Genomic DNA, 57,671 nt, shown 5'->3' with positions numbered 1-57,671 from the left:
ACGTGCCCCATATGCAGCTTGCCGCTGGGATAGGGGAACATCGACAGGCAATAGAACTTCTCGCGGTCGTCGCGGGCCACGCGAAAAGCGTCGGCTTCGTCCCAGCGGTGCTGGACGTCGGCCTCGATGTCGGCGAAACGGTAGCTGCGATCCATCGGTCCTACGTGAGTCAGTTGCAGAGCAGCGCAAGTGTAATGTCTTGGCCGGCACCTGTCCGCCCCACCCAGCCTTGCCCGCCTGTTTTTCAGACTCTTTCGCGCAACGCGCGGCGTCTTTCCGCCGGCCGTCGGCGACGTGACGCCTGCCAGCGCAGACCGGCGCTGGCCAGCAGGGCGAGCAGCACGACGCCCGCACTCGCCCACCACAACGGGCGGTTGCCATGGACCACATAGGGCGTGGCGCCCGCGCGCGGCGCAAGCTCGCCGATCAAACGGGCGCCCTGATCGACCGGCGCCGCGTGTAGCACCCGACCGTCGAAGCCGATGATCGCGCTGATGCCGGTGTTGGCGGCACGCACCAGCGGCCGGCCCGTCTCCAGGGCCCGCATGCGGGCGATTTCCAGATGCTGCGCGAGTGCCGTGGTCCCGGCGAACCGGCCGTCGTTGGTCGCATTGACCAGCAGCCCGGCCCCCGGCAGTTCACGGCGGATATCGCGCCCGAACACGTCCTCGAAGGAGATCGAGACCCCGAGCGCGATGCCGTGGACCCGAATCGGCGGCTGGTCGGGCGCCCCGGCAACCGTGCGCCCGCCCGGCCCCGCCACCCACCGGGCAAGCCACGAAGGGCCCGGCATCGTTTCCGCGAATGGCACCCGGCGACGCTTGTCGTAGCGTCCCTGACCGATGCCGAGCGCCAGCAAGCTGTTGTACCGACGCCCGCCATGATCCGCGGGCCAGAACAGCCCCGCCAGCACCATCTGGCCGCGTTTTGTCGCGCCCGCGTTCAACCGCGACAGATAGCCGTCAATTCGCGCCGCCGAGGCCGGGATCGCCACCTCCGGCCAGACCACCAGGTCCGCGTTCGTGCGCCGTGTCATGGCGCGATAGCGGCGTAGCGCCGGCCCGAGCGTGGCCGGGCGCCATCGGCCGGCCTGGGCGATGTTGCCCTGGATCACCGCCACGCGCAGTGTCTTGTGCAGCGGCCGGGTCCAGTGGGCCGGCGACGGCACGGACCACACCACCAGCGGCAGGATCGCGATCAGCACGAGCGCCACCAGGCGCGCGAACAGTGTGCCGGTATACAACAGCCAGAGCACACCGGCGGCGATCATCAAGGCAGCGCTCAGCCCGTGCACGCCGACCATCGGCGCGAGACCGTTGAGCGGCGCCGCAATGGTGATATAACCCAGCGACAGCCAGGGGAAACCGGAAAACAGCCAGCCGCGCAGCAGTTCGGCGAAGCACCACGCGCCCGGGACCGCGGCCAGCGCCCAGAGCGTCGGCGCCAGCCGATGGGTGGCGCCGGCGACGGCCCCCACCAGCGCCGGGAAACAGGCCAGATAAGCCACCAGACACGCAACGCTCAGACCGGCGAGCGCTGCGCCGTTATGCCCATGCACCGCGACATACACCCAGTAGATGCCGGTGCCGAAATGCGCCGCGCCGAACACAAAGCCACGCCAGGCCGCCCGGCCCGGCCCGACCGGGCGCCACAGCGCAATCAGCCCGACCAGCGCCACGAGGGTGACGGGATACAGATTCCAGGGCGCGAAGCCGAGCGTGGCCAGGCCGCCGAGTGCGGCCGGGATCAATAAATCGACAACGCAACGAAGGCCCGGGGTCGGCTGCTGTTTCACGGCAGGCCGGCGCACACGCCACGCAGGCCCGACCTGGGGCCCGCGCCAGGCAAAAAAGCGACCGCCGGCCGCGGCGGGCCCCGGTCAAGGCGAGGCACACCGAACGGCGCGGTCTTGTATGGAACGGCAACAGACATCACGGCCATGCCCGCCCCGGCCCGCCGCCTACTCCGGGGCCTCGGGCAACACCGTCATCTGGAACAGATGAATCCGGCGCGAATCGGCGCGCTGCACGTTGAACTGGAAGCGGTCGATGATGGTGGTTTCACCGCGCTTGGGCATATGCCCGAACTCGTGCATGACCAGGCCGCCGAGGGTATCGAACTCGTCGTCCGAGAACGCGGTGCCGAAGTAGCGATTGAATTCGTCGATCGGCGTCAGCGCATTGACCTGATATCGATTCTTCTCCTGACGAAGAATATTCGCGCCCTCGGTCTGGTCGTATTCGTCATCGATCTCGCCGACGATCTGCTCGAGCGCATCCTCGATGGTGACCAACCCGGCCACACCGCCGTATTCATCCACCACCACCGCCATGTGGTTGCGCGAGGCCTTGAATTCCTTGAGCAGCACATTTACCCGCTTGGCTTCCGGCACATACACCGCCCGGCGCAGCACAGTGGTGAGATCGAAGGCTTTATCCGCGCCGTCCGACTCGGTCAGGCTCAGCATGTCCTTGGCCAGCAGGATGCCCACCACCTCGTCGCGCGATTCGCCGATCACCGGAAAACGCGAATGGCCGGATTCGGTGGCCACCGACAGGATCTCGGCGGCGTCCGCATCCGAGTCGATCACCACCATCTGGGAGCGCGGCACCATGATGTCGCGCACCTGGAGTTCGGAAACCTTGAGCACGCCCTGCATCATCCACAGGGCATCGACGTCGAGCAGCGCGTTCTCCTGGGCTTCGCGCAGCACCTCGATCAGTTCATCGCGATCGCGTGGCGGGCCCGCCAGGCTCATGCCGATCTGGCGCAGCCAGCCCCGACTGGACTGATCGCTGTCGTCGTCGTCGCTCATGGTAAACGCGGCCCGAGCCGCCTCCTCAAATCCGTGTTGTGTGATCGCCGGCCGCTATCCGCGCCTGGCGATGGCTAGGCCGCGTATGGGTCGTTATGGCCCAGCCGCGCCATGACGCGGCGCTCGGCCGCTTCCATGATATCGGCCTCATCGTCGCCGATATGGTCAAAGCCCAGCAAGTGGAAGCCCCCGTGAACGACCATGTGCAGCAGATGCGCCTCGATGGTCTTGCCCTGCGCGGCGGCCTCCCGGGCCACCACGGGCGTGCAGATCACCAGATCGCCGAGCGCGAAGAAACCGGGCAGTCGGGCATCGGCCGGAAACGATAGCACGTTGGTGGCATGCGGCTTGTCGCGAAAGCGGCCGTTCAACTCGGCGGACTCGGCCTCGTCGACCAGGCGCACATCCACGCTGACCTCATCGTGCTCGCGCTCGATGCCCGCCTCGTCCAGCACGGCCGCCACGGCGTCGATCAATGCCTGCTCGTCGTATTCGGCCCGTACACCGGGCGCGGCGACGAGATTGAAATCGATCACCGTCAGCCGGCCCCGCCGTCGTTCTCGGCATCCCGCTCGTAGGCCGCCACGATGCGCTGGACCAGCGGGTGGCGCACCACATCGCGGCCGACGAACCGGGTCACGCTGATGTTGTCGATCCCCGAGAGCAACCCGACCGCATGCGACAGCCCCGACTGCTTCGACGGTGGCAGGTCGATCTGGGTCATGTCGCCGGTGACCACCGCGGTCGAGCCGAAGCCGATGCGGGTGAGAAACATCTTCATCTGCGCGACGGTGGTGTTCTGTGCCTCGTCGAGAATGATGAAGGCCTCGTTGAGCGTGCGCCCGCGCATATAGGCCAGCGGCGCGACCTCGATCACCTGGCGCTCGATCAGCCGGCTGACCCGGTCGAAGCCGAGCATTTCGTAGAGCGCATCGTAAAGCGGGCGCAGGTAAGGGTCGATCTTCTGCGCCAGATCGCCTGGCAGGAAACCGAGATTCTCGCCGGCCTCGACCGCCGGGCGCACCAGCATCAGCCGGCGTACCCGCTCGGATTCCAGCGCATCGACCGCGGCGGCCACGGCCAGATAGGTCTTGCCGGTGCCGGCCGGGCCGATGCCGAAGTTGAGATCGTTGTCGGCCATGCGCGCCATATAGCGGCGCTGGTTCGGACCCCGCCCGCGCACGAGCCCGGTGCGCGTCTTGATCATCACCTCGCGCGGCGATTCGTCGTCGCCCGAGGCGACCGCGGCCGCATCCTCGCGCTCCTGTTCCGCGGTACGCGCGACGACGTGGACGCGATCGGTCGCGATCGGCCCGCCGGCGGTGGCGGCATAGAGCTCATTGAGCGTATCGATCGCCGCCTCGGCGGCGCCGTTCGCCCCGTCGACCTGGAACAGATGGCCGCGGTTGTGCACCGCCACGTTCAGGGTCTTTTCGATCAGGCGCAGATGCTCGTCCTGCGGTCCACACAAATGCGCCAGCCGTTCCATGTCGAGCGGCTCGAGCTCCAGTGTCCTTCTTACGGTGTTGTCGGCCAAATTGCCTCGGCGTGGTTGCGGCGCATGGGGACGATCGCGGGATCACTCGATCGCGGCCAGCCCCGGGGGCGGATCCGCGGTCGCGACCGCCGACTCTGTCATCTTTATGCGGCCACGCAGCGAATTATCCAAGGCCTCGGTGATCTCGATTTCGACGAAATGGCCGGCCATGCGTGGATGGCCCTCGAAATTCACCCAGCGATTGGAGTCGGTGCGTCCGGCCATCTGGCCGCCACCGCGCTTGGATTCGCGCTCGACCAGCACACGCTGGGTGGTGCCCACCATGTTCGCCATGTACTGACGATTGAAGTCGGCGATGCGATCCTGCAGGCGCTTGAGCCGGGCTTTCTTGACGTCGCGTGGTTCGTCGTCAGCCATGTCGACCGCCGGCGTGCCCGGGCGCGGGCTGTAGACGAAGGAAAACGCCGCGTCGAAGCCGATCTGTTCGACCATATCCATGGTCGCCTCGAATTCGGCCTCGCCCTCGCCCGGGTGGCCGACGATGATGTCGGTCGACAGGCTGATATCGGGCCGCACCTCGCGCAGGCGCGCAATACGCTCCTTGAAGTGCTCGACCGTGTAACCGCGGTTCATGGCCTCGAGCACCGCATTGGAGCCGGACTGCACCGGCAGGTGCAGATAGTTGGCGAGCTTCGGCACGCGGGCATAGGCCTCGATCAGCGCGTCGGAGAATTCCAGCGGATGGCTGGTGGTATAGCGGATGCGCTCGATGCCGTCGATCTCGGCCACGAACTCGACCAGCATCGCCAGATCGCAGATCGAGCCGTCTTCCATCGGCCCGCGATAGCCGTTGACGTTCTGGCCCAGCAGTGTGATTTCCTTCACGCCCTGCGCCGCCAGCTCGGCGACTTCCAGTATCACGTCGTCGAACGGCCGCGAGATTTCCTCGCCGCGCGTGTAGGGCACGACACAGAAGCTGCAATACTTGGAGCAGCCTTCCATGATCGACACGAACGCGGTTGCACCTTCGGCGCGCGCCGGCGGCAGGTGATCGAACTTGTCGATTTCGGGGAAGGCGATATCGACGATACCGGCACCGTTATCCGCAATATCGTCCAGCAACTGCGGCAACCGGTGCAGTGTCTGCGGGCCGAAAACCATATCCACAAACGGCGCGCGCTCGCGAATGGCGTGGCCTTCCTGCGAGGCGACACAGCCGCCCACGCCGATTACGAGATCCGGATTCGCGTCTTTCAACGGCTTCCAGCGGCCGAGCTGCGAAAACACCTTCTCCTGCGCCTTCTCGCGGATCGAGCAGGTGTTGAGCAGGATGATGTCGGCCTCTTCGGGCGTGCCCACGCGGGTTGCGCCGCGGTTCCTGGCCAGCACGTCGACCATCTTGGCCGAGTCGTACTCGTTCATCTGGCAGCCCCAGGTGGCCACGAACACCTTCGGCGCGCTGTTGTTGTCCACCGTTTCCGACATCGCGATCGAACCGTTGGTTGAGATCGAGGATTGACCGCTCAGTTTAACCCATTCGGCCGGTCATGCCGTAGCGCCGTATTTCGGCCCGGCGCATGCGTCGCCGCAGCGCCTGATAGGCGCGCCCGGCGCGATCGGCGGCAACGCGCGACAGCTGGACCGCCGGTTGCTCGATCGTGCGATACGCCAGATCGCTGACCACGAAACACAGCACAAACGTCAAGATCAGCAGCCAGCCCAGCGGCATCCGCCCGGCGAAGCCGTGCAGCATTGCCAGCAACACGATCGGATGGAACAGATACAGACTGTAGGAAATCCGCCCCAGATACTGACAGGGCGATGTTTCGAGCACACGCCGGAAACCCGGCTCGGCCGCGGCCGTGACCAGCAGCAGCGCGGCCGCGGCCATCATCGGCCAGTCGTAGGGCATCATCGTCGCCAGCCCGATGATATGCAGCGCCTTGCCGCCGTAGACATAGAGCGTGAAGGTCAGCACCCCAAGCAGAATCCGGGTACGCCCCGGCAGCCGGCCGTACGCGGCGAACAGGCTCTCGCGATGATGCGCGAGGCTCGCGCCGATGGCGAAAGCCAGCATGTAGTGCACCGTCAGCACATAGGCGGTCAGGCCGCCGTGGGCGGCAAAGCCGGCGATATTCATGCTCTCGCGCACCGCTGGCTGGCGCAGCACCACCATCGTCGCGCTGGCCACCACGAACGGCATGAGCGCGGCCCACCAGCGCATGCGGCGCACCATGAGCAAGATGAGCGGAAACACCAGCGAGATCCGCATCTCGTGCACCAGCGTCCAGATCGTGAAGTCGTAGCGATCGGCGTTGAACTGGCCGATGAACAACAGATGCTCGCCGATCGAGGGCCAGGTCACCGGCCACGACCAGAACTTGTTGATCCAGCTGTTAAAGCCATCCAGGGTATCGCCCGACACCGCATACGCGCCGATGATGCCGAGCACGATCGCGGCCAGATAGGGCACGTACAGCCGCACGACCCGCTTGGCCACATACGCCGGCATCGACAACTTCGCGCGTGCGAGCAGCAGATACAGCACGAAACCGCTGAGTACGAAGAACAGCACCACCGCGGCATGGCCCTGAAAGAGCACGTCCACCGGTGTCTGTTTGGCGATGCGGGTCCAGTGAAAAAAACGATCGTAGATCGCATCCTGCTGGCCCCGCATGACCATGAACAGATGGCCGATGATCACACTGCAGGCCGCCAGCCCGCGGAGCGAATCGAACGCATGGATGCGTGACGAGGAACGGGACATGAACGAATCTCGATTGGCCGCGGCGCGGCCTGTCCGATGCCTGCTCGATGTAACGGCGTCCACGGCCGCCTGGTTCCATAATGCGTCGTGATGGAACCGATCGCGCTCATCGTCGTTGATTCTTGAATCACGCCGAACCGTGACCGAGCGCGCTATGAACGAGGCCCTATGATCGAGCCCGGCATGATCGAAGCCGAGATCCCGCATTTGCGGCGCTATGCGCGTGCGCTGCTGCGGGATCGAGAAGCCGCCGACGACCTGGTGCAGGACACGCTAGAGCGTGCCTGGCGCAAGCGTCATCTCTGGCGCCCGCACGGCCGGCTGCGCGGCTGGCTGTTCCGGGTGCTGTATCGGCTGTATCTGGACGGCCACCCCGCGCCCACGCGCGACCGCGACAAGCTGATCGCGCTCGATACGCTCGGGCTCGACCCGCGCGACCGCAGCGCCTCGAACGGCCTGAGGCTGCACTGTCGCGACGTGCTGGCCGCGATGGACCGCCTGTCGCCCGAGCATCGCGCCATACTGATGCTGGCCGCGCTCGAACAGCCCAGCTATCGCGATGGCGCGCGCATGCTCGGTATTCGCGTCGGCACCTTCCGCTCGCGCCTGTCGCGGGCACGTCAGCGGCTCAACGAACTGATGCAGGCCGACGAAGGCCCGCCCTGCGTGGCGGCCGCACGGGGATGAGCGCAACCGCCGTGGCGATCGACTACGAACAATGCGTGATGTACTACCGCACCGGCCGTCGCATCACCGGCGCCGCGGCGATCGAACGCTATCTGACCGCCAACCCGCGCATCGCCGAGCGCGCCGCGCGCGACGCCGAGCACGACCTGGCGCTCGCGCAGCGCTACGATCCGGTGCTCGACGAACCCATCCCGCCGCGCCTGTTGCACGGCCACAATGCCTCACCCGCAAGCTGGCTGGCGGGCGCCGGCCTGGTCGCGGTGATCGGCCTGTCGGCCGCTGGCGGCTGGTGGCTGCGCGGGCTGGCGTCGGCATCCGCGCCGCCGGGCGTCGTACCGGACACGTTCGGCCAGCAGGTCGCGCGTCTGGCCGACCGCCAGCCCGCGCTCAACACGGCCGCGCGCAGCCCCAACCGACCGGCGCATCCCGATCTGTCGCGCGCGGGCTACCACTTTAACGATCGACACGTCGTCACCACAGCGGGCGGCGAGTCGCTCACCGCCTATGAATATCGGAATGCGGCCGGCAAACGGGTGACGATCTATACACGCCCGCAGTCCGGCACCACGCAGGCCGCACCCGACATGATCTCGCCCTCCGGCGTTGCCCTGGCCCGCTGGCAGGCGCGGGGGCGCGATTATGCGCTGACCGGCAATCTGCCACCCGCCGCACTCAACGAGCTGGCCGAGATCGCGGCGCACCCCGGCAGCAATGCCCGGGCCAATGACCAGGCCAATGACCAGGCCAATGACCAGGCCGGCGATCGTGCGCCGATCTCCCCGACCATCAAGCGACCGCGGCAGCAGGCGCCCGCTGCCGTCGGACAACCGATCGGGCGCAGCACTCCGCCACGCCAGCAACCCGCCAGCGGACTCTGAGCTTTCCCGCCACCAACCCCTGGCAATACGGCAACGCCGCCTTGGCGCCGGATTGATTCAGATCAAGCGCGGGTCTCGACAGCGACCTATCGTGGCGCTATTGCGGTTCACCCGCTTATGACAGGAGGTGCGTCATGACGACATCGGCACTCACCGAAGAGATCCAGGTCGAGGCCTTCTTCGATTCGGCCACGAATACGATCAGCTATATCGTCAACGACCCCGCAACCGACCACTGCGCGATCATCGATTCCGTGCTCGATTACGAGCCCAATGCCGCGCGTATCAGTCATGACAACGCCCAACGCATCGTCGATGCCGTACGCGAACGGGGCCTCGCCGTGGACTGGCTGCTGGAAACCCACGCCCACGCCGATCATCTGTCGGCCGCGCCATGGATCCAGCAGCAGGTGGGTGGCAAACTCGCCATCGGCGAACACATCCGGACCGTGCAGGAAGTATTCGGCAAGATCTTCAACGCCGGCACCGAATTCGCGCGCGATGGCAGCCAGTTCGATCAGCTGTTCGCGGACGGCGTCGAATATACGATCGGCTCGATAACGGCCCGGGCCATCCATACGCCCGGCCATACCCCGGCCTGCATGAGCCACATCATCGGCGACGCGGTGTTCGTGGGCGACACCCTGTTCATGCCCGACTACGGCACCGCGCGCTGTGACTTCCCCGGCGGCGATGCACGCACGCTGTATCGCTCGATCCGGAAGTTGATGGCCCTGCCCGACGAAACCCGCGTATTCCTGTGCCACGACTATCTGCCCGAGGGACGGCGCGAATACCGCTGGCAAACGACCGTGGGCGAACAGCGGCACCACAATATCCATGTGCATGAAGGCGTGATCGAAGACGCATTCGTCGCCATGCGCGAGGCGCGCGACGCCACGCTCGGCATGCCGCGGCTGATCCTGCCCTCGGTTCAGGTCAACATGCGGGCCGGCCATCTGCCGCCAGCGGAATCCAACGGCGTGCACTACCTGAAAATTCCGCTGGATACCTTGTAGTCTGGGGCCGCAGGCTTTGCGCTGTCGGCCGAAACCGCCGGCAGCGCTCCTATCGTTGCAACCGACAGAGCACCCGGAGTGCACCATGTCCGATTATCCGAATGATCTGAAGAACGCCCGCCGCTTCGGCGCCGATATCGTGACCGCGGGGCAACCGAGCCGGGCACAACTCGTGGCCGCGGGCCAGGCCGGGGTCAAGACCGTGATCAACCTGCGCCCGGCCGGCGAATTCGGCGAATTCGACGAAGCCCGCGTGGTGGCCGATGCCGGCATGCGTTACGTCAATATCCCGGTTGCGGTGGCGGATGACATCGACGATCGCCATGCTCGCGACCTCGACGACGCCCTCGCCGCGGCCGGCGGCACGCCGGCGCTCGTGCACTGTGCCAGCAGCAATCGCGTCGGCGCGCTCATGGCCTACCGCGCCCGCCATCTGCACGGTGAGAGCGCCGAGCACGCCCTCGACATCGGCCTGAGCACCGGCCTGGACCCACAATCACCGCTGTACGAGGCCACGCGAAACAAGCTCCGGTGACAGCGCCGGGCGGCACTTGCAAGCATGGGGGCAGCATCGATGCGCGCCTCAGGCGAGCCGCAGATGGCGCCAGAACCGCGCCTCGGCGGGCGCTGCGCGCGGATCGACCTGCTCCACGATCCGGCCGGCTTCGATCACGGCGATCTCGTCCACATAACGCAGCACCGACGGCCGATGCGTGATCACGAGCGTCGTCCGCGCGGTCATCAATGGCGACAACGCCGCCAGCACATCGGCCTCGGATCGGGCATCGAGCCCCTCGGTGGGCTCGTCCAGGATCAGGATCGGCGCGTCTTTCAGCACGGCGCGGGCAATCGCGAGCCGGCGCGCCTCGCCGCCGGACAGGCGCGCGCCGGCCTCACCGATGAATGTATCCAGCCCCTGCGGCATGGCCGCCACCCGCGTTGTCAGGCCGACCTGCGCCAGGGCCGCCTGCATTTGGTCCGTGCTCGCCTCGGGCCGGGCGATACGCAGATTATCGGCCACGCTGGCATTGAACAGATGCGTGTGCTGGCTGACCACGGCACACCAGCCGCGCACCGTCCCGGCCGTATAGCGCTCGATCGCCGTACCGCCGATTTCCACCCGTCCGGCCTGATACGGCCAGAACCGCAGGATCGCGTTCACGACGCTGGTCTTGCCGGCACCGCTGGCGCCGACCAGCCCCAGCGTGCGGCCGGGGGTGAGCGTGAGATTCACGCCGTCCAGCGCCCATGACGCGGCCTCGTCGTAGCGCAGCGATACCCCACGCAGTACGATATCGAAGCGCTCGGGCGGCGCGGCATCGGCCGGCGGATCCGACACGGCCGGCTCGGCGTCCATGATCTCGAAGATCCGCCGGGCCGCGGCGCGCGTCTCGGCCAGCGCACGAAACGCCGCCGGCAAGGGGGCCACGGCTTCGAAGCTCGCCATGACCAGAAACACGAGCATGGCCAGTGCCGGGCCGTCGATTGCGGCCCGCCCGACCAGCGGTATCGCCGCGACCAGGGCAATCCAGAGCGTCGCACGGGCGATGCCGGCCGATGCCGCGTCGGCGACCGCCTCGCGCCAGGCGTCGCGTCGTTGCACCGTCAGCAGCCGGCGCGACAGGCCACGGATGCGCCCAGCCTGGCGTGCGGTGGCCTGATACACCCAGAGTTCGCCCAGGCCGCGAATACTGTCGGCGCCGGTCGCGCGCAGGTCCGCCAGCACGCGGCGGCGCTCGGCCCCGCCCGCGCGGCTCAGCCGATAGGCAGCCCAGGGCAGCACGAAGCCGGCCGCGAGCAGGCCAATCGCATTGACCAGCGCCACCGCCGGGCTGAACCAGGCGGCGAAGCCATTGACCAGCACGATGCTGGCCGCGGCCGCCAGGCTCGGCGCGATCACGCGCAGATAGAAATTGTCGAGCGTGTCGATATCCGCGCGCATGCGGCTGAGCAGATCGCCACCGCGATAGCGTTGCAGGCCGGCCGGCGCCAGCGGTTCGAGCCCGGCATAGAAGGTCACGCGCAGCCGCGCCAGCAGTCGCAGCGTGGCATCGTGCGTCACCAGGCGCTCGAGATATCGCCCCATCGCCCGTACGATCGCCAGCCCGCGGATACCGGCCGCCGGCGCGAAATAATTGATCGTGCCGAGCCCGAGACCGGCCAGCGCCATACCGGTGATGAACCACCCGGCGAGCGCCATGAGCGCGACGTTGGCCAGCACCACGGCCATGGTGAGCCCGATACCGAGCCACAGCATGCCGCGATAGGGCCGTGCCAGTGCCAGCAGCCGGCGCCAGTCGTTCACGACCGAACCCCGCCGAAGGCATCGTCGGCGCGGTACAACGACCAGAGCCGCGCATAGCCGGCGTTGGCGGCCATCAGCGCGTCGTGCCGGCCGCGCTCCACGATCGCGCCCTCGGCCAGCAGCAGGATCTCGTCGGCCTCGCGCACCGTATCCAACCGATGGGCGATGATCAGCAGCATGCGATCCGCGGCCAGCCGCGCCACGGCGTCGGTGATCGCCGCTTCGCTGGCCGGATCGAGACTGGCGCTCGGCTCGTCGAGCACCACCAGCGCCGCGTCCTTGAGAAAAGCCCGCGCCAGCGCAATGCGCTGGATCTGCCCACCGGACAGGCCCTGGCCACGATCGCCGATCACGGTCTCGTAACCGTCGGGCAAGGCCTGGATGAAGGCGTCGGCATTGGCCTGGCGGGCGGCCCGCGCCACCTCGGCGTCATCGGCCTCGACCCGGCCGAGCCGGATATTGTCGGCGAGGGTGCCGTGGAACAGCGTCGGGCGCTGGGGCACCCAGGCGACCTGCTGCAGCCAGACGCCGCGCGCCAGACTCGCGAGATCCACGCCGTCGACCCGGATAGCGCCGGCCTGCGGCCGCAGGAAGCCCAGCAGCAGATGCGCCAGCGTGGTCTTGCCGGCCCCGCTGGGGCCGACCAGGGCAATGCGCTTGCCGCGGCGCAGCGCGAGATCCACGCCGCTGAACACCGGCGCGCCGTCGGCATAGGCGAACGCCAGATCGCGACATTCGATGCGTTCGGGGCGCGAGATCGCCTCAGCCGCCGCGCGGCTGGCCGTGTCTTCGGGGCGCTGCCGCGCGAAGATCTCGATCAACCCCTCGGCAGCACCGATCGCTTCCATGCGCGCGTGATACTGCGCGCCCATGTCGCGCAGCGGGCGATAGAACTCGGGCGCGAGCAGCAGCACGAACAGCCCGGGCCAGAACGCCATCTCGCCGTAATACAGCCGGAAGCCGATATACACCGCGACCATGGCGATGCCGAGCGTGGTCAGGAACTCGAGGATGAGCGACGACACGAAGGCCAGCCGCAGCACCGCCAGCGTCTCACGCCGATAGCCTTCCGACAGGGCAGCCACGGCACCCAGTTCGCGCCGGCTGGCGCCGAACAGCTTGAGCGTGGTCAGGCCTTCGATGGCGTCGAAGAAATGCGCGCTCAGGCGTGCGAGTCGGCGCCACTGGCGCTGGTTGAGCGCTTCCGTGCCCTTGCCGATCAGGACCATGAACAACGGCACCAGGGGAGCCGTAACCAACAGGATCAGCCCCGAAACCCAGTCGTTCGGAAAGATCACCAGCAACAGCACGAGCGGCAGCATCGCCGCCAGCATCATCTGCGGCAGATAATCGCGGTAGTAGCGGTCCATGGCCTCGGTCGCATCGGCCAGCAGATGCGAGATCGTGCCGCTGCGCGCGCCGCGCGCCCAGTCGGGCCCGAGTGCGATGCAGTGCTCGAACAGGGCGTCGCGCAGGCGATGCTTGATCCGGGCCGCGCCTTCGAATGCCAGCCCGTCGCGCAGTATGCCCGTCAACACGCGGGCCGCGAATACACCGAGCAGACGCCACAACCAGGGCATGACCGCGGCCAGCCCCTGCCCGTCTATGGCCACGGCATTGATGATCAGCGCCAGCAGCCAGGCCTGGGCGATCAATAGCGGTGCATCGATCAACCCGACCGCGACCGCACCGAACAACAACGACCGCTGACCGGCCAGGTGCGCGCGCAGCCATCCTTCCGTGCCGCGCCGCCTGCTGTTCGAAGTATTGGCCGACATTGGCAACTGACGCCTCGTGCCGCGCTCCGCGGCTCAGCGGCGCGACTTCGGCGCCGCCCGCTCGGCGCGCGCCAGGCCCACCACGAGCGTGACCGCGAACAGGAACACCACGCCCGCCATCAGCCACAGACCGGGGCCCAGGCCGCCGAAGAACTGTGCGATGAGAACCAGCCCCGCGACCGGCGGCGCGAGAAATGCAGCGGCCAGCGCCACCGGCCACCAGGCCCAGCCGCGTCGGCCCTGCAATTCGGGACGCGCCCGGCCCATCAGTGGTGACCGTAGCCGGTCAGCTTGGATATGCGGGCCCGGAACACCCAGATCTGATACCAGTTGTAGATCAACATCACCGGCAGGAAGCCGCCCATGGCCATGGTGAACGTCACCAGCGACACCGACGGGCTGGCCGCGTCGTAGATCGTCCATGTGTTGGGCACCAGCCAGGGCAGCATGGTGAACATCATCGCCAGCCACATGATGGCGATGGCCGCGTTCAGCCACAGAATGGCGAACAGATCGCGACCGAGGCGTGACGAACGCCGCATGCGAACCACGGCATAGACCACCGCCAGCGCCACCAGCCCCCAGACCCAGAAATAGGGCCCCAGCCACTTGTCCGCCGCCCAGGGGAATTTCAGCAGGCTCCAGACCACGGTCACCACCACGGCCACGAGCGAGGCATAGAACGAACGATCGACCCAGTGCGCGGCATGCCGACGGATCGCCTCGGTACGCTCGAACCGGGCCCGGATGAACAGGCTGCCGGCCAGCGATGCCGCCACCACCGCGCCCACGCCGGTCCACAGACTGAACGGGCTGATGAAACGAAACATGCCGCCGGCATAGGTCGGCACGTTGCCATCGGTGAGCGGATAGCCTTCGAGCACCGCGCCCATCGCCATGCCGGCAAAGAACAGCGTGGTGAGGCTGGCCACACCGAACAGGCCATCCCAGAGATGCGCACTGCGCTCGGAATGATGCCGGAACTCGAGCGCGATGGCGCGCATCATGATGCTCCACAGCACGATGATCAGCGGCAGCATCAGATAGTGGAAGGCCGAGCCGTAAACCAGCGGGAAGGTGCCGAACAACACGCCGCCGGCGACCACCAGCCAGGTTTCGTTGGCATCCCAGGTGCCGGCCATGGCGGCCATGATGCCGCCGCGCTCATCCGGGTCCCGCACGAACAGCGAAAACACCCCGGCGCCCAGGTCCGCCCCGTCGAGCATGATGTAAAGCAGCAGACTGAAACCCAGCGCGAACCACCACGCATAGATTACGAACAGGTGCAGTTCTCCGATATCCGCAGGCATGACGTCTTTCCTCTACGGCCGTTCGTAGGCCGGGCGCGCGTCGTCAGCGCCCGGATGGGATTCGAGATGCCCGATCGCTTCGTCCCCGCCGCGTAGCACCGGCGCTTCGAGGTCGGGGCCCTGGCGGATCACCTTGGCCATGAAGTACCAGGTGAAAAACCACACCACGAGCTCAAAGATAATGAAGCCGACCAGCCAGATGGCAGCCTCGACCACGGTCATGCGGCTCACCCCCTGTTCGATGCGCATCATGCCATCGACCAGCCAGGGCTGGCGCGCGACCTCGCGCGTCCACCAGCCGGTCCATATCGCCAGAAACGGCAGGAACGCGCTGAATACGGCTGTCCGCAGGAACCACCGGCGCGCGCGACCAGTGGCCGAGAACAGGCGTCGGGTATAAACCATCCAGACGCCCCAGAACGCCACCAGCACGAGGAAGAAACCGATCGCCAGCATCACACGGAAGGCGTAGAACGGAACCCACACCGGCGGCCGGTCGGCCTTGGGGGTCTGATCCAGACCCGGAACCTTGCCGCTCCAGGTATGCGTCTCGATCAGGCTGAGCGCGTGCGGTATGGTGATCGCCCAGCGGTTTTCGCCGGCCGCGTCGTCCGGCCAGGCCACGATGTGCCAACCCGTGTTCACGCTGCCGTCCGGCGCGTAGGTATGATAATGGCCTTCCATCGCGGCCAGCGCAGCAGGCTGGTGCTCGGCGACTACCTGCCCGAGATCGTCGCCCAGATACACCTGCAGCGGAGCGACCAGGGCCGCCGCCACCAACGCGTAGGCCAGCGGGCGGCTGAATACACTCTCGTGCCGTTTGTGGAGCAAATGCCAGGCACTGACGCCGATCACCACGAACAGTGCCAGTTCCACCGCGGCCACCCACATATGGGCGAATGACGGCAGAAAATTGGGATTGAAAATCGCCGCGCCCCAGTCGGTGACGTGGAATATGCCGTCACGCAACTCGACGCCGGTCGGCGTCTGCATCCAGGCGTTCGCATTCATGATCCAGAACGCCGACACCGTCGACGACAGCATCACGTTGAAGGTCGCGAACAGATGCATGCGCCGGCTGATCTTGCCCCAGCCGAAGATCATCAGGCCGATGAAGCCGGCCTCGTACATGAAGGCGGTGATCGTTTCGTAGCCGAGCACGTTGCCGAAGTAAGGCCCGGCGGCCTGGGAGAACGGACCATACAGAATGCCGAACGCCATCTCCATGGTGACGCCGGTCGCCACGCCGGCGCCGAAATTGATGATGAACAGTTTTTCGAAGAACCGGGTCAGCCGGTACCACATGTCGTCGTCGGTTCTCAGCCAGCGCCATTCGGCGAAGAACAGCAGCAGCGCCATGCCGATGGTCAGCGGCGGGTAGAGAAAGTGCATGCTCGCCACCCACGCAAAATCCAGACGGGACAGCATGATCGCGGTTGCACTTTCCATGTCGCATCAACCTTTTCTAGCGGTTTCACCGAATGCGAATAATACCATAGTCGTAGACCGGACGGTCGCGACACAGGGTCGCAGGCACCGGCCATCATCGCGGCAAGCGACCTCAGAACCGATTGAGCGGGATTTTCAGATACGAGTGTCCATCGTCCTCGGGTTCGGGCAAATGCCCGCCGCGCGTGTTGACCTGCAACGCAGCCAGCATCAAAGCCGGCAGCGGCAGCGTGGCGTCGCGCGCCTCGCGCATGGCAACGTACGCGTCCTCGTCGGGCGCGTCACGCAGATGGTTGTTGCGCGCCCGTTGCTCGGCCACGGTCGACTCCCAGCGCGCCTCGCGCCCCCCGGGCCGGTAATCGTGGCCCACGAACAGGCGCGTGGCATCCGGCAGTTCGAGAATGCGCTGTATCGAGCGGTACAACGTGCGCGCGTCGCCGCCGGGGAAATCCGCCCGCGCGGTACCGCTGTCGGGCATGAACAGAGTGTCGTGCACGAACGCCGCATCGCCGATCACATAGGTGATCGAAGCCAGCGTGTGGCCGGGCGAGAACATGACGCGGCCTTCCAGAGCCCCCACATTGAACGCATCGCCATCGGCGAACAGCCGGTCCCACTGCCGGCCATCGGTCGCGTAGCCGGCACCGAAGTTGTAGATCGTCTGCCACAGTTTCTGCACTTCGACGACCTTCTCGCCGATCGCGCGCGGCGCCCCGTAGCGCTCACCCAGAAGCACGCCGGCCGAGAAATGATCGGCATGAGGATGAGTATCCAGAATCCAGTCCACGGTCAAGCCGCGCGCCGCGATGAAGGCAGTCATCGCGTCGACGGATTCAGTGGAGGTTCGCGCCGACGCCTCTTCGTAATTCCAGACCGGGTCGATGATGGCACATCGAGCCGTTGTCGGATCGATCACGACGTATTGCACGCTGCCGGTCTTGTCATCGTGGAAGCCTGCGACTTCCGGGCTGGCCTTGGCCATTGAACGCTCCTCGATCATGGAGAATATGATGTCGCACGACCCGCGGGTCGCCGGCTGCATATGCCTTTTACTTATTTGCATATACTTTTTATTTAATTTATACCCTCGGGGGTATGCTTTCAACCATCAGGAGCGGAGCATGAGCGACCACGATGAAAACCAGAAAAAACACCGCGTGGTGGTCGCCGGGGGCGGCACGGCGGGCATTCCAGTGGCCGCAGCCCTGCTGCGCGCCGATGCCGATCTCGACGTGGCCATCGTCGAACCGAGCGAAACACACTATTACCAGCCCGGCTGGACACTGGTCGGCGGCGGCGACATGCGCGCCGAGGACACGCGCGCGCGCACCGCGGATGTCATGCCGAATCGCGCCACCTGGATCAAGGACGCGGTGGCCGGCTTCGATCCCGATCACAATCGCCTGACGCTGGGGTCCGGAACCACACTGGCATACGACTACCTCGTAGTCGCCATGGGCCTGCAGATCGACTGGGACGCGATCGAGGGGCTGACCGACACCCTGGGCGCCAACGGCGTGACCTCGAACTATCGCTATGACCTGGCGCCCTATACGCACGAGCTGGCTACAAGCCTGGGCGAAGGCGCCCACGCCCTGTTCACCCAGCCCGCGATGCCGATCAAATGCGCCGGCGCGCCCCAGAAGGCGCTGTATCTGACCGCCGACACCCTGCGCCGGCGCGGGGTGAAGGCGAGCATCGACTTCTACAACCAGGGCGGCGCCATGTTCGGCGTCCCCGCCTACGCGCGCGAACTGGACAAGGTTATCGCCGGCTACGGCGCCACACCCCGGTTCGGCCATAACCTGGTGGCCGTGGACGGTCCCGCACAGCAGGCGACGTTCGATACCGGGGGCAGTACGGTCACCGCCGATTTCGACATGCTGCACGTGGTGCCGCCGCAGTCCGCGCCCGATGTCATCAAGAACAGCCCGCTGGCCGGCGAGGCCGGCTGGGTAACGGTCGACAAGAACCGGCTCACGCATACGCGCTACGACAACGTCTTCGCGCTGGGCGACTGCACCGACACGCCCAATGCCAAGACCATGGCCGCCGTACGCCGGCAGTTCCCGGTGGTGGTCTCGGCGCTGCGCAAGGCCATGGGTGCCGCGGCCACCGCCCAGGAATACGACGGCTACGGCGCCTGCCCGCTGACGGTCGCCCACGGCCGGATGTTGTTGGCCGAGTTCCGCTACGGCGGCGAAGTCGTATCGAGCTTTCCGCTCGATCCAACCCAGCCGCGCCGGATTTACTGGCCACTCAAGACGCGCTTCTTCCCATGGCTGTATTGGCACGTAATGCTTCAGGGCAAGCCGTGGTCTCTGCCGAAACCCAAGCGGCGTGCCGACCTGACCGCCTGACCATCACACAAGAGGATCGCCGTGCTGACCCCCATCACGAACTTTACCCCCGGCATCGCGCTCGGCGGCGGACTGCTCATCGGCGCCGGCGCCGTCCTGCTCATGGCCGGGCTGGGCCGCATCGCCGGCATCTCGGGCATGGTCCACGGCCTGTTTTCGGGCCAACCCGGCCATGGCTGGCGGGCCAGCTTCCTCGTCGGGCTGGTCGCCGGAGCCGGGGTCTATGTGGCGCTCTGGCCCGGCGATATCCCGGTTCGCCATGGGTTTCCGGTATGGCTGCTGATACTCGCCGGGTTATTGGTGGGCGCCGGCACCCGACTCGGCTCGGGCTGCACCAGCGGCCACGGCGTCTGCGGCATCGCCCGCCGGTCGAAGCGTTCGCTCACGGCCACGACCGTGTTCATGGCCTGCGGCATCATCACCGCCATCATACTGCGTCACGGCCTGGGGGTATCGTCATGAAACAGCACCTGATCGCGATCGCGGCGGGCCTGGTCTTCGGCTTCGGACTCTGCCTGTCGCATATGGCGGACCCGGACAAGGTCCTGGCATTCCTGGATCTGGCCGGCGGCTGGGACCCGAGCCTGGCGCTGGTGATGGGGGGCGCGCTGCTGGTGACCTTCCCGGCGTTTGCCGTCTTGCGCGGCTGGCGCCGCCCGTGGGCGGACACGGCCATGCACTGGCCGACCGCGACCGATATCGACCACCGGCTGGTGCTGGGCGCAGCGCTGTTCGGCATCGGCTGGGGGCTGGGCGGTTACTGCCCCGGCCCGGCATTGGCGGCACTCACCTTCAACCCGCACGAAGCATTGATCTTCGTGGCCGCGCTGGTCATCGGCGGCCATGTCGCCGGCTGGCTGGCACGTTGAGGCCGGCGGCGCTCAACCGTAGCGCGCGAGCAGTTCGGTGGCGTACTTGAGCCGCTGGCGGGCATCCTCGGCGTCCAGCCCATGACAGTTCAACTCATGCTCGATCACGCAGGACAGCATGTTGTAGAAGGTCCGGTCCAGCGCCTTGCGCGCCGCCGACATCTGGACGGCGATATCCTCGCATTCGGCATCGCGCTCGATCATCGTCTGCAGACCACGCACCTGACCCTCGATCCGCTTGAGCCGGCGCACGAGCGCCGCCTTGTTGGATTCCCACTCCGGGTCGTTCGCGGTATGTGCCAGATCGGTCATTGCTAGCTCCGACGTTGCGCAACGGGCCTCAGCCGCAGGGCTCGGGCGCCGCGGCCCTAGAACGGAATATCGTCGTCCAGATCGTCATCGAAGCCGGGATCGCCGCCGGCCGGCTGCGGCCGCTGGTACTGCGGCGCGCCGCCCTGGTTACCGCCCTGGTTACCGCCGTAGTTCTGGCCGCCAGCCTGGCCTGCGCCCTGGCTGCGCTGGCCCCCGCCGCCGCCGAACGGCGCGCTGCCACCCTGGCCGGCACCGCGGGAATCGAGCATCTGCATCTCGTTGGCCACGATTTCGGTGGTGTACTGATCGACACCGTCCTTGTTCTGCCACTTGCGCGTCTGGATCCGGCCCTCGACATAGACCTTGGAGCCCTTGCGCAGATACTCGCCGGCCACTTCCGCCAGGCGCGCGAAGAACACCACGCGATGCCATTCGGTGCGTTCCTGCATTTCACCGGACGACTTGTCGCGCCAGCTTTCGGAGGTCGCGACATTGACGTTGGTGACCGCCGTACCGCCCGCGGTATAGCGCGTTTCCGGATCGGCCCCGAGGTTACCGATAATAATGGCCTTGTTGACGCCTCGACTTGCCATGACAGGACTCCGTACGTGTGCCGTATTACGCGATGCAAAGATTCGATCGGCGTCGATTCTACATGGCGCCGGCAATTCGTGATGCCCGACTCGGCGCAACACGCGCCACCGCGTCGTTCACGACCCGACCCGGGCCACGCGCTGCGCCAGGGACGGCCGATCGCTCAGGACGCGGTCGCCGCAGTGTGCGTGCTGAAGGGTTCGAAGGCTTCGGTACCCACGACCTTGCCGTCGTACTTGATATAGGCCACGCCGTCCTCGGGCACCACCACGGCCTCGAACACGCCGTCGATGGCTTCGATCTCGCCCGCCAGCCGGCGCGCCGCGTCGTCGTCGACATCGCCGACATGCACCATGAACGTCCGCGCGAAACGCGGCTTGGGCATGGTCGCGGCCACGAGCAGCCAGACCAGCGCGGCCAGCGCGCAGAAACCGAACACGCCGGCGTCACCGCCGACACTGTAGGTCCAGCCCCCGACCGCACCGCCCACGAAAATGCCGAAGAACTGCGCACTGGAATACACGCCGAGTGCGGTGCCCTTGGCATCGGCCGGTGCGACCTTGGAAATCAGCGACGGCAGCGTCGCCTCCATGACGTTGAAGGCGGTGAAGAACACGACCATCATCACGATCAGTTCGGCCAGGCTGGCATGGTAGAACGTCAGGATGACCTGGCTGACCAGCAGCGCGGCGATCGAGCCCACGAACACCGGCTTCATCTGCCGCTTGGCCTCGGCGACGATGATCACCGGCAGCATGAGCGCCACCGAGACCGCGAGCACCGGCAAATAGACGACCCACTGGTAGTCCTCGTGCACGCCGCCGACGTTATGCAGCAGCCGCGGCAGCACGATGAAGCTCGCCGTCAGGATCGTGTGCAGGGTAAAGATCGCAAAATCCAGCCGCAGCAGTTCACCGTTGGTGAGTACACGCTTGAACAGCGCCGGCACCGCCTCGGCGTCGCGATGCGAGCGGGCCGCCTTGGGCTCGGGGGTCGCGCCGTAAAGCACGAACAGACCCAGCAGCGACAACAGCGCCGTGAACCAGAAGATGCCCGGCACGCCGACCCAGCCGCTGATCAGCGGGCCGAGCACCATCGCCACGGCAAAGGCCAGGCCGATGCTGATGCCGATCATGGCCATGGCCTTGGTGCGGGTTTCCTCGCGCGTCAGGTCGGCATTGAGCGCCAGAATGGTCGAGCCGACCGCGCCCGATCCCTGCAGGATGCGGCCGAAAATGACGCCGTAGATCGAGGTCGACAACGCCGCCACCACGCTGCCGATGGCCAGAATCACCAGGCCGCCGGCGATGATGTGCTTGCGGCCGAAACGATCGGAGGCAAAGCCGAGCGGAATCTGCAGCAAGGCCTGGGTCAGCCCGTAGGCGCCCAGCGCCAGACCCACCAGGATCGGCGTCGAGCCGGTGAGCTGCTTCGAATAGAAGGTGAACACCGGATAGATCATGAACAGGCCGAGCATCCGCAAGGAAAAGATGCTCGCCAGCGCCATGGCCGCGCGTTTTTCGAACTGGTTCATACGTCGCCCGTGGTTTGGCCGCGCCGCCGATTCCCGATCCCCCTCGGGAGGCCTCGCGGCACGGTTGGCATTCGGACCGTGGCGCGTCGTGCCCAACGCGTCCGGCGACTGAGGCGCGTCGGCGCCCCCTGGGCCGCGAAAGATAGCACAGCGTCGGGGTTGCCCGAATTACGACGCGCTTGCCGCACTGGGTATACTCAGCGGTTGACCTTGTCCGATGCAGCCATTAATGGAAAGTCATATCCGCATCCGCGGCGCGCGGACGCACAATCTCGCCAACATCAACGTCGACCTGCCCCGCGATCAGCTGATCGTGATCACCGGCCTGTCCGGTTCGGGCAAGTCGTCGCTCGCCTTCGACACGATCTATGCCGAGGGCCAGCGGCGTTACGTCGAATCGTTGTCGGCGTATGCCCGCCAGTTCCTGTCGATGATGGAAAAACCGGACCTGGATTCCATCGAGGGGCTGTCGCCGGCGATCTCGATCGAGCAGAAGTCGACCTCGCACAACCCGCGCTCGACGGTGGGCACGGTTACCGAAATCCACGATTACCTGCGCCTGTTGTTCGCGCGCGCCGGCACACCCTTCTGCCCGCACCACGACGAGCCGCTGGCGGCCCAGAGCGTGTCGGAAATGGTCGACCAGACGCTGACCAAGGCGGCCGAATCGGCCTGGATGCTGCTCGCCCCGGTGATCCGCTCGCGCAAGGGCGAGCATCGCGAGATCTTCGAGCAGATGCGCGGCCAGGGCTTCGTGCGCATGCGGGTCGACGGCGAGGTCATCGAGCTCGACGAGAACGTGCCCGAACTCGATCCGAAGAAGAAACACGACCTGGAAGTCGTGGTCGATCGCTTCAAGGTACGCGACGGCATCCAGCAGCGCCTGGCCGAGTCGTTCGAGACCGCGCTGCGCCTGTCGGAAGGCATCGCCTGGATCATGCCCTGGCGCGGCGATGGCGAGCCCGAGGTGTTCTCCTCGCAGTTCGCCTGCCCGGTCTGCGGTTATTCCATCAACGACATGGAACCGCGGATGTTTTCCTTCAACTCGCCGCATGGCGCCTGCCCGACCTGCGACGGCCTGGGCTCGCAGAGCGTGTTCGACGTGGATCGGGTGATCACCGACGACACGCTGAGCCTGGCCGGCGGCGCGGTACGCGGCTGGGATCGGCGCAACCCGTATTTCTTCGGCCTGATCGAGTCGCTGGCCGAAACCTATGGCTTCGATGTGGACACGCCCTGGCGCGATTTGCCGGACCAGGCCCGCAAGGTGATCCTGAACGGCTCCGGCGGCCAGAAGATCGAGTTCCGCTACGTCAATGCGCGCGGCCGCACCCGCGTGCGCAAGCATGCCTTCGAGGGCGTGCTCGACAACATGCAACGCCGCTATGCCGAGACGGATTCGCTGGCGGTACGCGAGGAACTGGCCAAGTATCTGTCGGACAAGGCCTGCCCGACCTGCGACGGCGCGCGTCTGAATGAGGCGGCACGGCATGTCCGGGTGGCCGACAAGACCCTGCCCGAGATCAACGCGGCCAGCATTTCCGGCGCCTACGAAATCGTCGAGAATCTCGACATTCCGGGCCATCGCGCCGAAATCGCCGCGCCGATCCTCAAGGAAGTGAACCAGCGGCTGAAGTTCCTGTTGGACGTTGGCCTCAATTACCTGACGCTGTCACGATCCGCCGAGACGCTATCCGGCGGCGAAGCCCAGCGTATTCGCCTGGCCAGCCAGATCGGCGCCGGTCTGGTGGGCGTGATGTACGTACTGGACGAACCGTCCATCGGCCTGCATCAGCGCGACAACCGCCGCCTGCTGAATACGCTGGAGCGCCTGCGCGATCTCGGCAATACCGTGATCGTGGTCGAGCACGACGAGGACGCCATCCGCGAGGCCGACTACGTGGTCGACATGGGCCCGGGCGCGGGCGATCACGGCGGCCAGCTCATCGCCCAGGGCACGGCGGCCGAGATTGCCGCGCACCCGGATTCGCTGACCGGCCAGTATCTGTCGTCCCGGCTGACCATTCCGATTCCGGAAAAACGCATTGCCTACGACAGTCAACGCCAGATCCGGATTCGCGGCGCGCGCGGCAACAATCTCAAGAACGTGGATGCCGCATTCTGCATGGGCCAGCTCACCTGCGTGACCGGCGTGTCCGGCTCGGGCAAGTCGACGCTGATCAACGAGACCCTGTTTCCGGCCGCCGCGCGTCAGGTCAATCGGGCCGTGGCGCGCGCCGCGCCGGTGACCGCGATCGACGGCCTGGAGCATCTGGACAAGGTCATCGATATCAACCAGGCGCCGATCGGGCGCACACCGCGCTCCAATCCGGCCACCTATACCGGCCTGTTCGGCACCATCCGCGAGCTGTTCGCCAACACCCCGGAAGCCCGGGCCCGCGGTTACAAGCCGGGGCGGTTTTCGTTCAACGTCAAGGGCGGGCGCTGCGAAACCTGTCAGGGCGACGGCGTGATCAAGGTGGAAATGCATTTCCTGCCGGATATCTACGTCACCTGCGAGACCTGCCACGGCGCGCGCTACAACCGCGAAACGCTGGAAGTCCATTACAAGGGCAAGACCATCGCCGAGGTACTGGACATGCGGGTCGAGGCAGCCGCCGAGTTCTTCGCCCCGGTGCCGAGCCTCAAGCGCAAGCTGGATACGCTGATCGACGTCGGCCTGTCCTACGTCAAGCTGGGCCAGAACGCGACCACGCTGTCAGGCGGCGAGGCCCAGCGCATCAAGCTCGCCCGCGAGCTGTCCAAGCGCGATACCGGCCGCACGCTCTATCTGCTGGACGAACCGACCACCGGCCTGCACTTCCACGACATCAAGCATTTGCTGGAGGTCCTGCTGCGCCTGCGCGAGGCCGGCAACGCCGTGGTCGTGATCGAGCACAATCTGGATGTGATCAAGACCGCCGACTGGCTGATCGACCTCGGCCCCGAAGGCGGCGCGGGCGGCGGCGAGATCATCGCCACCGGCACGCCGGAGGATGTGGCCGAGGTTGCGGCATCGCACACCGGACAGTTCCTCAAACCCATGCTGGGCGATACACGGCCCGGCACCGGCCACAACACCGCCGGCGACAAGCGCGACCTGGCGCTGCCGCCGAAAAAACAGAAGAAAACCCGAAAGTCGCCCGGCCGGCCGAAAAACAACGCCACCGCCAGCTGACGCGGGCCGTCATCCGCTGCCGGCCGCAGGCGCCGGCGGCGGAATCGCGTCGGGCCGACTCGCGGCGGAAAACTGCAGCTTCACCCGATATGGGTCTGGTGCATGCGGCCCCGCCCGATATCAGCGGGCCGACCAGATCAGCGTCGCCATCCGACCGGTTGCGCCGTCGCGTCGGTAGGAATAGAAACGCTCCGGCGCCGCCACCGTGCACAGCCCGCCCCCGAACACGCGTGTGACGCCCGCGCATGCAAGCCGCAACCGGGCCAGCCCGTAAATATCAGCTAGATATTTACCCGCTTTCGCCTTTGGCGCAAACATGCGCGCGGATTCGGCATGCCGACAGACGAAAGCCTGGCGCACATCGGCGCCGACCTCGAAGTTTTCCGGGCCGATCGCCGGGCCCATCCAGGCCAGCAGATCGCCCGGCTCTGCCGCCATCGCGGCAACGGTGGCTTCCAGCACGCCGGCCGCCAACCCGCGCCATCCCGCATGCGCGGCGGCCCAACACGTGCCGCGCGTATCACATAGCACCACCGGCAGACAGTCGGCGGTGAGCACGGCCGGCACGCGGTTGGCGCGGGAGGTCACGGCGGCGTCCGCCGGGCCGGCATGACCGGCATCCAGATCGGCCACCGTGGTGCCATGGACCTGTGCCAGCCAGGACGGCTCGGCCGGCAGTGCAAGTGCGGTGGCCAGGCGCGCGCGATTGTCGTTCACGGCGCGCGCCGCATCGTCGGTATGCGCGCCGAGGTTGAGGCTGGCGAACGGTGCGGCGCTCGCCCCGCCGGTGCGCAAGGTGGTTCCGGCACGAATATGACCGGGGGCGGGCCAGTCCGCAGCCAGGAAATCGCGCATCGGGTTCACTGGCCGTGCTCCGCCGCGTCCGCGGCCAGGGCGGCGAGCAGACGCTCGAAATCGGCCGGCCGCGGCGCGCTCCATTGCATGGCCTCGCCGGTTGCCGGGTGGGTCAGGCCCAGGGTCGCCGCATGCAGGGCCTGACGGCGAAACCCGCGCAGCGCCTCGGCAAACCCGTCGCTGGACCCCCGGGGCACGCTGAGCCGGCGGCCATAAACCGGATCGCCCAGCAGCGGATAACGAGCGTACGCCAGATGCACGCGGATCTGGTGCGTGCGCCCGGTCTCGAGCTGGCAGCGAATATGGGTATGGGCGCGATAGCGCGTGATCACACGGTAGTGGGTCACCGCCTCCCGTCCGGCCTCGCGCACGGCCATCTTCTTGCGATCCACCGGGTGGCGGTCGATGGGCGCATCGACATGTCCGCCGGCCGTCATCACGCCCACCGCCACGGCTTCGTACTCGCGCTTGACCGTGCGCTCGGCCAGATCGTCGACCAACTGCTTGTGCGCGGCAAAGGTCTTGGCCACCACGAGGATGCCGGAGGTGTCCTTATCCAGCCGGTGCACGATGCCGGCGCGCGGCAGCGCCGCCAACGACGCGTCGTGGGCCACCAGGGCGTTCTGCAGCGTGCCGTCGCGATTGCCGGCGCCCGGATGCATGACCAGCCCGGCCGGCTTGTTGAGCACCAGGATCGCGTCGTCCTCGTGGATGATGTCGAGCGCGATGCGCTCCGGCGCCACCTCGGCGTCGTGCGGCTCGTCCGGCACGGCGAGGCGCACGATCTCGCCGCCGGCCACCGCGGTCTTGGGCGCCGGCGAGGCGCCGTCGACCGTCAGGTCACCACCGGTCAGCCACTGCTTGAGCCGCGAACGCGAATAGTCGGGCAACAGCTCGGCGAGCGTCTTGTCCAGACGCGTGCCGGCATATTCGGCGGGAATGGTCAGCTCGATGCGCGCATCGGCAGCGTGGTTATTCATGGTCAGCCCCGTCATGCCGGCTCAAGCGGCAGCCGGCGCGGGGCCGCGGTTCGCATTCGTATGACTCATTCGCGGGTTCATAGGTATACTTCGGCCTTGTTTTGCATATCAAAAACGCGCGGTTGTCACGCGCTTCGGGGCTCGCATGCGAAAAATCGTTCTCGCGCTGGGCGTGATCGTCACCTTGGTGATGGCCGGCTGCGCCTCCGACAAGGGGATCGACGAAACCGGTTACAGCAAGAAACCACTGACCGACCGCCAGGGGCACAAGCTCAAATCGGCGGACGCGAAGCGGCTCTACAAGTCGGCGCGTGATTTTCTCATGCACGGGCAGCCCAGCCAGGCGCTGCCATTGTACGCGGAGGTGAGCGCCCGGTTCCCGTTTTCCAAATATGCGCCACAATCGGAGCTGGAAACGGTCACCGCGCACTACGACGCGCATGACTACGACCAGGCCGTGGACGCCGCCGATCGCTTTATCAAGCAGCATCCGCGCAATCCGCACATCGACTACGTCTACTACATGCGCGGGCTGTCGAACTATGCGCGCAACAATCCGGGCCTGCTGGGCTCGAATCCGGACAAGCGCAACGTCCAGTATCTCAAGCAGGCATTCAACGATTTCAGCCTGCTGCTGAAGAACTATCCGAACAGCGATTACGCCAAGGATGCGCAGCTGCACATGATCAATATCCGCAATCGTGTCGCAGCGCACGACCTGCATATCGCGGAGTACTACTACAAACGCCGCGCCTACGTGGCCTCCAGCCGCCGCGCCGCGGGCATCGTCAAGCACTATCAGGGTTCGGACTCGGTGCCGCGCGCACTGGAGATCCTGGAGCAATCCTACGCCAAGCTGAACCTGCCCGATCTGGCAGAGGACACCCGCGCCGTTCTGCAGGTCTCTTATCCGAACTACCTGCTCCATCGCAAGGAATTCTATCGCCAGCAGGCCGGCGACAAGCCGGACTACAAACTGCCGGACATGGGCGCCCCGCCGGCCGTCGGCAAGAAATCGGCCAATGGCGACGGCTCCTCCAGCAAGCAGGATAGCGCTAACGGCTGACACGCTAAGCTCGGCACGTAAAAAAGGCCGCGCCGGTTATCCCGCGCGGCCTTTTTTTGGCCTGATCGGCGCTCGCGTCTACAGGTCGCCGTAGACCGCGGTAATCGGATAGCGGCGGTCGCGGCCGAAGGCGCGATGGGTCACCTTCGGCCCGGGGGCCGCCTGGCGGCGCTTGTATTCATTACGCCGGATCAACCCCGCGGCCTGGCGCACGTCGTCTTCGGCAAAGCCGCGCGCGACGATATCCTCGATCGAGGCACCGTCCTCGACATAGGCCTCGATGATCGGATCGAGCACATCGTATTCCGGCAGCGTGTCGGTATCGGCCTGATCGTCGCGCAGCTCGGCCGAGGGCGGGCGCGTGATCACGCGCGCCGGGATGACTTCGCCGCGGGTGTTGCGGAATTTCGCCAACCGGTAGACCCAGGTCTTGTAGACATCCTTGAGCGGTGCGAACCCGCCGCACATGTCGCCGTACAGCGTGGCATAGCCGACCGCCATCTCCGACTTGTTGCCGGTGGCCAGCACGACATGCCCGAACTTGTTCGACATCGACATCAACAACGCGCCGCGGATGCGCGACTGCAGATTCTCCTCCGCGGTGTCGGCCGCCCGATCGCCGAAGATGGGGCCGAGCGTTTCCAGCAGCGCGGCAAATCCCGGCTCGATCGGCACTTCGTCGTAGCGGGCGCCCATGCGCTCGGCCTGGTCGGCGGCATCCACATTGCTGATGTCGGCGGTATAGCGCGACGGCATCGACACGGCCCAGACCCGATCGCCACCCAGCGCATCGGCGGCCACGGCCAGCGCAAGTGCCGAATCGATGCCGCCGGAGGAACCGATCAACGCGCCGGGAAAACCGTTGCGATCGACATAATCGCGCGTCGCACGCACCAGCGCATCGTAGATCAAGGCTTCGGAGCTCGGCAGCTCGGCAATCTCGCCGCGGGCGTTGACCGGCGACCAATCGACGCCGAACACACCGGCCTCGAAGGCCGGCGCGCGCGCGATGATCCGCCCTTGGGCATCAACTGCGCAGGAGCGCCCGTCGAAAACCAGTTCGTCCTGGCCGCCGACGCTGTTGATATAACAGATCGCCAGACCGTTGGCCTGCGCCCGCCGGGCCAGCAACGTCTCGCGCTCGCTCTGTTTGTCGACATGAAATGGCGAGGCATTGAGATTGACCAGAATGTCGGCGCCGGCTGCCGCGGCTTGCGCCGTCGGGCCTTCTTCCCAGAGATCCTCGCAGATCGTTACGCCGACCCGATGGCCGGCCAGGTCAAACACACAGGCGGCATCGCCGGGCTCGTAGTGACGACGATCATCGAACACGCCGTAATTCGGCAGACACTGCTTGCGATAATTCCCGATGCGTTCACCGTCACGCACCACCAGCGCCGCGTTGTAAATCGCACCGTCCACATACTCGGGATACCCGATCACGACGGTAATGCCCGAAAGCTCACGGGTCAGCCGCTCGATCGCGGCGTCGATCGCCGCCGGCAGCCCGCGGCGCAGCAGCAGATCGTCCGGCGGATAACCGAGCAGCGCCAGCTCGGGCGTGACCACGATATCCGCCCCGTCGCGATCGCGCGCGGTCTCGGCGGCCTCGATGATCTGGCGGGCATTGCCGTCGATGTCCCCGACCCATACATTGAGCTGGGCCATGGCCACGCGTAGCGAAGAATCGCTCATTGTCAGTCCTCTATCCCTCGGTGGGTTCGGGGACGGCATCCCCGCTGTCGCCGGCATGTTTGGGCAGATTGTCCGCGATATCAAGCACGCGCTGGTTGTAGAACAGGTGCGCGACCGGTTTCACCGCATCGGGCAGGCGCCCGCCGGCGGCGTCGCGAAAGCGTTCGTTGGGGATTACGATCTCCCCGCGCCGGTTGCGCCCGTGCATCAATCGGCCGCAGTGGGAGCAGTGGTAGCGCCACATGCGCCGGCCGGCCAACCGATGCCCGATCAGCGTCGCATCGTCCGAGACCGTGCGTTTGACCGATTCATTGGGCCAGGCGCTGGCCGACAGGAGTTCCACCCCGTAGAGCTTGCGACAGCTCTCACAGTGGCAGAACGTGCTGCGGCTCGGTGCGCCGCGCGCAACGAGGCGGGTCGCACCGCAGTCGCAGGATAATTCGTAGACGGTCGCCAAGGAAAAAGCTCCGTATGGGCATCGGACCGCGCAGGTCTGGGGCCCACCGGCGCGGCGTCGCCCCGGCACAATACCGGGCCCGCCGATCCGTACCGAAATAACAGGCCGCATATTCTACCGATCACTGCATGCCGTGGGTGCAACAGCATGTCGGGCGTTACCCGTCGATCGCTTAGTTTTTTTAAGACATTTGTCCGCAGATCGACGCAGATAAACGCAGATGCGGTTTAATTTTCGTGGCATGGATGATCCGAGACGCTAATCGGCGACCGAGCCGGCCGGAACCGATAGGTGGAAAATTCATCAACGACCGAAGCTTGCAAGGGCTATCGCGCCCGCGACCGATCCGGCGCTCTCACTGATCAACCGCGATCTGCGTGCATCTGCGTCGATCTGCGGACCGTTTCGTGTTCTTGGCGGAACGAAGCCCGGCAAAGTCGTGTAAGTCGGATAATCCGACATGGACGCAAATCCGCGAGTGGGGTGCGGTCGGCCTGTAGATCGTCGTCGAAGAAATCTGGTCCGCGAATGACGCCAATGGCGGTCCGGAATTCTCGAAATGGCTGGTCTGGGGCGCGGTTGGGCCTGGTGATTTTGTTCCTTTAAAAAGACTATCCGCAGATCAACGCAGATGCACGCAGATGCGGTCTTGCTTTCGTGGCGTAGACGACTCGAGGCGCGAACCAAAGAGTTGAGCTGATCTGAACTCATATATTCGAAGATTTCGTCAATGAACGGAGCGCAGGACATACTTGGCGCCCTTGAGCGATCCGGCGCGCCCAACGACCAACCGCCATCTGCGTGCATCTGCGTTGATCTGCGTTGATCTGCGGACAAGTCCCGGAGAACAGAGCTCGAATACCGATGGTGCCCCGATTCAATAGAGTCTCTAAGCCAGTTCGCCGCCATTGGCGTCATTCGCGTTCATTTGCGGACTGACCTTTTCGATAAGCCACCGCGCTGTATCGAACGCACAAAAAAGCCGGCACCGCAGCATGCGATGCCGGCTCGATAGAGGCGGAAGCGCCCGGGCGATCAGCCCAGTACTTCGGCCATCTTGGTGCCGATTTCGGCGGTGGAGCGCACGGTGGCGACACCGGCGGCTTCGAGTGCGGCGAACTTGTCGTCGGCCGTGCCCTTGCCGCCCGAGATGATTGCACCCGCATGGCCCATGCGCTTGCCGGGGGGCGCGGTCACACCCGCGATATAAGCCACAACCGGCTTTTTCATGTGGTGCTTGATGAACTCGGCCGCCTCTTCCTCGGCAGTGCCGCCGATTTCGCCGACCATGACCACGCCTTCAGTCTGCGGGTCGTTCTCGAACATTTCGAGCACGTCGGTGAAGTCGAGGCCGTGGATCGGATCGCCGCCGATGCCGACACAGGTCGACTGGCCGAGCCCGTTGTGGGTGGTCTGGAAGACAGCCTCGTAGGTCAGCGTGCCGGAGCGGGAGACGATGCCGATCTTGCCCTTCTGATGAATATGCGCCGGCATGATGCCGATCTTGCACTCGCCCGGGGTGATCACGCCGGGACAGTTGGGGCCGATCAGCACGGATTCGGAATCATCCAGCACGGCGCGGGCACGCAGCATGTCCAGCACCGGGATATGCTCGGTGATGCAGATAATGGTCTTGATGCCGGCGGCCTCGGCCTCGAGGATGGCATCGGCGGCAAACGGCGCCGGCACGTAGATCATCGTGGCGTTGGCGCCGGTTTCGCGAACCGCCTCGGCGCAGGTGTCGAACACCGGCAGATCGAGATGGGTCTCGCCGCCGCGGCCGGGCGTGACGCCGCCCACGATGTTCGTGCCGTACTCGATGCACTGTTTGGAGTGGAAGGTGCCCTGGCTGCCGGTGAAGCCCTGGACGATCAGCTTGGTGTCGGAATTGACGAGAATGCTCATGTCTTAAAATCCTGCTCGGTAAATCCTGGGACGATCGATGACGGGCCGGGGCCTAGCCGCGGGCCTCGGCGACCACCTTCTTGGCCGCGTCGGTCAGGTCCTGCGCGGCGATGAGGTCGTAGTCGGATTCGTCCAGCAGCTTGCGGCCTTCCTCGGCGTTGGTGCCTTCCAGGCGCACGACCACCGGTACGTTGATGCCGACGTCCTTGGCCGCGGTAATGATGCCTTCGGCGATCAGGTCGCAACGCACGATGCCGCCGAAGATATTGACCAGAATGGCCTTGACGCCTTCACCGGCGGTGATCAGCTTGAACGCCTCGGTGACGCGCTCAGTGGTGGCGCCGCCGCCGACGTCCAGGAAGTTGGCCGGCTCGCCGCCGTGCAGCTTGACCAGGTCCATGGTGCCCATGGCCAGGCCGGCGCCGTTGACCATGCAGCCGATGTTGCCGTCGAGCTGGATGTAGTTGAGATCGTGCTCGGCGGCCTGGGCCTCGCGCTCGTTTTCCTGGGTGATGTCGCGCATGTCGGCAAACTCTTTATGCCGAAACAGCGCGTTGTCGTCGAAATTCAGCTTGCCGTCGAGCGCGACCAGGCCGCCATCGCCGGTGGTGACCAGCGGGTTGATCTCGACCAGCGAGGCGTCAGTCTCCATGAACATGTCGTACAGGCCCTTCATGACCTTGACGAACTCGCCGACCTGCTTCTTGTCCAGCCCGAGGAAGAAACCGAGCTGACGTCCCTGGTAGGCCTGGAAGCCGGCCGCCGGGTGGATGGCGATCTGGGTGATCTTCTCCGGCGTGGATTCGGCGACTTCCTCGATGTCCATGCCGCCTTCCGGCGAGGCGATGAAGGTCACGCGGCGCGTCGCGCGATCGACCAACACCGAAAGATACAGTTCGTTCTGGATATCGGCCGGCTTTTCCACGTAGACCGCATTGATCGGCAGTGCCACGCCGCCGGACTGGTGCGTGGTCAGGCTCGAGCCGATCATCTCGGACGCGACCTTCCTGACCTCGTCCACGCTGTCGACCAGCTTCACGCCGCCGGCCTTGCCGCGCCCGCCGGCATGGACCTGGGCCTTCACCACCCAGCGTTCGCCGCCGAGTTCCTTGGCCACCGACACGGCTTCATCGGCCGAGCGGGCGACCTTGCCCTCGCCGGCCGGCACGCCGAAGCGTGCGAAGATTTCCTTGGCCTGATATTCGTGAACGTTCATGGGATCGCCTCGATTGCAAACAAACTGAAAAACGTAAGAAAGCGGCGCGCATTGTCGCGTCTTGCGGCACCGATCACAACTTGGCCCCGACATACGGCGCGGGTTCATCGCCGTTCACCCCGGCCATGAATTGCTCGTGACCGGCGCACGGCTTGGGTATGCTGCACGGGTGGGGACGACAACAACGCCAAGGTCATGGCCCGCCTGATTCTGATTCTATGCGCCATCGGCGCCGTCTGGCTCGTGCTGCGTCGCGCGCTGCCGCGCCGTCCGGTGGATGATAAGGCCGACAAGCGCGCCGCGTTCACGCCGACCGTGCGTTGCCATGTTTGCGGCGCTTACCTCGATCGGCGCCTGGCTCGTCACGATAGCCGGGGCTATTGCTGCCAGAGCCACGACGAAAGCGCATGAATCGGGACGCTCGGCGCGCGCACGTCGTGCATACGGGCACGACCTGGCGGTCCGCGGTCACCTTGTCGTTCTATCGCAGCGCGATCGCCTTCGGGCTGGTCGCCACCCTCAGCGCCGGCAATGGCCACGGCCTGTTCGCGCCCGATTTTCCCAGCCTGTTCCGCGCCGTCTGCCTGACCTATCTGGCACTGGCGGTATGTCTGGCCGGGGCCGCGCTGGTGCACTGGCCCCGGCTGGCGGTGCACCTGTTCGTCCAGATCCTGGTGGATGTGGTGATGATCGTGCTGGCGAGCTTCAGCGGCAACGGCGCCTCGGGCGGGCTGGCGATGCTGCTGCTGGCACCGTTGGCCGCCGCCGGCATTCTGCTGCCGTCGCGCCTGTCCGGACTGCTGGCCGCGCTCGCGGCGCTGGGCTTGATCGGCCAGGAGATTCTGCGGCACTGGCAGCTCGCCGACGCCCCTACCGATTTCGTTCAAGCCGGCATTCTCGGGGCGTTGTACTTCGCCACCGCCTTCATGGCCTACGGCCTGGCCCGCCGCATCCGGGTCAGCGATGCATCGGCGGCCAGCCATGCCAGCCAGGCGCGCGACATGGCCGAATTGAACCGGCGCATCATCGATCGCATGCAGACCGGCGCCATCGTCGTCGACGCCGACGACCGGATTCAGATTCTCAACCACGCCGCGTTGGAACTGCTCGACTACTCCGACGCCGAATCGCCCCCGGCAACGCTTACCGACCTGCCGCCGACCTTGACCCAAACACTCGCCACCTGGCGCAGTCGGCATGCCGTCCCGCCGCTGATCGAGGTGGCCGGGCGTCCGTTGCAGCCGCAGTTCTCGGCGCTGGGGGGCGACGAGACGCCGACCCTGATCTTTCTCGACGATGCGCGGCGCGCCAGCGAGCAGGCACAGCAGATGAAGCTGATGTCGCTCGGACGGCTGACCGCGAGCATCGCCCACGAGATCCGCAATCCCCTCGGCGCAATCAGTCACGCCGAGCAGCTGCTGGCCGAATCACCGAGACTGGGCGCGGACGACCGCCGGCTGCTGGCCATGATCCATCGCCATTGTCAGCGCATCGACCGCATCATCTCGGACGTGCTGGGTCTGGCCCGGCGCTCCGCGCAACAGCCGCGCATCCTGGAACTGGCCGCCTGGGTGCCCGAGATGGTCGCCGATTATCGCGAGACCCGCGACGACCCGCCGCAGTTTTCGCAACTGGGCGACTGGCCATTCCACCGCATACGTTTCGATCCGAGTCAGTTGCGCCAGGTCCTGTTCAGTCTGTGGGACAACAGCAACCGGCATGCGCGGCGTGATCGCGCGCCCCGGATCGAGCTTCACGCGCATATCGATGCCAACCGCAACCTGGTGCTGGATATCGTCGATGACGGGCCCGGTATCGCCCCCGATCTGCTGGATCGCATCCTCGAACCGTTCTTCACCACCGCGGCCGACGGCACCGGCCTCGGGTTGCACATCGCGCGTGAACTCTGCGAGGCCAACGGCGCCCGTCTCATCCCAATGAACCACGCGCGCGGGGCCTGCTTTCGTATATTGTTGCCGCGCACGATTGACGAGGACCCGAATTCATGAACGCCGCAGTCCAGAGCGCCGCACGCGCCCTGATCGTCGACGACGAGGCCGACATCCGCGAGCTTCTGGAAATCACGCTCGGCCGGATGGGCATCGAGACCGTGGCGGCCGCCGATCTCACCACGGCCCGGCGCCGGTTCGACGACCAACACTTCGATCTGTGTCTGACCGACATGCGCCTGCCGGACGGCGAAGGCATCGACTTGGTCCGACACATCAATGACCGGGCCAAGAGCTGCCCGGTGGCCGTGATCACCGCCTACGGCAGCGCCGAGGCGGCCGTGGCCAGCCTCAAGGCGGGCGCCTTCGATTTCGTCTCCAAGCCGATCGATGTCGCCGGGCTGCGGGCCCTGGTTGCCCAGGCGCTCAAGCTGGCCGGGCTCGAGCACGACGCCCCGCCCCACCCCTCGCTGGATGTGTCGCCCCGGCTGGTGGGTCAGACCGAGGCGATGGCGCGCCTGCGCGAGACCATCGCCAAGCTGGCACGCAGCCAGGCGCCGGTCTATATCACCGGCGAATCCGGTACCGGCAAGGAACTGGTGGCGCGCATGATCCATGCCGAGGGCCCGCGCGTGAGCGGCGCGTTCGTGCCGGTGAACTGCGGCGCGATCCCGGCGGCGTTGATGGAATCGGAATTCTTCGGCTACCTGCGCGGCGCGTTCACGGGCGCGACACGCGACACGCCGGGGCTGTTCGCGCGGGCGGACGGCGGCACGCTGTTTCTCGACGAGATCGCCGATCTGCCGCTGGCGATGCAGGTCAAGCTGCTGCGCGCGATCCAGGAGCGCTCGATCCGGCCGGTGGGCGCGACCATGGAAACAGCGGTCGACGTTCGTGTCGTGAGTGCCAGCCATCGCGATCTGTCGATCGAGGTGGCGCGCGGTCGTTTTCGCGAGGATCTGTACTACCGGCTGAATGTCATCGAGGTGAAGGTGCCGCCGCTGCGCGAGCGTACGGAGGACATTCCGGCACTTTCCGACCGCATCCTCGCCGGCCTGGCACGCAAGATGCGGCTCGACCGCACGCCCCGGCTGACCGACGAGGCGCTCGCTGCGCTGATGCGCTACAACTTTCCCGGCAATATCCGGGAGCTGGAAAACATTCTGGAACGCGCCGTGACCCTGGCCGAATCGCCACTGATCGAGCGCGAGTACCTGCGGCTGCACTCACCGCTGGCCGATGCCGTGGCCTCGAATCCGGCCGACATGGCGCCCGACGAATCCGTCGACCTGGAAAGCCAGCTCGAGGCCCTGGAGCGCGAGCGCATTCAAAGCGCGCTGGAGGCCTGCCGTTACAACAAGACCAAGGCCGCGCAGCGGCTGGGTATCACGTTCCGGGCACTGCGCTATCGCCTGGCCAAACTGGGCATGGAATAGCCGGGCCATACCCGGCGGCGAAGAGGCCTCATGGCAGAAACACGCACCGAAAACCATACGTTCTTCTGGATCGGCACCGACCGCAACGGCACCCGGGTCAAGGGCCAGACCGAGGGCCCGAACGAGGCCATGGTGCGCGCCACCCTGCGCCGCCAGAACATCAACCCGCTGCGCGTACGCAAGCAGACGAAACTGTTCGGCATCGGCGGCAAGCGCAAGAAGAAGATCAAGGCCGGCGATATCGCGATTCTCTCGCGCCAGCTCGCCACCATGCTGGGCGCCGGGGTGCCGTTGGTGCAGTCGCTGGACATCGTGGCCAAGGGCGCCTCGAATCCGAGCCTGGCCGAGCTCGTCAACGCCATCGGCGAGGACATCGAATCGGGGCTGCCGCTGGCCGAGGCGCTATCCCGTCATCCGCGTTACTTCGACGAGCTGTTCGTGAACCTGGTCGCGGCCGGCGAGCGCTCCGGCACGCTCGAGGATCTGCTCGACAAGATCGCCACCTACAAGGAAAAGACCGAGGCGATCAAGACCAAGGTACGCAAGGCCCTGTTCTATCCGACGGCGGTGATCATCGTAGCCATTATCGTCATGGGCATTCTGCTGTATTTCGTGGTACCGCAGTTCCAGTCGCTGTTTCGCGGCTTCGGCGCGGACCTGCCGGCGTTTACGCTGATGGTGATCGGGTTGTCGGAAACCGTGCAGCATTGGTGGTGGCTGATTCTCGCCGTCGTGTTCGGCGCCGGCTACGGTTTCGTGACCGCGCGCCGGCGATCGCGACGATTCCGGCGCGCACTCGATCGCGTGCTGCTGCGTGCGCCCGTGGTCGGTCCGATCGTCGACAACGCCGCCGTCGCCCGCTTTTCGCGCACACTGGCCACGATGTTCGCGGCGGGCGTACCGCTGGTGGAGGCACTGGATTCGGTCGCCCGTGCCGCGGGCAACGTGGCCTTCGAGGAAGCGATCCACCAGATGCGCGGGCAGGTGGAATCCGGCCAGCGCCTGGAGCTCGCCATGGCGAACACTGGCCGGTTCCCGAGCATGGCGCATCAGATGATCAAGATCGGCGAAGAGGCCGGCGCCCTGGATGCCATGTGCGGCCGCGTCGCCGATTTCTACGAGTCGGAGGTGGATGCCCAGGTGGACGGTCTGTCGTCCCTGCTCGAGCCGATGATCATGGCGGTCATCGGCGTGCTGGTGGGCGGGCTCGTGATTGCCATGTATCTGCCCATCTTCAAGCTCGGGTCGGTGGTCTGATGGGCCTGGCCGGCTTGCCGCCCGCGTTCGTCTATATCGCGGTCGCCGTTATCGGTCTGGTCGTCGGCAGCTTCCTCAACGTGGTGATTCGGCGCCTGCCGGCCATGATGGAAGCACGCTGGCGCCGCGACGCCGCGGACATCCTCGAACAGCCCGGACCCGAACCGCAGGCGGCGCGCTTCGACCTGGCGGTGCCGCGCTCGCATTGCCCGCGCTGCCAAACGTCGATTCGGGCCGCGCACAACCTGCCTGTCGTCAGCTATCTCATGCTGCGCGGGCGTTGTGCGGCCTGTGGCGCGCGGATTTCGTTGCAGTATCCGGCCATCGAGACGGCCGCGGCGCTGCTGGCCGTGCTCGCGGTCGCGCGCTTCGGCGCGACCGCCTGGGGCGGCTGCATGGTCGCCGTGTCCTGGACACTGCTGACCCTGGCCGCGATCGATTTCCGCACCCAGCTGCTGCCGGATGCGATCACCCTGCCGCTGCTCTGGGCGGGCCTGCTGGTCAGCGTGGTGCAGCTGGCGCCAACCGCACCCGGGCCGACCGATGCCATCGTCGGCGCGGCAGCCGGCTACGGGGTGCTGTGGGCGGTGTTCCAGGGGTTCCGGCTGGCCACGGGCAAGATCGGCATGGGCCACGGCGACTTCAAACTCGCGGCCGCGCTCGGCGCATGGCTGGGCTGGGCGCAACTGCCGCTCGCCCTGCTGGCCGCGTCGCTGGGCGGCGCGCTGGTCGGCGGCGCGCTGATCGCCTCGGGACGGCTGCCGCGGGGCGCCGCCATGCCGTTCGGCCCGTGGCTCGCATTCGGCGGCTGGCTGGCACTGGTCGCAGGCGATACAATCCTGCACGCCTATTTGACGTTTTCGGGATTGCGCTAGTGCCTGTGTTCGACGCTAACGGTCATCGGCGACAGATTGATGACAAAACGGCCGCCGGCCGCAACTTCGTTCGAACCGCTCGTGGAGACCGGGTATGAGTCGTAAACTTCGTGTCGGCCTGACCGGCGGCATTGCCAGCGGCAAATCCGTGGTGGCATCGGCCTTCGAACGCCTCGGCGTGACCATCATCGACGCCGATACCGTCGCCCGCGAAATCGTGGCGCCCGGGCAACCCGCGCTGGCAGAGATTGTGTCGCGATTCGGCGCGGATATCGTGGACGAGGCGGGCCGGCTCAAGCGGCATGCCCTGCGCCGCATCGTGTTCGACGACGACGACGCCCGCAGCGATCTCGAAGCCATCACCCATCCGCGCATTCGCAGCGAACTGACGCGCCAGAGCGATGCCGTGGATTCCGGTTATTGCATCCTCGTGGTGCCCCTGCTGGTCAAATCGCGCATGCTGGACCTGGTCGACCGCGTGCTCGTCATCGATGCCCCGGAGCCGGTGCAACTGGAACGCCTGAAGGGGCGCGACGAAATCGACGACAGCCTGGCGCGCAAGATGATCGCGGCGCAGGAATCGCGTACCGAGCGGCTGGAATACGCCGACGACGTGCTCATCAACACCGGGCCGCGCAAGGACATCGCCGACCTTGCCGCCGCCCTGCATGCCGGCTACCAGCGCCTGGCCCGCGGCGAGATCACCGACCTGCCGCCGCTGCACCTGCCGGGGTAGGCAGGCCTGCTGTCACCGGCGCGGTCCTGGTCGCGGCTTTGCGTGGCGGCCCCGGCGGCATAGACTTGTCGTCGACATTTGGACACGGGAGGCCCGCGTGACCGATGACGGCGTGCTCTGTTACGAACAACCGCTCAATGAACGGATACGCACCTTCCTGCGCATCGAGCACCTGACCGCCCGCCTGCGCCACCATCGCGCCGACGCGAGCGCCTGGGGCCGCCGTGCCACGCTGGATGCACTGCTCGATATCCTGAACGTCATGTCGCGTCACGATATCCGCGGCCAGGTGAGCAAGGAACTCGAACTGCGCCGCACGAACCTGTCCCAGCTGAGCGAGCGAGAGGACATCGACCAGAGCGCGCTCACCGGCATTCTGACGAAATTGGACACGATCGCGCGCGAGATGGCGCAGATTCCGCCGCAGTTCGCCTCCTATCAACTGCGCGACAACGAATTGCTCAACAGCCTCAACAACCGCCATGCCATCCCGGGCGGCACCTGTAGCTTCGATCTACCGGCCTATCATCACTGGCTGGCCCAGGACGACGAGGCCATCGATGACGATATTGCGCGCTGGTCCCAGCGCGTGGAACCGGTCGAGCGTGGCGTGCAATTGCTCTTGCGACTGTTGCGCGACAGCGCCGAGCCGACCGCCGAGGTCGCCGAGGGCGGCGTACTCGTGCACAACACCGCCACCGGCACGCAGATGATCCGCGTATTACTGGACGACCCGGGCGTATTTCCCGAGATCAGCGGCGGACGGCACCGGGCCACCGTGCGTTTCATGCGCTACCAGGACAGCCAGCTGCACTTGCGACAGACCGAGCACAGCGTCGCCTTCCGCATGGCCTGCTGTCGGTTTTAGGGGCTGCATATGCACGCGCCGTGTCGCCCCGCGCCCGTTGCAGCCGCGCCGCGTTGCCAATGGCGCGCTGACGCGGCGCTCGACACGCCTTGCCGGGCGCGCGTGCCTGCCCCGGGCGGTCACGGGCAACGCCGGGTTCCCATGGCCGGGTTTTGTTCGCTACGCTTTCCGTCATGACTACGAAACAACACGTTCCCTGCCCCCAGTGCGGCGAACCGGTCGACATGACGCCGCAGAATACCTACCGGCCGTTCTGTTCGCGTCGCTGCAAGCTCATCGATCTCGGGGACTGGCTCGACGAATCCAACCGGATTCCGGGCCGGGACGGCTCGGCCGATACGACATCGCTGCAACTGGCCGGTTACGGCCAGGACGAGCCCACGCATTGAAGGCATGCGCAAGCGCGGCGGCGGGAGCCTGGCGTAATAAATAGCCGGTCGCGCGGCGCTCAGGCGTCCGCAGCTCCTGGCCACAGCCCGCGGATGGCGGCAATGCCCTGCGCGTTGTGTGCCAGTGCATCGCCCTCATCGGCGATCTCCAGGCCGCCGAGCGCATACACGGGCAAGGCGCGGTCCTCGCGCTGGTTCTCAAACCCGGGCCAGCCCAGCGGCTCGGCCTGGCGATGCGTCGTGGTGACCGCGACCGGTGAGACGGTGGCAAAATCCGCGCCCGCCGCGATCGCGGCGTCGAGTTCCGAGGCATCATGGGCCGAGGCCGCGAACCAGAGCTCGCGTGCCACGGGCCGGCCCCGGGCGGCGGCGATGCGCGCCGCACTCCAGTGCAGACCGTCGGCACCGAGCGCGTTGACCATATCCGCATCGCGATCGAGCAACACCAGCGCGCCGTGGCGATGCGCACGCGCAATCACCGCGGCGGCCAGCCGCGCATAGCGCGTAGCCGACAGATCCGGATCGCGCAGGCGCAACAGCCGCGTTCCCCGCCGCAGCGCTTCGTCGAGCGCGGCGAACCAGGCATCGCGATCGGCGCCGGTCAGACGCGGCGTGATCAGATAATGCCGCGGCAGCGCCAGCGCGGCCAGGATGACATCCGTCGCCGGCAGCAGTTCGATCTCGTCGAGCGCGTCGCGCGCGACCCAGCGCACGCTCTGCCCCTCGCGTCCGCCCGGCTCGCCGGTCCAGGCATGGAGCCGCCACACATGCAGGCGGACCGGGCGTGGGCCGCGATCGTGGGCAAAACGAATCAGCGGCTCACCACGCAGATCGGTCACCCCGATCTCTTCGGCCAGCTCGCGGGCCAGGCAATCGAGTAGCGTCTCCCCGGCTTCGCGCTTACCGCCGGGGAACTCCCAGTAGCCGGCACCGGGGGTATCGGGCCGGCGTTGTGCGATCAGGACCCGGCCCTGCGCATCGACCAGCACACCGACCGCGATATCCAGTACATCGCGCGCTTGGGATGTCATCTCAGCTTCGATACTCGGCGTTGATGCGAACGTAGTCGTACGACAGATCCGACGTCCACACCGTGGCCGCAGCATCGCCCCGCCCGAGCCCGATGTGTACCGTGAACTCGGCCCGGCTCATCACCTCGGCGGCATCGGCTTCGCGATAGTCGGGCAGCGGCTGGCCGCCGGCCACGATGGCCACGTCGTCCAGCGCGATCGCCACACCGTCGATGGCCAGATCCGCGACCGGCGCCCGCCCCACGGCCGCCAGAATACGGCCCCAATTGGGATCGCCGGCGAATGCGGCCGTCTTGAACAACGGCGAATGCGCGACCGTGAACGCCACGGCGCGCGCTTCGTCCACGCTGTTCGCGCCATCGACTGCGAGCGTGATGAAGCGCGTGGCGCCCTCGGCATCGCGCACGATGGCACAGGCCAGTTCGGTCATGAGGTCGCGCAGCGCCTCGACGAAGGCAGCCCAGCCCGGCCGGCGACGATCGATCGCGACCCCGGCGCCCGTCGCGCACAGCATGGCCGCGTCATTGGTCGAGGTATCGCCGTCGACCGTGATGCTGTTGAACGATACCCCCACGGCTTCGCGCAGGGCGGCGTCAAGATCGGCCGCGGGCACCGCCGCATCGGTGGCGACAAACGCCAGCATGGTGGCCATGTCCGGCCGGATCATGCCGGAGCCCTTGGCGATACCGGTCAGGGTCACGGTGCCACCGTCGAGCACCCGCTGCCGGCTCGCCCCCTTGGGCACGGTGTCCGTGGTCATGATCGCGCGCGCGGCTGAGCGCCAGCCATCTTCGGTGGACGCCTCGGCGAGGCCGGTAATCAGCGGCTCGATGCGCGACATCGGCAGTCTCTGCCCGATCACGCCGGTCGAGAACGGCAATACCTGCTCGGCCGCCACGCCCAGCGAATCCGCCACGCGCTGGCAGCAGGCCAGCGCGTCGGCCTCGCCGGGACGCCCGGTGCCGGCATTGGCGTTACCGCTGTTGATCAGCAGCGCGCGCGGCGCCGTGGTGGCCATGTGCCGACGGGCCAGCACCACGGGAGCGGCCGCGAACACATTCCGCGTGAACACGCCGGCCACGGTCGCGCCCTCGTCGAGCACGAGCAGCGCCAGGTCGTCCCCGCCCGGCTTTTTGATGGCAGCGTCCGCGGTCGCCCAGCGCACGCCGGTAATCGGGGCCAGCGCCCCGGGCTCGGAGAGATTCACAGCCATGGTCAGCGCTCGCGGGTCAACAGTGGCGCGAAAAAACAGGGCGTGGCGTCATACATCGCGGCCATGACAGTGCTTGTATTTCTTGCCGGAGCCACACGGGCAGGCTTCGTTACGGCCGATCTTGCGACCGTCGCGAACGAAGGTATCCGGCCGCAATGGCTCGTCCTCGCCCGCCGCCGGGCCGGCGCCAGCCGGTTGGCCGGAACCCGGCAGGTTGGCCCGGGCTGCGGGCTCGCGCTCGATGTCTGGCGGCGCCGCGCTGCCCGCGGCCTGCGCCTGGGCGACGGCCTGCTCGGCGGCCGACGCGGCCTCTTCGTGCTGGAACTGCAGGTCCGCCATCTGACGCCGCCGGTCCTCGCGCGCTTCCTCGGTAATCTGGCTGTCGACGCGGCCGCGCGCAAGCACCGTCACGACCTCGTGCTTCAAGCGCGTGAGCATGTTGTTGAACATCTCGAACGCTTCGCGCTTGTACTCGTTCTTCGGGTCCTTCTGGGCATAACCGCGCAGATGGATGCCCTTGCGCAGGTAGTCCATCGCGGCCAGATGTTCGCGCCAGAGCGAATCGAGCACCTGGAGCACCACAGCCTTTTCGATCTGGGCCATGTTCTCCGCGCCCGCGGCCTCGCGCTTTTCTTCGTAGGCCACCTTGAGGCGCTCGCTGACGCGCTCACGCAGGCCTTCCTCGTCGAGATGATCGTCCTCGTCGAGCCATTTCTGGATCGGCAGTTCCGCGCCGAAATCACGCGTCACGGCGTGTTCGAGACCCTCGATGTCCCATTGCTCCTCGAGGCTGGCCGGTGGAATGTATTCCGAGATCGCCTCGTCGACCACATCCGCCCAGATATTCTCGACCAGGTCCGAGATGTCCTCGGCGTCCATGATCTCGTTGCGCTGCTCGTAGACGACCTGGCGCTGGTCGTTGGCCACGTTGTCGTATTCCAGCAGCTGCTTGCGGATATCGAAGTGATGACGCTCGACTTTCTGCTGTGCGTTCTCGATCGCCCGCGTCACCCACTTGTGCTCGATCGCCTCGCCCTCTTCGAGCCCGAGGTTCTGCAGCATGGAGCGCAGCCGCGGCGGCGTGAAGATGCGCATCAGGCTGTCTTCCAGCGACAGATAGAAGCGCGACGCACCCGGATCGCCCTGACGGCCGGAGCGGCCGCGCAGCTGGTTGTCGACGCGCCGCGATTCGTGCCGCTCGGAGCCGATGACGTACAGGCCGCCCGCCTCGATCACCGCGTCGTGCGTTTTCTGCCATTCGTCGCGCAGACGCTGGCGGCCGGCCTCGTCGTCTTCATCGAGGGCTTCGATGGCTTCCTCGATATTGCCGCCGAGCACGATATCGGTACCCCGGCCGGCCATGTTGGTGGCGATGGTCACCGCGCCCGGGCGCCCGGCCTGGGCGATGATCTCGGCCTCGCGCTCGTGCTGTTTGGCGTTCAATACCTCGTGCCGAATGCCGCGCTGCCTGAGCAATTGCGAGAGCACTTCCGAGGCATCGATCGAGGCCGTGCCCATCAATACCGGCTGGCCGCCCTGGCTGGCACGCTGGGCCTCGTCGGCGATCGCTTCGAACTTCTCGCGCCCGGTCATGTAGATCTGGTCCGGGCGATCCTTGCGCTGCAGCGGGCGGTTGGTCGGAATGACCACCACTTCCAGATCGTAGATCGACTGGAATTCGAACGCCTCGGTGTCGGCCGTGCCGGTCATGCCGGCGAGCTTGTCGTACAACCGGAAGAAATTCTGGAAGGTGATCGAGGCGAGGGTCTGGTTCTCCTTCTGGATCGGCACACCTTCCTTGGCCTCGATCGCCTGGTGCAGGCCGTCCGACCAGCGCCGGCCGGGCATGGTCCGCCCGGTAAACTCATCGACGATGACCACTTCATCGTCGGCGACGATGTATTCGATGTTCTTGGTATACAGCGCGTGCGCCCGAAGGGCCGCATTCATGTGATGCATCAGGGCGACGTTGTTGGCGTCGTAGAGCGACTCGTCCTCGGCCAGCAGGCCGGCTTCGCGCATCAGGTTCTCGACCTTCTGGTGGCCCTCCTCGGTGAGATGAACCTGCTTGTTCTTCTCTTCCTTGGCATAGTCGCCGGGGCCATCCTCTTCTTCCTGCTCGGTGAGATGCTTGACCAGTTTGTCGACGCGCTGGGAAGTTTCCGGGTCGTCGTCGGTCGGGCCGGAAATGATCAACGGCGTGCGCGCTTCGTCGATCAGGATCGAGTCGACCTCGTCGATGATGCAGTAATTGAGCTTGCGCTGAACCCGGTCCTCCGGCGTGAAGGCCATGTTGTCGCGCAGGTAATCGAAGCCGAATTCGTTATTCGTGCCGTAGGTGATGTCGCAGGCGTAGGCGTCCCGCTTGGATTCGGTGTCCTGGCCCGAATAGATCACGCCGACGCTCAAGCCGAGGAAGCGATACAGCCGGCCCATCCACTCCGCGTCGCGCGAGGCCAGATAGTCGTTGACCGTGATGATGTGCACGCCCTTGCCCTCGAGCGCGTTCAGGTAAGTGGTCAGCGTGGCGACCAGCGTCTTGCCCTCGCCGGTCTTCATCTCCGCGATCTTGCCCTGGTGCAATACTTGACCGCCGACCAACTGCACGTCGAAATGACGCATGCCAAGCACACGCTTGGCGGCCTCGCGCACCACGGCGAACGCGTCCTCCAGCAGGTCGTCAAGGCTCGCGCCGTCTGCCAGCCGTTGGCGGAACGCCTCGGTCTTGGCCGCCAGCTGCTCGTCCGACACGCCCTCGAAGTCGGCCTCACGGGCATTGATGGCGTCGACGACCTTGCGCATGCGCTTGACGACGCGCTGGTTGCGACTGCCGATCAGTTTGGTCAGAAAATTGCTCATGAACCCTCGTGGTCTGGCCCGGCCGGCGGCCGACGGATTGTCGGCAAAAGACGGATGATAACGCAGCCGGTGCATCGCTTTAAGACACCCGCGGCACTCGCCGCACGGTCGTGCCCCGCGGAACGACGCCACGCCGCCCGCCTCGGCCGATCCGAACTGCTACGATTGGCGCTCAGCGCTCATTACAACATCAGGACATGGGGTCGGCTCCGCAATCAATCCAGTCCCTGCTGCACATCGCCGCCCCGGACGTGGCCGATATTCTCGGGCGGGCACGTTTTCTGGCGCGCATTCGCGCCGCGCTGCTCGAGATCCTGCCCGAAGCGGCCGCGCCGCACATACAAGTAGCGGCCTACGAGAGCCATCACCTGCGGCTACATGTCGCCAGCGCCGCCTGGGCGACGCGTCTTCGCTACATGGAACAACAGCTCGCACGCGCGCTCGCTCAGCGCATGCAACTGCAGGTGAACGGAATCCGCATCAAGGTGCGTCCGGTCAATCTCGGGCCCTTCCGGCCCGTACAGCGCGCGCGTTATCTGTCGACCGAAACGCAGAGACACCTGAAACAGACCGCGGCCTATATCGACGACCACGCGCTGGCCGAGGCCTTGCGGCGACTGGCGGCGGCCGGGCGCAGCGAGCCGCCGGGCTGAAACCGCCCGCGCGCTGTCAGGCGCTGGCGCGAGCCGGCACCGTATCCAGACGCGCCGTCCCCTGATCCAGGCGGTACACCCGGTTCGAACGTTCGGTCAATGCCGTGCGGTGGGACACCGCCAGGACCGTGTAATCCTTGCCCAAATCCGCCAGCGTGGCGCTCACCGCCGCCTCGGTTTCCGGATCGAGCGCGCTGGTTGCCTCGTCGAGTATGAGCAGGCGGGGCTGATGCACCAGCGCACGGGCAATGACCACGCGTTGACGCTGACCGCCCGACAACCGCCCGCCGTGCTCGCCGACATTGGTGTGAATACCGTCGGCCAGAGCGCTGATGAAGCGCCAGGCACCGGCGCGCTTGAGTGCTTCGATGGCGGCCTCCTCGGACAGGCTCTCGTCGCCGACCACCACATTGCTGTAAATCGTATCGTGCAACAGAATCGTGTCCTGCGGCACATACCCGATCATCGAACGCCAGGCCTGGATGTCGATCTCGTCGATCGGCACCCCATCGATCAGAATCCGGCCCTCGCCGGAACGCAACAGCCCGATGATCAAATCGACCAGCGTGGTCTTGCCGGCACCGGAAAATCCGATCAGGGTGGTGAACTCGCCGGCCGGGATCTGCAGATTGATCTCGCTGAGAACCTGCTTGCCCTGGTAGCCGAAACCCACGTCCTCCAGCGTGATGCCCTGCTCCAGGCTCGGCTGACGGCTGCCGAACGGCATCTCCCGGGCCGCCTGGGCATTTTCGATCTGCTCGTACATGGCCCAGTAAAACGCCTCACGCGATGCCATCTTCTGGTATTCCTGCTGCACCTTGCTCAAACGCGTCAGCATGCGCGCGAGCACAATGGTGAGCACCATGATCTCGGACAGCTGCAACTTCCAGATCAGCAGCGAGGCCCCGACGCCGGTGACCAGGACCGCCCCGATCAGCAATTCCTGAAGTGCCTTGAGCGCCTCCTGGGCCATGACCCGTGTCCGCAGGGCGCTGTTCAGATCACGCGTCTGGCGCTCCAGCATGCGATCGATCTGGCCTTCTCTCGCCATCGACTTCAACGGCTTGAGCGAGGCCAGAGAATCGGTCAACAATGCCATCAGTTGCTGGAACGAATTCGTCTGGCGCGCGCCGGCATCGCGCGATATGGAAACCATGATCTTGAGCAGACCGAAGATAGCCGCGCCAATGAGCATGGCCAGCACAGCAACCTTCCAGTTGATCAGCAGCGCAACCAACAGGAACACGGCCGATTGCGAGGCGAGTGAGACCAGATTGGCCATGCTCTGAAAGGCGTCGGCACTGTTCGAGGCCTCGGTCGAAATCGTGTTCGACAGTCGACCGGTACGCTGGCTGAGAAAGTATTCCCAGCGCGAGGACGATAGCGCGCGCAGAAACTTCAACCGCCCCTCGGTAGCGATCGCAGCCACGGTATAGCCGACCTGCCGATAGGCCAGGAGGGTGAGGGCGGCCTTGAACAACAGACCCACCAGCACGATGGCGATCATGGCCGCAACGGTAGGGTTGATGGACAGCCAGTGGAGTCCCTGGCTGAGAAAATCCTGAGTCTTGCCGTTCACCATGTGCGACGAGTTGCCGGTGGCAATCGTCAGCACCGGCAGCAGGGTCGACAGGCTCAGACCTTCAGCAATGCTCGACACCACCAGACAGACCCAAACGATCAGGCACTGTCCCGGGTAGCGTTTGAAAAGGTCTTTGATTATTCGCACAAGGTTAAGCCTACCAACATAATATCTGTATTATACATACAAATTGCTCTATCACAGTATCCGTCACTTGTTCCTTGCAATTACCGCATAGTTTAACCCGGAAGACATGGCCTGCATTGAACCGCCGCGGCAATGCCGAAAACGCCAGCGCCTCGGAGCGCCGGCATATCGACTACAGGAGACTTCGTTCGCCGGAAACCCAGCAATGGCAATACGCATGGCGTCTGGGGCCAAAAAGTAAGCCAGCTGCCGTCCATGTTGAACGCGCCCGGAGCTGATCAACGAAAAATCCGGCGGCAAGCGAAACACGGGGCGCCAGCGGGGCACGGCCGACCGCGGACGGTCTCGCCCGCCGTCGTCGCGCCCGACTGCTTACGGTTCCAGGCAAAACGCGAGGCGTTGAATGGACGAAATCCGTTCGCTTTTCACGCGCGAGCGGCATGGTAATCCGGCGCCACTCCTTTTCCGCCCAACGACTTGCTGGCGGAACCGGGCACCTAACGACTCCGCAGATCCCGCCAGACCTGTCGTGCCTGCTGAACCGGGCTCGCCGGATTCCAACCCGCGCGCACGAGTTGGCCACGCAGGTAATCGAATTCGGACAACAGCGGGCCCAGGTCGGCCACCGCGGCACGCACCTGCGACCATCGATCGACGAACTCGGCATCGTCGAGGCGCAGTTCGTCGTTCGCCACCTTGTTCAGCAAGGTGTAGCCCTCGGCGGTCCAGCGGTTGACTTGCGGGTCGGCCCACAGGTCGTCGCGCGTGAAACGCGTGCTGGGCTTGTCCTGCTGCAGAAACCGGGTGGCGTACTCTTCCACGCCGGCACGCTCGGCCGCGCCCGTCGGCAATCCCAGATCGCGGGCAACCCGGGCGAGCTGGGCCTGCGGCGCGGCCATCATCCGGTCGAAGTCAACCACCGCGCACGGCCGCTCCATGACGGTCGCGAAATACGGAACGACGTTGACCAGCCACTCCAGGTCGGACCAGACCTGGCGACCGCGCTGCGGGTTGATCCGGGCGCGCGACCGCGCCACCGACAGCGGGTTGCGCAGCGCGACGAGATAGCGCACGTCCAGATCGAGTGCGTCGTGCACCTGCGCCCAGAAGGGCAGCGTGCGCAGGGTTCGCGCGTATTTATAGCCCCAGAGCGGCGTGGCGCCGAAGCGCGGCCGCCACAGTCCGGCCGCCTCGGCGACGAGCGATTGCAGCCCGGGCTCGTGCCATTCGGCCTCATCGATGAGGCGCAGGCTGTGGCCGCGAATACCGAGCCGCTGCTTGAGCTTCTTGGCAATCGCCAGACAGTCCAGGTCTTCGAAAAAACCAGTCGGATTCTTGCCGCTGCCCGCGCGCAGCTTATCGCCGAGATCGACGCCGAGCGCGGCCAGGCCGCGCGTGATCGCGCTGGTCCCGCTCCGACCGGCGCCCAGTACCACGACGACGGTGGAGCGCTGCGGATCGGGCGGCGGCGCTGCCGCGCCGGTGCCGTCACCGCGTTGTACCGGCTCAGACATCCCGACGCGCTTCCCCGGCCAGGCGCCCCTTCAGCCGCCGGATGCCGGCGCGCAGACGATCATTGATCACCACGATGAATACCTTGCGATACATGCCCTCGGGGCAAGTGATCTCGCGCACCCCGTGCCAGGAGCGTTCCTGGCGCTGGAACAGCAGGCTGTAGTTGCCGATGCTCTCGCCGGCGAACGCCTGGTCGAAATCCGAAAAATCCGGCGCCGACTTGCGGCTGAAGCGCCCGTGGTCATCGAGAATGACGGTATCGCCGCCCCATTCCGGTTTCCAGACACTCGGCGGGCTGAAATAGAAAATATGCGAGCCCAGCTTGCGCGTGGCATCGCAATGCGGCGACACGGAACTGCCCGTCGGGGCATAGTGCCAGTGGAAATTGAGCTTAAAACGGCCGCGACCGAACATGCGCTTGATAAACGCATGATATGCCTCGCTCTTCAGTTCCGCGACGAACTGATGCCAGGCCGGGTCGATATTCAGGCTTTCGTCGTATTCCAGCGCGTAGCGATCATGGGGCTTCTGCCCGTGCGAGCGTTTCACGCCGAAGCTGGGAACCATCTGGTCGACCGTCGGCAGGGTCTCGTACAGCTTGTCGTAGGCCGCGTCGGTCAACAGTGCCGCCGGATTGAGCCAGGGATAGGGATACGCGTTCCGGAACTCGCTGGTTTCGATCCGGGACAGTCGTTCGAAGTCGAGATATTGCATCACTTACACGCCAATTCGCGTCAGGGGGAAGAAAGAATAAGGCCACGTCCAGATGCGTTCAATTCGCGAACAGCGCCCGGATGCGAGCCACGGTAGCCGCCATGTCGTCCGGCACGGCGGCCGGGGTCGGGTTATCGACCAGACCGGCCTCCCTCAGCGTCGCATGAAAGGCGCCGAAATCGCGGCGAGGCTTCACCCAGCCCCAATACACCAGCCGTTGATGCCAGCGTGCGAGCGTGCCGGATCCACGCCTGACTTGTTTTTTCGCAGGCCATTCGAACAAACGCACGGGCCGACCGGTGGCCGCGGCCTCGGCCGGCAGCGAGGCGCTGTCGCCGGTGACGATGAAGCGATCCGCCAGCGCGAGGAACGCGCCGTATGGATTATCGGCATCGCGCGATTGCCAGCGATAGATTTCGGCCGGCACGTCAATCGCCGCCACCAGGGCCTCGGCCGCCGCGGCCGGGGTTCGCCGGCTGGTCGTGACCAGCAGACTGCCCCCCGCCTCGCGCGCCGCGGCATCGGCTTGCCGGCCAAGGCGCGCCGCGGTGGCGGCATCCAGCCTGTAGCTTGAGCTGTTGCCGCCGACCAGCACCGCGATCCAAGGGCGCGGCAACGCGGCCAGCCGGCCCTGCCAGCGATCGGCAGCCTCGGCCTGACGCTCGGGTGCCACCACGTTGAGCGGCAGCGTGTTGCGCTGCACGTTGGGCGCATCCGGCACACGGAACTGGGCCAGCGTGACCACCAGGTCGAAATGATGCAATGGCATCTGCGTATGCAGCAGATGCACGAGTTTCGTCCGCCCGCCCGATTGTTTCTTGATCCAGCGCGCGATCGGCGCCGAGCGGCGCGAAGCCGCGATGACCAGATCCGGCCATGGTGCGGCCAGCGTATCGGCGGCCCGATCAAGCGTACAGGCCCGGGCGCCGATGATCGGGTTGGGCAAATGATTGAGCCGGTTCCACGACAACTGGCGTGTCTCGTAGGGCCAGCCGAGCGCCTCGGCCAGCGCGATCATCTGGGCGTTCCCGCCGGCGCCCTCGCCGAGCAGCACCCAGACCCGTGGCAGCTCGGTGGCGTGCCCGCTAGCTGGCATGGACGGCCGCAATCGGCTCGGCCTCGACATCGACCGCTTGGCCGGCAGCATCCGGAAGTCGCAACATGGCGCGAATACGCTGGGCGAGCCATTGGGTCTCGTGCCAGGCCGACGGACGCCAGCACTCCAGCGCTTGATCAAGCATGCGCGCCACGCCATGGGCCACCAACGATTCGTGCAAGGCCGCCATATCACGCCGCGGCAGAAACACGCGCCGATCGACAAGACGCGCGCAGGCGTACTGCAACCCTTCCTGGGGCCGGCGCGAACCGCGCGCATTGAACCGATCGCGCTCGGCCTGGCGCACAACCCAGTCCGCCACACGCCGCCGTAGATTCGGCCGGGCATCGGGCAGTGGTGCGATATAGACCGGTTTGCCGGTGGCCACGGCCTCGGCAATCATCGATTCCGACTCGCCGGTCACAACCAGGATATCGGCCGCGGCCAGATACCCGATATAGGGATTCTCATCCTCGCCCGCGGGCTGCCAGGGCAGAAACTGCGCCGTCTCGTCCAGCCGGGCGCGTATCGCCTCGGCCGCTTCGCCCCGGGTGCGACGACTGGTCAGCACCGCCAACGCCCCGCCGGCCGCGGCCGTCTGCGACTGAATCCGTGCGGCGAGTGCGCCCGCCGTGGTGGCATCCAGCGCATGCTGCGCGTTATCGCCGCCGACCAGCCAGACCACCCGGGGCGTACGATCGGCGGGAAACAGGTCGGGCCAGCGCTCGCGCGCCGGCGCGAGTTGGTTCGCGGCCACCTTGTTCGGCGGCAGGATCGTTTCAATTTGACGCGGACTGGGCGGCACGCGGAAATGACGGCAGACCACCGCGATATCCTGGGTTTCGCCGACACGGCCGCCGCGGCGGCCCATGAGAACCAGCCGCGAGGCAGCCCGACTGCGCTTGCGCACGGCGCGGGCTGCCACCGCCGGCAACCAACCCGATGCCACGATCACGTCCGGCCACGGGGCCTTCAGGTCGCCCGGCCACCCCGGGCCACCCAGACCAACCGCGTCGCGCGCCATCGCCAGGCCGTGACGCAGCGGCGTCCGCACGATTTCCTTGCGCTCGACGCGCCAGCCCAGCGCTTCGGCCAGGCCCAGTGTCTGACTGCGATGCCCTGTCTTGTAGTGCAGCAGCGCCCATACCCGTGGCGTGGTCGACAGCAGCGCCCCGCCGGACCAGCGCCACACCTTCGGCGCACGCGCGAGGCGCGGCTTGCGTACGACCAGGCGCCAATGCCGGGTCGGGGCACGCCGGCCGGCCGCCTCGAGCTGCTGATACCACCAGAGCGGATCAGCCGGGGTGGCGCGCTGCGCGCTATCATCCAGGGCCACGGCAACAATCACCGCACGACGCGCCTGCGCGAACAACGAATCCAGCACCCACGCCACGTCCGGATCCGGGAGCTGCGCAAGCCCATCGGCGGCCACGACATCGACCGGCTCACGCGCCGCGCCGTCGGCCAGGCTTTCCGGCCGCGCCATGCGGGCAGGTATATCGCCAAGTGTGGTCAGGGTTTCGGGGCGATCGTATCCGTAGTACGCCATCGAGCCCGCCTCGGCATCCTCGATCAGGCGTTTGAAATCGGCCAGGCGCGCCGCGGAGGGACTCTCGAAGCGCCGCTGCGACGCCCGCGCGGCGAAATCCGGCGTGGGATGACGCGGGCCGAACACCTGGAAACCGGCGGCATCGGCTTCACGCTCGATGCTCGACCAGATCTCGCCGGCCGGGTTCGCGCGATAGACGAAGTCCTGCGGCGTCGGGCGCCAGGGCTGGCTATGGATGGTGGTGTAGTGCACCAGCCCGGACTCACCGGGCACGTACTCGGCGTCGCGCGCATTCCAGCTGTTATCCAGATCGCCCCACAAGCCGGCCTCGCGCATGCGTTTTTCCAGCTCGCGATTGCCGATCTTGCGGGCGGTGCTGCCATTCCACAGATCGATCATCTTCGCGCAGTCGATCAACATGACCGACGTATCGCGGTCGTTGATCGACAGCACGCCCGCCTGCTCCATGTCCAGATCGAACAAGTCGGCCGGGTCACGCAGATAGATCTGATCGGCGTCGTTATAGATCGCGCGCCCACGACCGCCGGCCAGCTCCGGGATCATGAAGCGATAGTTGGTGAAGCCCGTCAGCCAGAGCCGTCGCTCGAACCCGGCGAAATCCTTCATCAGATGGATTTCGTAGGTCCGCGACGGATCACGGACCCGCTCGACCGACCACACGAAGGCGCGCTCGGCACGAAACTGGACGGCCTCGGTGCCAAGAAAAATGCGCACGGCCGGTTTATCGCTGGGTGTGACGCCCGGCTTGGGCGGCAGCTTCAGACATAAAGGGCGGGTCTGAACGGATTCTGCGTGCCGCAGATCTCCCGCCAGGAACGTTTCAACCACCCGTTTGGTTCGAATCGCCACGCGCTCTACCTCTGCAATACCCGATTGTCGTATCTGTCACGGCCCGGCCGATCCGGCCGTGGCCTAAGCGTGCTGCTGCTCGACCGTCTCCGGCCAGCGCCGCCTGAGACAGAGCCACTGGTCCGGCTGCCGCGCGATCTTGCTTTCGAACAGCGCGTTGATCTGGCGACTCATGTCCAGCGCCTTGTCGTCGCGGCTGGCCTCGGGCTGGCTCGGCATGATCGGGGGGTGAATGTTCACACGAAACCGCCCGCCAGGCAGGCGTTCGGCCAGTATCGGCACCAAATCGCAATCAAAGCGCAACGCCAGTCGTGCCGGCGCGGTGTTGGTCATCGCCGGTTGCCCGAAGAACGACACCTCTTCACCGCTGTCCAGGCGGGTGTCGACGGTCATGCCGATCGACTCCCCCCGCGACAACGAGCGCATGAACATGCGCATCCCGCCATCACGCGAGACCAGCGGATTGGCAAAGGCCGCGCGCAGGCGATTCAGTGTGCGATCGACATAGGGGTTCTGTTCCGGGGCATAGATCACCGGGAGCGGGACGTCGTAATAACGCCCGATCAGCGGCGTCAGCTGCCACGGGCCGAAATGCGCCGTCACGAACACGCTCGGCCGGTCGCGGCGCGGCACGTGGGCGCCGGGCAGCACATTGAACTCGATCCGCTCATCGCGATCGCGCCACAACCGGTCGAGATTGGCCAGCTCGGCCATGGCCACGCCGACATTGGCAAACGACGCACGGGTGACCCGATCCAGCTCTTCGCCGCCGGCCTCCGGGAACACCACGCGCAGGTTGCGGCGCACCTTTTCGACCCGCGGCGACAGACGCCCGAAGCCTTCCCCGAGCACTGCGCCGAACGCAAACGCCGCTTTCAACGGCAGTACGCGCAACAGGCCGATGAGGCTTTTCAGCAACGCCGCCTCGCTCCACCACATCAAGCGCCGTCGCCATGTGCCGACTTCGTGACTACGCCGGCCCGAAAAATAGAATCGCGCCATGAATCATCCCCTCATCGATCGATTGCCTTTAGCGTCCGGATCGACGTGTGCTCCCCATCGATCTAGCCTGTGGCCGCCCGGTAGCGCGCTTCCCATGCCCGCTGGTTGGCCATGGCATCACGAAAATACGCGGTGCGCTTGAGCGCCGCGATCATGGCCCGCGACACGGCCCGGCCCGGCAGCCCCATGGGCCGCTCGATATCGAACAACAGGACAGCGCGCTCGCCGTCCGTCTTGTTCCAGACTTCATGCCGATAGGTGTCATCGAAAAAGAACATACCGCCTTCCTTCCAGTGGCAGTCTACGTCCTCAACCTGAATCAGACATGGCTCGGGCGAATCGGGCACCCGCAGCCCGATATGGCAGCGGACCAGCCCCTTGGTCACGCCACGATGACGCGGAATATGCTTGCCGGGCCCGAGGATCGAGAAGAAGGCATTCGACAGACCGGGAATCTGATCGAGTGCGGCCGATGTGGCGGGACACAGCTTGCGGCCGAACTCCATGCGCTCACCGAACCCATGCAGCCAGAATGTCTTCCACTGATCGTCGGTGGAGATGCGCGACTGATCCGGGCTGATTTCCTGGAAGCTGGGCAGCGCGTTGCGCCGCTCCAGCAGTTGATCCAGTTCGTCACGCATGGCCGTCCACTGCAGGCGTACGCCCTCGGCCCAGGGGAACAAGGCGTTGTCGAGCACCGGCTCGTCCGGGATTTTGGACTGGGCGGAAAGAAAATCCATCAGCGTGCCGCGGAACAGCTTCTTGCCGAAACGCTTGACGGCCTTGCGTCGAAATCCGGCGATACCGGACGAATCAGCACTCATAGGTTGCCTCGCTGTTGTAGTCGAAATGCGTGTTCAAGAATCGGCGCTCCGACCTCGCCCGGCCAGCACTCGACTGTAGACGGAAAAAGGTAGCAATCGCAGTATATTGGCCGCAAATACCAGGCCAGTCGGGCCGCGCCAGTAGCGCCGACGGGCGACGATGGCCGTTGCCATCCGGGCGCTGGCGATGGACAACGGCATGCGCATTCGACGCTTTTTCGAATCTGGCTTGGCCACGAACCCCGGTTCTAACAGTGTTACGTCGATGCCGCTATGACGCAGATCAATGGCGAGGCTTTCCATGAAGTTCGCCACGCCCGCCTTGGCCGCCGAGTACGCGGCCGCGGTCGGCAATCCGCGCATCGCCGCCAGGCTGCCCATGGCCACCAGATGCCCGCGCCCGGCGGTGAGCATATCGTCGAGCACCACGCCGACCGCGTTGGCCGTGCCCATCAAATTGAGCCGGACCGTATCTTCCACGGCCTGCGCGTCGTAGTGCCTCACCTGGGTCGAGGACCCGCCGCCGGCATTGGCAACCAGACGCGTGATCGGGCCGAACTCGGCCCGTACCCGATCCGCCGCCGCGGCCAGTGCCGCCCGGTCGGTCACGTCGGCGGTCACCGCCAGTGCACGCCCGCCCTCGGCGGCGATGCGTCCGACCAGTTCATCCAGTTCGGCCCGGCGACGCGCGAGAACGGCGACCGTATCGCCACGCCTCGCCAACTCCAGGGCCAGGGCGTAGCCAATCCCCTGCGAGGCGCCCGTTATCAGCGTCACCTCCGGACTCGCCGGACGTGGCCGGCTCATGGGCTACGGCGCCCGCTATCGGCGTGGAAAAACGGCGGGAAGGGGCGGCCCACGGACGCTTACACCGCCTTGGCCAGCGGCGCGCCGATATCCTTGAACGCCGCCACGATATGATCGATCTGCCCACGGCTGTGTGCCGCACTGAGGCTCGCCCGAATCAGGCATTTTCCGGCCGGGGTGGCCGGCGGCAGCATCAGGTTCACGTAAACGCCGCGATCCAGCAGACCCTGCCAGAAGCCGAGCGCGGTCGCGCGCGACTCGAATACCGCCGCCACCACCGGGCCCGGCGGTGCCGCGAGCGTGAAGCCGGCGCGTGACAAACCGCGATGCAGGCGATTGGCGTTGTCCCAGATGCGGTCGCGCAGATTGTTGTCGTCGCGCAGGCGCGTGAGCGCCGCGCGCACCGAGGCGATTACCGACGGCACCGGGGACGCCGTAAAGATATACGGGCGGCTGGCATAACGAATCATGTCGAGTTCCGGGTGCGGGCTCACACAGAACCCGCCGGCCGCGCCCAGGCTCTTGCTGAAGGTGCCGACCACGAAATCCACTTGATCCATCACACCGGCGGCCTCCACCACGCCGCGCCCGCGCTTGCCCACGATGCCCATGGAATGGGCCTCGTCGACCAGGATGGCCGCGCCATGCCTTTTGACCACCGCGACGATTTCGGCCAGCGGGGCCATGTCGCCGAGCATGCTGTAAATACCCTCGACCACCACCAGCGTATGCGCCGCCGCATCGCCGAGCCGCCCCAGCCGTTTGTCGAGAT

General features: G+C 66.2%; 51 protein-coding genes and 1 pseudogene (2 of these 52 cut by a window edge). 18 read left to right on the top strand and 34 right to left on the bottom strand.

Annotated features, from left to right (window positions below):
* From leuS to ACS8Y6_RS03635, 7 genes are all read right to left on the bottom strand, one after another.
* On the bottom strand, window positions 1-155 hold the 5' end (the start) of the coding sequence (gene leuS, locus ACS8Y6_RS03665; protein WP_440849400.1) for a leucine--tRNA ligase. 2,287 nt of this gene lie to the left of the window's left edge; only the first 155 of its 2,442 coding nucleotides appear in the window; it begins with the start codon at window positions 153-155; its stop codon lies off the left edge, out of view.
* An 89-nt stretch (window positions 156-244) separates the two neighbouring features.
* Window positions 245-1,795 (bottom strand): apolipoprotein N-acyltransferase, encoded by a 1,551-nt coding sequence (lnt, locus tag ACS8Y6_RS03660; protein WP_440849401.1) that lies wholly within the window; start codon window positions 1,793-1,795, stop codon window positions 245-247.
* Window positions 1,796-1,960: 165 nt separating this feature from the next.
* Window positions 1,961-2,815 carry an HlyC/CorC family transporter gene (locus ACS8Y6_RS03655; protein ID WP_109994025.1) on the bottom strand — a complete coding sequence of 285 codons (855 nt, stop codon included), beginning with the start codon at window positions 2,813-2,815 and terminating at the stop codon, window positions 1,961-1,963.
* 74 nt (window positions 2,816-2,889) lie between these two features.
* The gene (gene ybeY, locus ACS8Y6_RS03650) at window positions 2,890-3,351 is read right to left on the bottom strand and encodes an rRNA maturation RNase YbeY (RefSeq protein ID WP_440849402.1); all 462 of its coding nucleotides are present in this window, start codon (window positions 3,349-3,351) and stop codon (window positions 2,890-2,892) included.
* Window positions 3,352-3,353: 2 nt separating this feature from the next.
* Entirely contained in the window at window positions 3,354-4,352 is a 999-nt protein-coding gene (locus tag ACS8Y6_RS03645; protein WP_440849403.1) for a PhoH family protein, read from the bottom strand.
* A 42-nt stretch (window positions 4,353-4,394) separates the two neighbouring features.
* A complete protein-coding gene (gene miaB, locus ACS8Y6_RS03640) occupies window positions 4,395-5,798 on the bottom strand; it encodes a tRNA (N6-isopentenyl adenosine(37)-C2)-methylthiotransferase MiaB (protein WP_440854984.1) in 1,404 nt (467 codons plus the stop codon).
* Between the two features lie 43 nt (window positions 5,799-5,841).
* Entirely contained in the window at window positions 5,842-7,080 is a 1,239-nt protein-coding gene (locus ACS8Y6_RS03635; protein WP_440854983.1) for an acyltransferase family protein, read from the bottom strand.
* A gap of 168 nt (window positions 7,081-7,248) precedes the next feature.
* Between ACS8Y6_RS03635 and ACS8Y6_RS03630 the strand changes: the two genes are divergently transcribed.
* The 4 genes from ACS8Y6_RS03630 to ACS8Y6_RS03615 all read left to right on the top strand — a co-directional run bounded on the left by ACS8Y6_RS03630 (window position 7,249) and on the right by ACS8Y6_RS03615 (window position 10,199).
* Window positions 7,249-7,767 (top strand): RNA polymerase sigma factor, encoded by a 519-nt coding sequence (locus tag ACS8Y6_RS03630; RefSeq protein ID WP_440849406.1) that lies wholly within the window; start codon window positions 7,249-7,251, stop codon window positions 7,765-7,767.
* Window positions 7,764-8,645 (top strand): hypothetical protein, encoded by an 882-nt coding sequence (locus ACS8Y6_RS03625; protein WP_440854982.1) that lies wholly within the window; start codon window positions 7,764-7,766, stop codon window positions 8,643-8,645. The genes ACS8Y6_RS03630 and ACS8Y6_RS03625 overlap by 4 nt, the downstream gene beginning before the upstream one ends.
* Window positions 8,646-8,779: 134 nt before the next feature.
* Complete coding sequence (locus ACS8Y6_RS03620) at window positions 8,780-9,664, top strand: MBL fold metallo-hydrolase (protein ID WP_440854981.1); 885 nt, start codon at window positions 8,780-8,782, stop codon at window positions 9,662-9,664.
* An 85-nt stretch (window positions 9,665-9,749) separates the two neighbouring features.
* The gene (locus ACS8Y6_RS03615; RefSeq protein WP_440849409.1) at window positions 9,750-10,199 is read left to right on the top strand and encodes a protein tyrosine phosphatase family protein; all 450 of its coding nucleotides are present in this window, start codon (window positions 9,750-9,752) and stop codon (window positions 10,197-10,199) included.
* Window positions 10,200-10,247: 48 nt separating this feature from the next.
* Here the strand turns inward: ACS8Y6_RS03615 and cydC are convergent, their stop codons facing one another.
* The 6 genes from cydC to ACS8Y6_RS03585 all read right to left on the bottom strand — a co-directional run bounded on the left by cydC (window position 10,248) and on the right by ACS8Y6_RS03585 (window position 17,488).
* Window positions 10,248-11,969, bottom strand: coding sequence for a thiol reductant ABC exporter subunit CydC (gene cydC, locus ACS8Y6_RS03610; protein WP_440854980.1), 1,722 nt, complete (start codon window positions 11,967-11,969; stop codon window positions 10,248-10,250).
* Window positions 11,966-13,747: a thiol reductant ABC exporter subunit CydD gene (cydD, locus tag ACS8Y6_RS03605; protein WP_440854979.1), complete on the bottom strand. Its 1,782-nt coding sequence runs from the start codon at window positions 13,745-13,747 to the stop codon at window positions 11,966-11,968. The genes cydC and cydD overlap by 4 nt, the downstream gene beginning before the upstream one ends.
* Window positions 13,748-13,780: 33 nt before the next feature.
* Window positions 13,781-14,014, bottom strand: a complete 234-nt coding sequence (locus ACS8Y6_RS03600) for a hypothetical protein (RefSeq protein ID WP_440849412.1) — start codon at window positions 14,012-14,014, stop codon at window positions 13,781-13,783.
* On the bottom strand, window positions 14,014-15,057 hold the full coding sequence (locus ACS8Y6_RS03595) for a cytochrome d ubiquinol oxidase subunit II (protein ID WP_440849413.1): 1,044 nt from the start codon (window positions 15,055-15,057) through the stop codon (window positions 14,014-14,016). The genes ACS8Y6_RS03600 and ACS8Y6_RS03595 overlap by 1 nt, the downstream gene beginning before the upstream one ends.
* Before the next feature lie 12 nt (window positions 15,058-15,069).
* The gene (locus ACS8Y6_RS03590) at window positions 15,070-16,506 is read right to left on the bottom strand and encodes a cytochrome ubiquinol oxidase subunit I (protein WP_440849414.1); all 1,437 of its coding nucleotides are present in this window, start codon (window positions 16,504-16,506) and stop codon (window positions 15,070-15,072) included.
* Between the two features lie 112 nt (window positions 16,507-16,618).
* The gene (locus tag ACS8Y6_RS03585; protein WP_440854978.1) at window positions 16,619-17,488 is read right to left on the bottom strand and encodes an MBL fold metallo-hydrolase; all 870 of its coding nucleotides are present in this window, start codon (window positions 17,486-17,488) and stop codon (window positions 16,619-16,621) included.
* 139 nt (window positions 17,489-17,627) lie between these two features.
* Between ACS8Y6_RS03585 and ACS8Y6_RS03580 the strand changes: the two genes are divergently transcribed.
* The 3 genes from ACS8Y6_RS03580 to ACS8Y6_RS03570 are packed head-to-tail and all read left to right on the top strand — an operon-like array spanning window position 17,628 to window position 19,735.
* Complete coding sequence (locus ACS8Y6_RS03580) at window positions 17,628-18,866, top strand: NAD(P)/FAD-dependent oxidoreductase (protein ID WP_440849416.1); 1,239 nt, start codon at window positions 17,628-17,630, stop codon at window positions 18,864-18,866.
* Between the two features lie 21 nt (window positions 18,867-18,887).
* Window positions 18,888-19,328, top strand: coding sequence for a YeeE/YedE family protein (locus ACS8Y6_RS03575; RefSeq protein WP_440849417.1), 441 nt, complete (start codon window positions 18,888-18,890; stop codon window positions 19,326-19,328).
* A complete protein-coding gene (locus ACS8Y6_RS03570; protein ID WP_440849418.1) occupies window positions 19,325-19,735 on the top strand; it encodes a DUF6691 family protein in 411 nt (136 codons plus the stop codon). The genes ACS8Y6_RS03575 and ACS8Y6_RS03570 overlap by 4 nt, the downstream gene beginning before the upstream one ends.
* Before the next feature lie 12 nt (window positions 19,736-19,747).
* Here the strand turns inward: ACS8Y6_RS03570 and ACS8Y6_RS03565 are convergent, their stop codons facing one another.
* The 3 genes from ACS8Y6_RS03565 to ACS8Y6_RS03555 form a co-directional block, all read right to left on the bottom strand.
* Window positions 19,748-20,047, bottom strand: a complete 300-nt coding sequence (locus ACS8Y6_RS03565; RefSeq protein ID WP_440854977.1) for a metal-sensitive transcriptional regulator — start codon at window positions 20,045-20,047, stop codon at window positions 19,748-19,750.
* Window positions 20,048-20,103: 56 nt separating this feature from the next.
* On the bottom strand, window positions 20,104-20,640 hold the full coding sequence (gene ssb / locus ACS8Y6_RS03560) for a single-stranded DNA-binding protein (RefSeq protein WP_440854976.1): 537 nt from the start codon (window positions 20,638-20,640) through the stop codon (window positions 20,104-20,106).
* A 164-nt stretch (window positions 20,641-20,804) separates the two neighbouring features.
* Entirely contained in the window at window positions 20,805-22,175 is a 1,371-nt protein-coding gene (locus ACS8Y6_RS03555) for an MFS transporter (protein ID WP_440849421.1), read from the bottom strand.
* Between the two features lie 229 nt (window positions 22,176-22,404).
* Between ACS8Y6_RS03555 and uvrA the strand changes: the two genes are divergently transcribed.
* Entirely contained in the window at window positions 22,405-25,353 is a 2,949-nt protein-coding gene (uvrA, locus tag ACS8Y6_RS03550) for an excinuclease ABC subunit UvrA (protein WP_440849422.1), read from the top strand.
* Between the two features lie 120 nt (window positions 25,354-25,473).
* Here uvrA and pgeF read toward each other — a convergent pair whose 3' ends face one another.
* Both pgeF and rluD read right to left on the bottom strand, forming a co-directional pair.
* Entirely contained in the window at window positions 25,474-26,208 is a 735-nt protein-coding gene (gene pgeF / locus ACS8Y6_RS03545) for a peptidoglycan editing factor PgeF (RefSeq protein WP_440849440.1), read from the bottom strand.
* Between the two features lie 5 nt (window positions 26,209-26,213).
* Entirely contained in the window at window positions 26,214-27,188 is a 975-nt protein-coding gene (rluD, locus tag ACS8Y6_RS03540) for a 23S rRNA pseudouridine(1911/1915/1917) synthase RluD (protein WP_440849423.1), read from the bottom strand.
* A 145-nt stretch (window positions 27,189-27,333) separates the two neighbouring features.
* On the opposite strand from rluD, the gene ACS8Y6_RS03535 reads away from it, so the two are divergent.
* Window positions 27,334-28,254: an outer membrane protein assembly factor BamD gene (locus ACS8Y6_RS03535; protein ID WP_440849424.1), complete on the top strand. Its 921-nt coding sequence runs from the start codon at window positions 27,334-27,336 to the stop codon at window positions 28,252-28,254.
* 78 nt (window positions 28,255-28,332) lie between these two features.
* Here the strand turns inward: ACS8Y6_RS03535 and ACS8Y6_RS03530 are convergent, their stop codons facing one another.
* The 4 genes from ACS8Y6_RS03530 to sucC all read right to left on the bottom strand — a co-directional run bounded on the left by ACS8Y6_RS03530 (window position 28,333) and on the right by sucC (window position 33,527).
* Window positions 28,333-29,949: an NAD+ synthase gene (locus ACS8Y6_RS03530; protein ID WP_440854975.1), complete on the bottom strand. Its 1,617-nt coding sequence runs from the start codon at window positions 29,947-29,949 to the stop codon at window positions 28,333-28,335.
* Window positions 29,950-29,959: 10 nt separating this feature from the next.
* Window positions 29,960-30,406 (bottom strand): GFA family protein, encoded by a 447-nt coding sequence (locus ACS8Y6_RS03525; RefSeq protein WP_440849426.1) that lies wholly within the window; start codon window positions 30,404-30,406, stop codon window positions 29,960-29,962.
* Between the two features lie 1,035 nt (window positions 30,407-31,441).
* Window positions 31,442-32,311 carry a succinate--CoA ligase subunit alpha gene (gene sucD / locus ACS8Y6_RS03520; protein ID WP_440849427.1) on the bottom strand — a complete coding sequence of 290 codons (870 nt, stop codon included), beginning with the start codon at window positions 32,309-32,311 and terminating at the stop codon, window positions 31,442-31,444.
* A gap of 52 nt (window positions 32,312-32,363) precedes the next feature.
* Window positions 32,364-33,527, bottom strand: coding sequence for an ADP-forming succinate--CoA ligase subunit beta (sucC, locus tag ACS8Y6_RS03515; protein ID WP_440849428.1), 1,164 nt, complete (start codon window positions 33,525-33,527; stop codon window positions 32,364-32,366).
* Window positions 33,528-33,722: 195 nt separating this feature from the next.
* Between sucC and ACS8Y6_RS03510 the strand changes: the two genes are divergently transcribed.
* From ACS8Y6_RS03510 to ACS8Y6_RS03475, 8 genes are all read left to right on the top strand, one after another.
* Window positions 33,723-33,938, top strand: a complete 216-nt coding sequence (locus ACS8Y6_RS03510; RefSeq protein WP_440854974.1) for a hypothetical protein — start codon at window positions 33,723-33,725, stop codon at window positions 33,936-33,938.
* Entirely contained in the window at window positions 33,935-35,536 is a 1,602-nt protein-coding gene (locus ACS8Y6_RS03505; RefSeq protein WP_440849429.1) for a sensor histidine kinase, read from the top strand. Before ACS8Y6_RS03510 ends, ACS8Y6_RS03505 begins: the two co-directional genes overlap by 4 nt.
* A complete protein-coding gene (locus ACS8Y6_RS03500) occupies window positions 35,533-36,912 on the top strand; it encodes a sigma-54-dependent transcriptional regulator (RefSeq protein WP_440849430.1) in 1,380 nt (459 codons plus the stop codon). Before ACS8Y6_RS03505 ends, ACS8Y6_RS03500 begins: the two co-directional genes overlap by 4 nt.
* Window positions 36,913-36,942: 30 nt before the next feature.
* Window positions 36,943-38,169, top strand: a complete 1,227-nt coding sequence (locus ACS8Y6_RS03495; RefSeq protein ID WP_440849431.1) for a type II secretion system F family protein — start codon at window positions 36,943-36,945, stop codon at window positions 38,167-38,169.
* On the top strand, window positions 38,169-39,044 hold the full coding sequence (locus tag ACS8Y6_RS03490) for a prepilin peptidase (protein WP_440849432.1): 876 nt from the start codon (window positions 38,169-38,171) through the stop codon (window positions 39,042-39,044). The genes ACS8Y6_RS03495 and ACS8Y6_RS03490 overlap by 1 nt, the downstream gene beginning before the upstream one ends.
* 94 nt (window positions 39,045-39,138) lie before the next feature.
* Window positions 39,139-39,780 (top strand): dephospho-CoA kinase, encoded by a 642-nt coding sequence (gene coaE, locus ACS8Y6_RS03485; RefSeq protein ID WP_440849433.1) that lies wholly within the window; start codon window positions 39,139-39,141, stop codon window positions 39,778-39,780.
* Between the two features lie 97 nt (window positions 39,781-39,877).
* The gene (gene zapD / locus ACS8Y6_RS03480) at window positions 39,878-40,648 is read left to right on the top strand and encodes a cell division protein ZapD (protein ID WP_440854973.1); all 771 of its coding nucleotides are present in this window, start codon (window positions 39,878-39,880) and stop codon (window positions 40,646-40,648) included.
* A gap of 173 nt (window positions 40,649-40,821) precedes the next feature.
* On the top strand, window positions 40,822-41,037 hold the full coding sequence (locus tag ACS8Y6_RS03475) for a DNA gyrase inhibitor YacG (RefSeq protein WP_440854972.1): 216 nt from the start codon (window positions 40,822-40,824) through the stop codon (window positions 41,035-41,037).
* Window positions 41,038-41,096: 59 nt separating this feature from the next.
* Here ACS8Y6_RS03475 and ACS8Y6_RS03470 read toward each other — a convergent pair whose 3' ends face one another.
* Genes ACS8Y6_RS03470 through secA form a run of 3 tightly spaced genes read right to left on the bottom strand, consistent with a single transcriptional unit; the run spans window position 41,097 to window position 46,140 of the window.
* Window positions 41,097-42,068: a Nudix family hydrolase gene (locus tag ACS8Y6_RS03470; RefSeq protein WP_440854971.1), complete on the bottom strand. Its 972-nt coding sequence runs from the start codon at window positions 42,066-42,068 to the stop codon at window positions 41,097-41,099.
* Window position 42,069: 1 nt separating this feature from the next.
* Window positions 42,070-43,281, bottom strand: coding sequence for a bifunctional glutamate N-acetyltransferase/amino-acid acetyltransferase ArgJ (gene argJ / locus ACS8Y6_RS03465; protein WP_440849437.1), 1,212 nt, complete (start codon window positions 43,279-43,281; stop codon window positions 42,070-42,072).
* Between the two features lie 48 nt (window positions 43,282-43,329).
* Window positions 43,330-46,140, bottom strand: a complete 2,811-nt coding sequence (gene secA / locus ACS8Y6_RS03460; RefSeq protein WP_440854970.1) for a preprotein translocase subunit SecA — start codon at window positions 46,138-46,140, stop codon at window positions 43,330-43,332.
* A gap of 197 nt (window positions 46,141-46,337) precedes the next feature.
* On the opposite strand from secA, the gene ACS8Y6_RS03455 reads away from it, so the two are divergent.
* A complete protein-coding gene (locus tag ACS8Y6_RS03455) occupies window positions 46,338-46,793 on the top strand; it encodes a DUF721 domain-containing protein (protein WP_440854969.1) in 456 nt (151 codons plus the stop codon).
* Between the two features lie 16 nt (window positions 46,794-46,809).
* On the opposite strand, the gene ACS8Y6_RS03450 is transcribed toward ACS8Y6_RS03455, so the two are convergent.
* The 9 genes and pseudogenes from ACS8Y6_RS03450 to spt all read right to left on the bottom strand — a co-directional run.
* Window positions 46,810-48,522, bottom strand: a complete 1,713-nt coding sequence (locus tag ACS8Y6_RS03450; protein ID WP_440851276.1) for an ABC transporter ATP-binding protein — start codon at window positions 48,520-48,522, stop codon at window positions 46,810-46,812.
* Between the two features lie 497 nt (window positions 48,523-49,019).
* A complete protein-coding gene (locus ACS8Y6_RS03445) occupies window positions 49,020-50,036 on the bottom strand; it encodes a sulfotransferase family protein (RefSeq protein WP_440851277.1) in 1,017 nt (338 codons plus the stop codon).
* A complete protein-coding gene (locus ACS8Y6_RS03440; RefSeq protein ID WP_440851278.1) occupies window positions 50,029-50,751 on the bottom strand; it encodes a hypothetical protein in 723 nt (240 codons plus the stop codon). Before ACS8Y6_RS03440 ends, ACS8Y6_RS03445 begins: the two co-directional genes overlap by 8 nt.
* A gap of 58 nt (window positions 50,752-50,809) precedes the next feature.
* The gene (locus ACS8Y6_RS03435) at window positions 50,810-51,847 is read right to left on the bottom strand and encodes a mitochondrial fission ELM1 family protein (protein ID WP_440851279.1); all 1,038 of its coding nucleotides are present in this window, start codon (window positions 51,845-51,847) and stop codon (window positions 50,810-50,812) included.
* Window positions 51,837-54,131, bottom strand: coding sequence for an ELM1/GtrOC1 family putative glycosyltransferase (locus tag ACS8Y6_RS03430; RefSeq protein ID WP_440854968.1), 2,295 nt, complete (start codon window positions 54,129-54,131; stop codon window positions 51,837-51,839). Before ACS8Y6_RS03430 ends, ACS8Y6_RS03435 begins: the two co-directional genes overlap by 11 nt.
* Window positions 54,132-54,329: 198 nt before the next feature.
* Complete coding sequence (locus tag ACS8Y6_RS03425) at window positions 54,330-55,268, bottom strand: lysophospholipid acyltransferase family protein (protein WP_440851281.1); 939 nt, start codon at window positions 55,266-55,268, stop codon at window positions 54,330-54,332.
* A gap of 62 nt (window positions 55,269-55,330) precedes the next feature.
* Window positions 55,331-56,092, bottom strand: coding sequence for an aspartyl/asparaginyl beta-hydroxylase domain-containing protein (locus ACS8Y6_RS03420; RefSeq protein WP_440851282.1), 762 nt, complete (start codon window positions 56,090-56,092; stop codon window positions 55,331-55,333).
* Between the two features lie 33 nt (window positions 56,093-56,125).
* Window positions 56,126-56,899 (bottom strand): SDR family NAD(P)-dependent oxidoreductase, encoded by a 774-nt coding sequence (locus ACS8Y6_RS03415; protein ID WP_440854967.1) that lies wholly within the window; start codon window positions 56,897-56,899, stop codon window positions 56,126-56,128.
* Window positions 56,900-56,958: 59 nt separating this feature from the next.
* Window positions 56,959-57,671 (bottom strand): annotated as a pseudogene (gene spt / locus ACS8Y6_RS03410) (serine palmitoyltransferase); its annotated part runs 466 nt beyond the window's last position; the annotation flags it as partial.

It is taken from the genome of Salinisphaera sp. RV14, from assembly GCF_052044135.1.
Lineage (GTDB): Bacteria > Pseudomonadota > Gammaproteobacteria > Nevskiales > Salinisphaeraceae > Salinisphaera.
The sequence above is the reverse complement of the archived record's forward strand: the minus strand, read 5'-3'. Positions and strand labels throughout refer to the sequence as shown.

Bases quoted from the DNA above. Each gene is read 5' to 3' on its own strand.
- ACS8Y6_RS03420 (WP_440851282.1), bottom strand. From the start codon at position 56,092: ATGAGTGCTGATTCGTCCGGTATCGCCGGATTTCGACGCAAGGCCGTC.
- ACS8Y6_RS03455 (WP_440854969.1), top strand. From the start codon at position 46,338: ATGGGGTCGGCTCCGCAATCAATCCAGTCCCTGCTGCACATCGCCGCC.
- ACS8Y6_RS03600 (WP_440849412.1), bottom strand. From the start codon at position 14,014: ATGGGCCGGGCGCGTCCCGAATTGCAGGGCCGACGCGGCTGGGCCTGG.
- ACS8Y6_RS03435 (WP_440851279.1), bottom strand. From the start codon at position 51,847: ATGCCAGCTAGCGGGCACGCCACCGAGCTGCCACGGGTCTGGGTGCTG.
- cydD (WP_440854979.1), bottom strand. From the start codon at position 13,747: ATGTCGGCCAATACTTCGAACAGCAGGCGGCGCGGCACGGAAGGATGG.
- ACS8Y6_RS03500 (WP_440849430.1), top strand. From the start codon at position 35,533: ATGAACGCCGCAGTCCAGAGCGCCGCACGCGCCCTGATCGTCGACGAC.
- ACS8Y6_RS03595 (WP_440849413.1), bottom strand. From the start codon at position 15,057: ATGCCTGCGGATATCGGAGAACTGCACCTGTTCGTAATCTATGCGTGG.
- ACS8Y6_RS03580 (WP_440849416.1), top strand. From the start codon at position 17,628: ATGAGCGACCACGATGAAAACCAGAAAAAACACCGCGTGGTGGTCGCC.
- ACS8Y6_RS03585 (WP_440854978.1), bottom strand. From the start codon at position 17,488: ATGGCCAAGGCCAGCCCGGAAGTCGCAGGCTTCCACGATGACAAGACC.
- ACS8Y6_RS03535 (WP_440849424.1), top strand. From the start codon at position 27,334: ATGCGAAAAATCGTTCTCGCGCTGGGCGTGATCGTCACCTTGGTGATG.
- sucD (WP_440849427.1), bottom strand. From the start codon at position 32,311: ATGAGCATTCTCGTCAATTCCGACACCAAGCTGATCGTCCAGGGCTTC.
- ssb (WP_440854976.1), bottom strand. From the start codon at position 20,640: ATGGCAAGTCGAGGCGTCAACAAGGCCATTATTATCGGTAACCTCGGG.
- miaB (WP_440854984.1), bottom strand. From the start codon at position 5,798: ATGTCGGAAACGGTGGACAACAACAGCGCGCCGAAGGTGTTCGTGGCC.
- ACS8Y6_RS03630 (WP_440849406.1), top strand. From the start codon at position 7,249: ATGATCGAGCCCGGCATGATCGAAGCCGAGATCCCGCATTTGCGGCGC.
- uvrA (WP_440849422.1), top strand. From the start codon at position 22,405: ATGGAAAGTCATATCCGCATCCGCGGCGCGCGGACGCACAATCTCGCC.
- ACS8Y6_RS03570 (WP_440849418.1), top strand. From the start codon at position 19,325: ATGAAACAGCACCTGATCGCGATCGCGGCGGGCCTGGTCTTCGGCTTC.
- ACS8Y6_RS03495 (WP_440849431.1), top strand. From the start codon at position 36,943: ATGGCAGAAACACGCACCGAAAACCATACGTTCTTCTGGATCGGCACC.
- coaE (WP_440849433.1), top strand. From the start codon at position 39,139: ATGAGTCGTAAACTTCGTGTCGGCCTGACCGGCGGCATTGCCAGCGGC.
- ACS8Y6_RS03470 (WP_440854971.1), bottom strand. From the start codon at position 42,068: ATGACATCCCAAGCGCGCGATGTACTGGATATCGCGGTCGGTGTGCTG.
- secA (WP_440854970.1), bottom strand. From the start codon at position 46,140: ATGAGCAATTTTCTGACCAAACTGATCGGCAGTCGCAACCAGCGCGTC.
- ACS8Y6_RS03625 (WP_440854982.1), top strand. From the start codon at position 7,764: ATGAGCGCAACCGCCGTGGCGATCGACTACGAACAATGCGTGATGTAC.
- ACS8Y6_RS03620 (WP_440854981.1), top strand. From the start codon at position 8,780: ATGACGACATCGGCACTCACCGAAGAGATCCAGGTCGAGGCCTTCTTC.
- ACS8Y6_RS03615 (WP_440849409.1), top strand. From the start codon at position 9,750: ATGTCCGATTATCCGAATGATCTGAAGAACGCCCGCCGCTTCGGCGCC.
- ACS8Y6_RS03440 (WP_440851278.1), bottom strand. From the start codon at position 50,751: ATGCAATATCTCGACTTCGAACGACTGTCCCGGATCGAAACCAGCGAG.
- ACS8Y6_RS03415 (WP_440854967.1), bottom strand. From the start codon at position 56,899: ATGAGCCGGCCACGTCCGGCGAGTCCGGAGGTGACGCTGATAACGGGC.
- ACS8Y6_RS03655 (WP_109994025.1), bottom strand. From the start codon at position 2,815: ATGAGCGACGACGACGACAGCGATCAGTCCAGTCGGGGCTGGCTGCGC.
- ACS8Y6_RS03475 (WP_440854972.1), top strand. From the start codon at position 40,822: ATGACTACGAAACAACACGTTCCCTGCCCCCAGTGCGGCGAACCGGTC.
- rluD (WP_440849423.1), bottom strand. From the start codon at position 27,188: ATGAATAACCACGCTGCCGATGCGCGCATCGAGCTGACCATTCCCGCC.
- ACS8Y6_RS03555 (WP_440849421.1), bottom strand. From the start codon at position 22,175: ATGAACCAGTTCGAAAAACGCGCGGCCATGGCGCTGGCGAGCATCTTT.
- ACS8Y6_RS03565 (WP_440854977.1), bottom strand. From the start codon at position 20,047: ATGACCGATCTGGCACATACCGCGAACGACCCGGAGTGGGAATCCAAC.
- ACS8Y6_RS03530 (WP_440854975.1), bottom strand. From the start codon at position 29,949: ATGAGCGATTCTTCGCTACGCGTGGCCATGGCCCAGCTCAATGTATGG.
- argJ (WP_440849437.1), bottom strand. From the start codon at position 43,281: ATGGCTGTGAATCTCTCCGAGCCCGGGGCGCTGGCCCCGATTACCGGC.
- ACS8Y6_RS03635 (WP_440854983.1), bottom strand. From the start codon at position 7,080: ATGTCCCGTTCCTCGTCACGCATCCATGCGTTCGATTCGCTCCGCGGG.
- sucC (WP_440849428.1), bottom strand. From the start codon at position 33,527: ATGAACGTTCACGAATATCAGGCCAAGGAAATCTTCGCACGCTTCGGC.
- ACS8Y6_RS03510 (WP_440854974.1), top strand. From the start codon at position 33,723: ATGGCCCGCCTGATTCTGATTCTATGCGCCATCGGCGCCGTCTGGCTC.
- ACS8Y6_RS03490 (WP_440849432.1), top strand. From the start codon at position 38,169: ATGGGCCTGGCCGGCTTGCCGCCCGCGTTCGTCTATATCGCGGTCGCC.
- ACS8Y6_RS03590 (WP_440849414.1), bottom strand. From the start codon at position 16,506: ATGGAAAGTGCAACCGCGATCATGCTGTCCCGTCTGGATTTTGCGTGG.
- ACS8Y6_RS03425 (WP_440851281.1), bottom strand. From the start codon at position 55,268: ATGGCGCGATTCTATTTTTCGGGCCGGCGTAGTCACGAAGTCGGCACA.
- ACS8Y6_RS03445 (WP_440851277.1), bottom strand. From the start codon at position 50,036: ATGTCTGAGCCGGTACAACGCGGTGACGGCACCGGCGCGGCAGCGCCG.
- ACS8Y6_RS03505 (WP_440849429.1), top strand. From the start codon at position 33,935: ATGAATCGGGACGCTCGGCGCGCGCACGTCGTGCATACGGGCACGACC.
- pgeF (WP_440849440.1), bottom strand. From the start codon at position 26,208: ATGCGCGATTTCCTGGCTGCGGACTGGCCCGCCCCCGGTCATATTCGT.